The sequence below is a fragment of the Ruegeria sp. CDSC002 genome, from assembly GCF_059610905.1.
Genome location: NZ_JBXWOM010000001.1, coordinates 735,640 through 793,310 on the forward strand (window position 1 = coordinate 735,640; position 57,671 = coordinate 793,310).

The 57,671-nt window shown below is 54.3% G+C and carries 52 protein-coding genes and 3 pseudogenes (2 of these 55 only partly in view); 26 read left to right on the plus strand and 29 right to left on the minus strand.

The features are described 5' to 3' along the window. Nucleotides 1-210, plus strand: partial view of an inositol monophosphatase family protein gene (locus AC2FJE_RS03705; protein WP_282168641.1) — the 3' end only. The gene continues 582 nt to the left of window position 1, outside the view; 210 of the gene's 792 nt are visible here — the last part of the coding sequence; its start codon lies beyond the left edge, outside the window; it ends in the stop codon at nt 208-210. 6 nt (nt 211-216) lie between these two features. Here AC2FJE_RS03705 and AC2FJE_RS03710 read toward each other — a convergent pair whose 3' ends face one another. The 6 genes and pseudogenes from AC2FJE_RS03710 to AC2FJE_RS03735 form a co-directional block, all read right to left on the minus strand. Continuing rightward, a complete protein-coding gene (locus AC2FJE_RS03710; protein WP_496694887.1) occupies nt 217-783 on the minus strand; it encodes a histidine phosphatase family protein in 567 nt (188 codons plus the stop codon). A 1-nt stretch (nt 784) separates the two neighbouring features. Continuing rightward, entirely contained in the window at nt 785-1,858 is a 1,074-nt protein-coding gene (locus AC2FJE_RS03715) for an ABC transporter ATP-binding protein (RefSeq protein ID WP_496694885.1), read from the minus strand. Beyond that, nucleotides 1,855-4,071 carry an ABC transporter permease gene (locus AC2FJE_RS03720; RefSeq protein ID WP_496760639.1) on the minus strand — a complete coding sequence of 739 codons (2,217 nt, stop codon included), beginning with the start codon at nt 4,069-4,071 and terminating at the stop codon, nt 1,855-1,857. The genes AC2FJE_RS03715 and AC2FJE_RS03720 overlap by 4 nt, the downstream gene beginning before the upstream one ends. Further along, nucleotides 4,072-5,097 carry an ABC transporter substrate-binding protein gene (locus AC2FJE_RS03725; protein ID WP_282168645.1) on the minus strand — a complete coding sequence of 342 codons (1,026 nt, stop codon included), beginning with the start codon at nt 5,095-5,097 and terminating at the stop codon, nt 4,072-4,074. Between the two features lie 573 nt (nt 5,098-5,670). Continuing rightward, nucleotides 5,671-5,811: pseudogene (locus AC2FJE_RS03730) on the minus strand (IS6 family transposase); the annotation flags it as partial. Between the two features lie 133 nt (nt 5,812-5,944). Continuing rightward, nucleotides 5,945-6,820, minus strand: a complete 876-nt coding sequence (locus tag AC2FJE_RS03735; RefSeq protein ID WP_496753494.1) for a 1-acyl-sn-glycerol-3-phosphate acyltransferase — start codon at nt 6,818-6,820, stop codon at nt 5,945-5,947. Nucleotides 6,821-7,039: 219 nt separating this feature from the next. On the opposite strand from AC2FJE_RS03735, the gene AC2FJE_RS03740 reads away from it, so the two are divergent. Further along, a complete protein-coding gene (locus AC2FJE_RS03740) occupies nt 7,040-7,795 on the plus strand; it encodes an MBL fold metallo-hydrolase (protein ID WP_496760640.1) in 756 nt (251 codons plus the stop codon). A gap of 93 nt (nt 7,796-7,888) precedes the next feature. Here the strand turns inward: AC2FJE_RS03740 and AC2FJE_RS03745 are convergent, their stop codons facing one another. Further along, nucleotides 7,889-9,562, minus strand: coding sequence for an acetolactate synthase large subunit (locus tag AC2FJE_RS03745; RefSeq protein WP_496753491.1), 1,674 nt, complete (start codon nt 9,560-9,562; stop codon nt 7,889-7,891). Between the two features lie 401 nt (nt 9,563-9,963). Between AC2FJE_RS03745 and AC2FJE_RS03750 the strand changes: the two genes are divergently transcribed. Both AC2FJE_RS03750 and AC2FJE_RS03755 read left to right on the plus strand, forming a co-directional pair. Next, nucleotides 9,964-10,566, plus strand: a complete 603-nt coding sequence (locus AC2FJE_RS03750; RefSeq protein ID WP_472723416.1) for a hypothetical protein — start codon at nt 9,964-9,966, stop codon at nt 10,564-10,566. Beyond that, entirely contained in the window at nt 10,563-10,727 is a 165-nt protein-coding gene (locus AC2FJE_RS03755; RefSeq protein WP_472723415.1) for a hypothetical protein, read from the plus strand. Before AC2FJE_RS03750 ends, AC2FJE_RS03755 begins: the two co-directional genes overlap by 4 nt. A 399-nt stretch (nt 10,728-11,126) precedes the next feature. Here AC2FJE_RS03755 and htpX read toward each other — a convergent pair whose 3' ends face one another. After that, entirely contained in the window at nt 11,127-12,032 is a 906-nt protein-coding gene (gene htpX, locus AC2FJE_RS03760) for a zinc metalloprotease HtpX (RefSeq protein ID WP_496760641.1), read from the minus strand. A 276-nt stretch (nt 12,033-12,308) separates the two neighbouring features. Here htpX and AC2FJE_RS03765 point away from each other — a divergent pair, with 276 nt between their 5' ends. Together AC2FJE_RS03765 and AC2FJE_RS03770 are read left to right on the plus strand one after the other, a co-directional pair. Continuing rightward, nucleotides 12,309-12,728, plus strand: a complete 420-nt coding sequence (locus AC2FJE_RS03765) for a hypothetical protein (protein ID WP_282168695.1) — start codon at nt 12,309-12,311, stop codon at nt 12,726-12,728. A 530-nt stretch (nt 12,729-13,258) separates the two neighbouring features. Then, nucleotides 13,259-14,203: a hypothetical protein gene (locus AC2FJE_RS03770; protein ID WP_496758145.1), complete on the plus strand. Its 945-nt coding sequence runs from the start codon at nt 13,259-13,261 to the stop codon at nt 14,201-14,203. 426 nt (nt 14,204-14,629) lie between these two features. On the opposite strand, the gene urtE is transcribed toward AC2FJE_RS03770, so the two are convergent. From urtE to urtA, 5 genes are read right to left on the minus strand one after another with little or no spacing between them, the layout of a single operon-like run. After that, the gene (urtE, locus tag AC2FJE_RS03775; RefSeq protein WP_496699864.1) at nt 14,630-15,325 is read right to left on the minus strand and encodes an urea ABC transporter ATP-binding subunit UrtE; all 696 of its coding nucleotides are present in this window, start codon (nt 15,323-15,325) and stop codon (nt 14,630-14,632) included. A gap of 3 nt (nt 15,326-15,328) precedes the next feature. Next, nucleotides 15,329-16,069 (minus strand): urea ABC transporter ATP-binding protein UrtD, encoded by a 741-nt coding sequence (gene urtD, locus AC2FJE_RS03780; protein WP_496758143.1) that lies wholly within the window; start codon nt 16,067-16,069, stop codon nt 15,329-15,331. Continuing rightward, on the minus strand, nt 16,066-17,295 hold the full coding sequence (gene urtC / locus AC2FJE_RS03785) for an urea ABC transporter permease subunit UrtC (protein WP_496760642.1): 1,230 nt from the start codon (nt 17,293-17,295) through the stop codon (nt 16,066-16,068). Before urtC ends, urtD begins: the two co-directional genes overlap by 4 nt. 3 nt (nt 17,296-17,298) lie before the next feature. Continuing rightward, on the minus strand, nt 17,299-19,251 hold the full coding sequence (gene urtB / locus AC2FJE_RS03790; protein WP_496758139.1) for an urea ABC transporter permease subunit UrtB: 1,953 nt from the start codon (nt 19,249-19,251) through the stop codon (nt 17,299-17,301). 59 nt (nt 19,252-19,310) lie between these two features. After that, complete coding sequence (gene urtA, locus AC2FJE_RS03795) at nt 19,311-20,591, minus strand: urea ABC transporter substrate-binding protein (protein ID WP_496737442.1); 1,281 nt, start codon at nt 20,589-20,591, stop codon at nt 19,311-19,313. Nucleotides 20,592-20,986: 395 nt separating this feature from the next. Between urtA and AC2FJE_RS03800 the strand changes: the two genes are divergently transcribed. The 15 genes from AC2FJE_RS03800 to AC2FJE_RS03870 all read left to right on the plus strand — a co-directional run bounded on the left by AC2FJE_RS03800 (nt 20,987) and on the right by AC2FJE_RS03870 (nt 34,713). After that, a complete protein-coding gene (locus AC2FJE_RS03800; protein ID WP_496724933.1) occupies nt 20,987-21,802 on the plus strand; it encodes an urease accessory protein UreD in 816 nt (271 codons plus the stop codon). 1 nt (nt 21,803) lies between these two features. After that, the gene (locus tag AC2FJE_RS03805) at nt 21,804-22,106 is read left to right on the plus strand and encodes an urease subunit gamma (RefSeq protein WP_058276342.1); all 303 of its coding nucleotides are present in this window, start codon (nt 21,804-21,806) and stop codon (nt 22,104-22,106) included. 18 nt (nt 22,107-22,124) lie between these two features. Next, nucleotides 22,125-22,286, plus strand: coding sequence for a hypothetical protein (locus AC2FJE_RS03810; protein WP_496760643.1), 162 nt, complete (start codon nt 22,125-22,127; stop codon nt 22,284-22,286). Beyond that, nucleotides 22,283-22,615: an urease subunit beta gene (locus AC2FJE_RS03815; RefSeq protein WP_496760644.1), complete on the plus strand. Its 333-nt coding sequence runs from the start codon at nt 22,283-22,285 to the stop codon at nt 22,613-22,615. The genes AC2FJE_RS03810 and AC2FJE_RS03815 overlap by 4 nt, the downstream gene beginning before the upstream one ends. Continuing rightward, the gene (gene ureC, locus AC2FJE_RS03820; RefSeq protein ID WP_496699860.1) at nt 22,590-24,350 is read left to right on the plus strand and encodes an urease subunit alpha; all 1,761 of its coding nucleotides are present in this window, start codon (nt 22,590-22,592) and stop codon (nt 24,348-24,350) included. Before AC2FJE_RS03815 ends, ureC begins: the two co-directional genes overlap by 26 nt. Before the next feature lie 121 nt (nt 24,351-24,471). Further along, nucleotides 24,472-24,696, plus strand: coding sequence for a hypothetical protein (locus tag AC2FJE_RS03825; RefSeq protein WP_496760645.1), 225 nt, complete (start codon nt 24,472-24,474; stop codon nt 24,694-24,696). 28 nt (nt 24,697-24,724) lie between these two features. Further along, nucleotides 24,725-25,177 (plus strand): urease accessory protein UreE, encoded by a 453-nt coding sequence (gene ureE, locus AC2FJE_RS03830; RefSeq protein WP_058272433.1) that lies wholly within the window; start codon nt 24,725-24,727, stop codon nt 25,175-25,177. After that, entirely contained in the window at nt 25,149-25,814 is a 666-nt protein-coding gene (locus AC2FJE_RS03835; RefSeq protein ID WP_496724941.1) for an urease accessory protein UreF, read from the plus strand. The genes ureE and AC2FJE_RS03835 overlap by 29 nt, the downstream gene beginning before the upstream one ends. Then, a complete protein-coding gene (ureG, locus tag AC2FJE_RS03840; RefSeq protein ID WP_496760646.1) occupies nt 25,811-26,440 on the plus strand; it encodes an urease accessory protein UreG in 630 nt (209 codons plus the stop codon). Before AC2FJE_RS03835 ends, ureG begins: the two co-directional genes overlap by 4 nt. A 1,035-nt stretch (nt 26,441-27,475) precedes the next feature. Next, nucleotides 27,476-28,555 carry a LacI family DNA-binding transcriptional regulator gene (locus tag AC2FJE_RS03845; RefSeq protein WP_496760647.1) on the plus strand — a complete coding sequence of 360 codons (1,080 nt, stop codon included), beginning with the start codon at nt 27,476-27,478 and terminating at the stop codon, nt 28,553-28,555. Continuing rightward, nucleotides 28,552-29,907, plus strand: coding sequence for an ABC transporter substrate-binding protein (locus AC2FJE_RS03850; protein ID WP_472723423.1), 1,356 nt, complete (start codon nt 28,552-28,554; stop codon nt 29,905-29,907). Before AC2FJE_RS03845 ends, AC2FJE_RS03850 begins: the two co-directional genes overlap by 4 nt. Nucleotides 29,908-29,964: 57 nt before the next feature. Further along, nucleotides 29,965-31,197 (plus strand): carbohydrate ABC transporter permease, encoded by a 1,233-nt coding sequence (locus AC2FJE_RS03855; RefSeq protein WP_496760648.1) that lies wholly within the window; start codon nt 29,965-29,967, stop codon nt 31,195-31,197. Next, nucleotides 31,197-32,405 (plus strand): carbohydrate ABC transporter permease, encoded by a 1,209-nt coding sequence (locus AC2FJE_RS03860; RefSeq protein WP_496699855.1) that lies wholly within the window; start codon nt 31,197-31,199, stop codon nt 32,403-32,405. The genes AC2FJE_RS03855 and AC2FJE_RS03860 overlap by 1 nt, the downstream gene beginning before the upstream one ends. A 5-nt stretch (nt 32,406-32,410) precedes the next feature. Continuing rightward, nucleotides 32,411-33,658, plus strand: a complete 1,248-nt coding sequence (locus tag AC2FJE_RS03865; protein ID WP_348774500.1) for an MGH1-like glycoside hydrolase domain-containing protein — start codon at nt 32,411-32,413, stop codon at nt 33,656-33,658. Continuing rightward, nucleotides 33,658-34,713 carry an ABC transporter ATP-binding protein gene (locus tag AC2FJE_RS03870; RefSeq protein WP_496760649.1) on the plus strand — a complete coding sequence of 352 codons (1,056 nt, stop codon included), beginning with the start codon at nt 33,658-33,660 and terminating at the stop codon, nt 34,711-34,713. Before AC2FJE_RS03865 ends, AC2FJE_RS03870 begins: the two co-directional genes overlap by 1 nt. Before the next feature lie 2 nt (nt 34,714-34,715). Here AC2FJE_RS03870 and AC2FJE_RS03875 read toward each other — a convergent pair. After that, a pseudogene (locus AC2FJE_RS03875) lies at nt 34,716-34,844 on the minus strand (IS6 family transposase); the annotation flags it as partial. A 125-nt stretch (nt 34,845-34,969) separates the two neighbouring features. Between AC2FJE_RS03875 and AC2FJE_RS03880 the strand changes: the two are divergent. Further along, the gene (locus tag AC2FJE_RS03880; RefSeq protein ID WP_496760662.1) at nt 34,970-36,001 is read left to right on the plus strand and encodes a GlxA family transcriptional regulator; all 1,032 of its coding nucleotides are present in this window, start codon (nt 34,970-34,972) and stop codon (nt 35,999-36,001) included. Here the strand turns inward: AC2FJE_RS03880 and AC2FJE_RS03885 are convergent. Genes AC2FJE_RS03885 through AC2FJE_RS03915 form a run of 7 tightly spaced genes read right to left on the minus strand, consistent with a single transcriptional unit; the run spans nt 35,979 to nt 43,456 of the window. Next, complete coding sequence (locus AC2FJE_RS03885; RefSeq protein ID WP_496760650.1) at nt 35,979-36,914, minus strand: 3-hydroxyacyl-CoA dehydrogenase NAD-binding domain-containing protein; 936 nt, start codon at nt 36,912-36,914, stop codon at nt 35,979-35,981. The genes AC2FJE_RS03880 and AC2FJE_RS03885 overlap by 23 nt on opposite strands. Then, nucleotides 36,911-37,651 carry an SDR family NAD(P)-dependent oxidoreductase gene (locus AC2FJE_RS03890; protein WP_496758117.1) on the minus strand — a complete coding sequence of 247 codons (741 nt, stop codon included), beginning with the start codon at nt 37,649-37,651 and terminating at the stop codon, nt 36,911-36,913. The genes AC2FJE_RS03885 and AC2FJE_RS03890 overlap by 4 nt, the downstream gene beginning before the upstream one ends. Next, the gene (locus AC2FJE_RS03895; protein WP_496758115.1) at nt 37,651-39,069 is read right to left on the minus strand and encodes an aminobutyraldehyde dehydrogenase; all 1,419 of its coding nucleotides are present in this window, start codon (nt 39,067-39,069) and stop codon (nt 37,651-37,653) included. The genes AC2FJE_RS03890 and AC2FJE_RS03895 overlap by 1 nt, the downstream gene beginning before the upstream one ends. Before the next feature lie 10 nt (nt 39,070-39,079). Beyond that, a complete protein-coding gene (gene kce / locus AC2FJE_RS03900; protein WP_109312331.1) occupies nt 39,080-40,012 on the minus strand; it encodes a 3,5-dioxohexanoate:acetyl-CoA acetone transferase in 933 nt (310 codons plus the stop codon). Continuing rightward, nucleotides 40,012-40,806, minus strand: a complete 795-nt coding sequence (locus AC2FJE_RS03905) for an SDR family NAD(P)-dependent oxidoreductase (protein ID WP_117869601.1) — start codon at nt 40,804-40,806, stop codon at nt 40,012-40,014. The genes kce and AC2FJE_RS03905 overlap by 1 nt, the downstream gene beginning before the upstream one ends. Before the next feature lie 5 nt (nt 40,807-40,811). Beyond that, nucleotides 40,812-42,338 (minus strand): choline-sulfatase, encoded by a 1,527-nt coding sequence (gene betC / locus AC2FJE_RS03910; protein ID WP_282168669.1) that lies wholly within the window; start codon nt 42,336-42,338, stop codon nt 40,812-40,814. After that, a complete protein-coding gene (locus AC2FJE_RS03915) occupies nt 42,335-43,456 on the minus strand; it encodes an aromatic ring-hydroxylating oxygenase subunit alpha (protein WP_282168670.1) in 1,122 nt (373 codons plus the stop codon). The genes betC and AC2FJE_RS03915 overlap by 4 nt, the downstream gene beginning before the upstream one ends. Nucleotides 43,457-43,938: 482 nt before the next feature. Here AC2FJE_RS03915 and AC2FJE_RS03920 point away from each other — a divergent pair, with 482 nt between their 5' ends. Continuing rightward, the gene (locus AC2FJE_RS03920) at nt 43,939-44,508 is read left to right on the plus strand and encodes a hypothetical protein (RefSeq protein WP_496754500.1); all 570 of its coding nucleotides are present in this window, start codon (nt 43,939-43,941) and stop codon (nt 44,506-44,508) included. 545 nt (nt 44,509-45,053) lie between these two features. After that, nucleotides 45,054-45,800, plus strand: a pseudogene (locus tag AC2FJE_RS03925) (IS5 family transposase). 486 nt (nt 45,801-46,286) lie between these two features. Here the strand turns inward: AC2FJE_RS03925 and AC2FJE_RS03930 are convergent. Next, complete coding sequence (locus AC2FJE_RS03930; protein ID WP_282121420.1) at nt 46,287-47,966, minus strand: BCCT family transporter; 1,680 nt, start codon at nt 47,964-47,966, stop codon at nt 46,287-46,289. Between the two features lie 366 nt (nt 47,967-48,332). Here AC2FJE_RS03930 and AC2FJE_RS03935 point away from each other — a divergent pair, with 366 nt between their 5' ends. Beyond that, entirely contained in the window at nt 48,333-49,265 is a 933-nt protein-coding gene (locus tag AC2FJE_RS03935; RefSeq protein ID WP_496760651.1) for a LysR family transcriptional regulator, read from the plus strand. Nucleotides 49,266-49,401: 136 nt separating this feature from the next. On the opposite strand, the gene AC2FJE_RS03940 is transcribed toward AC2FJE_RS03935, so the two are convergent. From AC2FJE_RS03940 to AC2FJE_RS03965, 6 genes are all read right to left on the minus strand, one after another. Beyond that, nucleotides 49,402-51,135: an adenylate/guanylate cyclase domain-containing protein gene (locus AC2FJE_RS03940; RefSeq protein WP_496760652.1), complete on the minus strand. Its 1,734-nt coding sequence runs from the start codon at nt 51,133-51,135 to the stop codon at nt 49,402-49,404. A gap of 379 nt (nt 51,136-51,514) precedes the next feature. Beyond that, a complete protein-coding gene (locus AC2FJE_RS03945; RefSeq protein WP_496758099.1) occupies nt 51,515-52,501 on the minus strand; it encodes a zinc-dependent alcohol dehydrogenase family protein in 987 nt (328 codons plus the stop codon). 41 nt (nt 52,502-52,542) lie between these two features. Then, a complete protein-coding gene (locus AC2FJE_RS03950; protein WP_496758097.1) occupies nt 52,543-53,388 on the minus strand; it encodes an enoyl-CoA hydratase/isomerase family protein in 846 nt (281 codons plus the stop codon). Nucleotides 53,389-53,480: 92 nt separating this feature from the next. Beyond that, nucleotides 53,481-54,269 (minus strand): SDR family NAD(P)-dependent oxidoreductase, encoded by a 789-nt coding sequence (locus tag AC2FJE_RS03955; RefSeq protein ID WP_496758095.1) that lies wholly within the window; start codon nt 54,267-54,269, stop codon nt 53,481-53,483. Nucleotides 54,270-54,281: 12 nt separating this feature from the next. Further along, nucleotides 54,282-55,247 (minus strand): TIGR03571 family LLM class oxidoreductase, encoded by a 966-nt coding sequence (locus AC2FJE_RS03960; RefSeq protein ID WP_496758093.1) that lies wholly within the window; start codon nt 55,245-55,247, stop codon nt 54,282-54,284. 12 nt (nt 55,248-55,259) lie between these two features. After that, nucleotides 55,260-55,634, minus strand: coding sequence for a hypothetical protein (locus tag AC2FJE_RS03965; RefSeq protein WP_496758091.1), 375 nt, complete (start codon nt 55,632-55,634; stop codon nt 55,260-55,262). A 107-nt stretch (nt 55,635-55,741) separates the two neighbouring features. On the opposite strand from AC2FJE_RS03965, the gene AC2FJE_RS03970 reads away from it, so the two are divergent. After that, nucleotides 55,742-56,653, plus strand: a complete 912-nt coding sequence (locus tag AC2FJE_RS03970) for a LysR family transcriptional regulator (protein WP_496758088.1) — start codon at nt 55,742-55,744, stop codon at nt 56,651-56,653. 241 nt (nt 56,654-56,894) lie between these two features. Here the strand turns inward: AC2FJE_RS03970 and AC2FJE_RS03975 are convergent, their stop codons facing one another. Continuing rightward, nucleotides 56,895-57,671, minus strand: partial view of an autotransporter family protein gene (locus AC2FJE_RS03975; RefSeq protein ID WP_496699838.1) — the 3' end only. 1,596 nt of this gene lie beyond the right edge of the window; the window shows 777 of its 2,373 coding nt (coding positions 1,597-2,373); the start codon falls outside the window, past its right edge — the gene reads right to left on this strand; the stop codon is at nt 56,895-56,897.

Here is a 57,671-nt window from a genome sequence, read left to right on the forward strand (position 1 = left end):
GTCGCGGCGGGACGTCTATTGGGGTACATTGAAGAGCACATGAACGCCTGGGATTGCCTAGCCGGTCAGTTGATGATTGCCGAAGCAGGTGGCGAGATCGAGGATCAAGACGCCGACGGGATGATCCGGGACGGTGGTCGCGTGATCGCAGGTACACCGGCCGTGTTTGAGATCTTGAAAATGATCTGCGACGACGCTTGGAACGACTAACGTCTTTCAGGCAATCGGGCGCCACCCGAATTCGGGTTGAAGAGTTTTAATATCCGCGCGCCAGAAGTGGCCCTGCCCAGATTGATCAAACCGCCGGTCGATTTCTTTCCCTGCCAGATGGCACCAAAGCAGTGTCCCGACCGCGCCGTGGGTTACAATGGCCAGATCTCTTCCGTCGTGGTTTTTGACGATTGACAGGACTGTTTGAACGATGCGCAATTGCGCAGCATGGGCTGTTTCCCAGCCACGAAAGCTGGAATTGGGTGCCCCGAAGAAAGTGTCAGCGGCGGACTCGAATATCGAGGGAGGAAGGAATCCGGTAGTGCTTCGGTCGTTCTCTCCCAGTCCAGGATCGGATTTCGCGACCAGCCCCAAAGGCTTTGCAAGGATAGCCGCTGTCTCGGACGCTTTTTGCTCGGTGCTGGACCATATATCTGTCACGCACGACATGGTCTGACTTTGTGCAAATGTGCCGGCTCGGGCGCGGCCAATTTCACTCAAACCCCATTCGGTGACCGGTGTCTCCGGTTCGACTACGACCTCCGGGTGAGAGACGACTAAAAGCTTACCCACATCACCCTTCCGGCAACAGAACGGGGCCGCGTCCGGCAAAAGACATTTTGACATCCGAACCGATTTCCAGCGGTTCGTCCACGTCGTCCTGCACAGCAAATACCTGCCCGAAGGCACCGGCCAGAGTGTACTCCATCCGCACGCCAACATAGGTCGCCTTGGCAACTTTGGCCGGGATGCCGGTATCAGATCCAATCAAAATCCGTGACGGGCGCACGGCCAGCGTTGCTGGTCCAGGCGTTAGACCACGAGAGGGGAGCGTATGTTGATAGCCCTCGATTTCGATCGTGGCTAAACCGCCTTCAACAGAAAGGATAGTGCAATTGATCAGGTTAGCCTCACCAATGAAATCGGCCACGAACCGGTCAACCGGCGCATCATAGAGTTTACGCGGTGTTCCGATCTGAGCGATAGCAGCGTTGCGCATGACGACAATCTCGTCTGAAACGGCAAGGGCTTCTTCCTGATCGTGTGTCACATAGACGACGGTCAAACCGAGATCTTGCTGAATGGCACGGATATCTTCGCGCACTTGGCGACGCAGTTTCGCATCGAGGTTTGAGAGAGGTTCGTCAAAGAGCAAAACCTGTGGCTCCAAAACCAATGCACGAGCGACGGCAACGCGCTGTTGCTGCCCACCGGAAAGTTCGCTTGGCAAACGATTATCGAAGCCCTTCAGGCCAACCAAGTCTAACCCATGCAGCGCGCGCGATCGGGACTCGCGCTTGTCGAAGCCGGAAAAGGTCAACCCATACATGACGTTTTCTAGCACGCTCATATGAGGAAAAAGCGCGTAGGATTGGAATACCATCGACACGTCACGGTCGGTAGCGGGTAATTTGGTCACGTCTCGGTCGCCGATCAGAATTCGGCCCGAGGTCGCCATTTCCAGACCTGCGATCATGCGCAACGTCGTCGTTTTACCGCAGCCTGAGGGGCCTAAAAGCGTCACCAGTTTGCCCGCTTGGACGTGCAGATCGATGCTGTCGACGGCCACCACATCCTTGCCGAACACTTTCGAGACACCGTCGAAACGAACAGGCGCGGCCTTACTTGCTATAGTCGTTTCGGTCATGTCGTTTTCTCTGCTCCGAGTTGTGTACGTCGCCCAATCTGAACACGGCCTACGAGGATTTGTAACATCCCGACTGCCGCCAACATCACGAAGATCAGCGTTGTGGAGTATGCGATTGCAAGACCGTAATCGTTGTTCTCGACCCGACCGATAATATAGCTGGTGGCCATGTCATACTCGGCGGAAACAAGGAATATCACCGCCGAAATCGCCGTCATTGCCCGGACAAAGCTGTAGACCAGCGCAGCCAGGATTGCCGGCCGCAAAAGCGGGAGGATCACTCGCCTGAATGTCTGCCACGAGTTCGCACCAAGCGTTAGCGAGGACTCGTCGAGGGATTTGTCCAACTGCGACATCGACGCGATACCCGCGCGAACCCCAACCGGCATATTGCGGAAGATAAAGCTGACGACCAAGATAACGCCTGTGCCGGTTATCTCGATTGGGGGCACATTAAATGCCAGAATATAGCTGACGCCAATAACGGTGCCGGGAATAGCGAAAGAGAGCATCGTGCCAAACTCAAACGCATTCTTTCCCGCAAAACTTTGCCGCGTTAGCAGATAGGCGGTGACCAACCCCACGGCGGCCGTCAGAGGCGCGGCAATGCCGGCGATGGTGATTGTGGTCCAGAAACTGTCCCAGGCGGCTCCGGTCCAGCGAATACCCTCTTCCTCGAAGCGGACCGAAAAGGCAGTGACGTAGTGCTTGAACGTCAGCGAGTTATCGACGCCCCACAGTTCGACAATACTTCCGTAGATGATCATCCCGTAAACCACAGCAGTGAAAACCGCCCAGGCAACTGCAATGCCCAGAACCGGTATGGCAAGGCCCCTTGGCATCAAGGGATGTACACCCGCGTCGCCTTTGCCGGAAACGGTGGTATAGCTCTTTTTCCCCAACCACGCGCGCTGCGCATAGAAGGCAGAAAGTGTGAAGAACAAGAGCACCATGGCTAGAACAGCAGCCCGGCCCTGATCGTACTGCGCACCGACGATGGCAAAAAATATCTCAGTCGAAAGCACATCGAAGTTTCCGCCCAAGACAAGTGGGTTGCCAAAATCGGCCATAGATTCGATGAACCCCAGTAAAAAAGCATTAGCCAGGCCCGGTCGCATCAGAGGCAGGGACACGGTTTTGAAGGTTTGCCAACGATTGGCTCGAAGGGTTTGGGCGGCCTCCTCCATCGATGGTGACACCCCTTCTACCACCCCGATCAAGACCAGAAAGGCGATTGGCGTAAATGCCAGCGTCTGAGCGATCAGCACCCCGGGCATGCCATATAGCCAGCGCGTCGGCTGCACGCCAAAGATCTCGGCAACAAATCTGGTGACCGACCCGGAAAGCCCAAACAACAGGATCAGTGCCAGACCAATCACGAAAGGCGGCGTAATAATCGGCAAGACTGTCAACGCGCGCATCCCGCGTTTAAAGCGGAATCCCGACCGTGTGACGACAAGCGCAAAACAAAGGCCAAGCACGGTCGTGATGAAACCCACAAGAATTGCAAGAAACAGAGAGTTCCACGCGGCACCGCATTTGGCACCGGCAAAACAACCCAAGCCCCAAAGTCGGTCATCAAAGAACTTCGAGGCAAAAACCGAAACTGAATAGGCACCGTCTTCAGTAACGAAGGCGGCAAACAACATCTTCGCAATTGGAAAGAAGACGAAAACTGTAACAATGGTGATTACGCCACCAATAGCGCTGACGACGAAAACGTCGCCATTGATGGCGCCGCGCGCCGCAATACCCTGAGTTAAAAGGAACAGGAACGCTGTGGCGCAGATCATCGCGCCGTATCCCATGCCGAACTGGCGGATCTTCGGTTCTCCGAACAGCGCCTTCATCCAGTCGAAATTGAACCCGCGAATGCCAATTGAGAACCCTTGCGCAATCAGCCAGCCAAAACCCAAGGCACCAGCCAAAATCAGGATGCGCGCGTATTGCGGATCGGACTTCGGTTTGCCGAGTACCAACAAAGGCAACGCAAGCGGGACCAAAAGCGGCGTAAGCCACAGCTTTTCGCCTTGTCCGACCAGAAAAGCGGCGGGCGCATAATCTTCATCGAACGGATATCCATCGACCAGCCATACGAATGACCAAATGCCATCCTCTACCATGAACCATGGCAGCAGGCAGAAACCAATCCACCCGGCAGTAATCCAGAAGATTAGAACCGGGTGGTTCGTTTTTGACGTGGTTTCAGTCACTTACTGAGGCAGCACAGAGACCTCTTCGTCCCATTTCTGCAAAAGACGCTTGCGTTCATCTGACGAGCCATACTTTTTGAAGTCATAGTCGATCAGCTTGATCTGGCTCATGTCAGGTGCGCTTTCAGAGGTTTCCGCATTTTTGTTGGACGGAACCTGGAAGGCGTTAACCTCAAGCGCAAGGTTCTGGGCCTCGGGGCTGAGCGCCCAGTCATAGAACTTTTTGGCTTCTTCTTCATTTCGAGCGCCGTCAATGATCGACATCGAGCCGATCTCATAGCCTGTGCCTTCGCATGGGGCCACGACCTTGACCGGAAAACCTGATACGGCCTGCTTGACCGCATCATGCATGAAGACGATACCGATGGTGTTCTCACCCCGACCGGCGGCCTTGATTGGGGCTGAACCCGACTTGGTGTATTGGTTGATGTTCGAATGTAGGCCCTTCATGAACTCAAAGCCGTCGTCTTCGCCAAATATCTGAACCATCGAGGCAAGCGTCGTATAAGCGGTGCCCGAAGAATTCGGGTTCGCCATTTGCACGTGCCCTTTATACTCGGGCTTCAGCAAGTCTTTCCAACATGCGGGCTCAGGCAGGCTGTTCGCGGCCAAGAGGTCGGAGTTGTAGCCGTAGCCGAGTGCGCCTGAATAAATTCCGATGGTTTTGTTACCTGCACTTTCAGCCTGCGAGATCGCCCAGTCGTGAAGCTGGTCACGCATCGGCGACACGTATTCCATCGTCAGGCCTTCTTCGGCAGCTTGCAAATGGGGATCACCGGTACCGCCCCACCATACGTCGCCTTTAGGGTTAGAACTTTCCGCACGAATTTGTGCAAACGTCTCGCCCGACGACTTGCGGGTCATATTGACGTCTATGCCGGTGGCATCCTCGAAACTGCGCGCCATGAGTTGACACCAATCTTCCTGTGCCGAGCAGTAAAACGTCAGCTTCTCAGCTTGGGCCGTACTTACCGAAGCCGCAAATGCTATCAGCGATCCCGCCAGCGTTGTCGTCAGATTTTTCAATTTCTTTCCTCCCCTATGTGTCGTGCCGAAATTCCCAGCGCGATACTCGTCAATTCGTCGTTGGAGGCGGTCGCTCAAAGTCGCTAGTGGATCTAATTGCGTTGGCCAAATCAATATCCGACCAGCCTCCCAATGACAGAAACAATCTCAACACCGTACTGTTAGTTCTGCAAGGAAATTCCACGAGTACCATTTTTCTTGCGCCGCCAGCTTTTTGATCACCAAGCCAGTTTACAGCACCAAGTAAGAAGATCGGGAGTGTATTTTGATGCCGCATTGTTTAGATAGCCTTTTGCTGAAGCGACCTTTCTCTCCAATGTAGAACAATCATCGTATTGCGAATTTAAGGTCTGGCTTTCGCCTGCAATCTGAGTCCCCGTGCGGCTGCTGCGAACTTCCGCTCTCCGCCCATTCTTCCGGAGACATTTTTAGTAGCGGCCGACCCTTTCCTGATCTCGGCACATATAGATCAGGGGACAACCGTGACCAGAGGGACACTTCCCAATTTCGATCTCGAATGGGTGATGTCAGACAAATTCGAACCAGTCTCAGCTAAGCCAGTATAGCTGCCCTTTACGCCGCACTAAGTTCGCGCCACTCGGCGAAGGCGGCGGTGCGTGTCAGCTTGAGTGTATCTCTGCTGGCAAGCGATCTTTCCTGGTTGAAGTTGTTGTAGATGGAGGAATGGACGGAAGCGAATTTCTGTATTGGTTTCGAAACCTGAACCAAGGCATATCATACCAGTTCAGTTTTAGCCTTAAGCTAAAACTAACGCGCGACCTAACTCTCAATGACACCCACAACCCATGGTGCTGACCGATCTTTTCTTTCGCCCTGCTGTAGTGCCCTAGGATTTGTAAAGACCAGGCACCAATCCTTCTGATAGCTCTTTGAGAAGGTCCCGTGCAGTTCCCGCAGGCTGTATTGGGCCGTAATACACATTGTAGGTTCCACCTAGTTTAGAAATCAGCTCGGACACGTACCTTAAGGATGCCACCCTGCGTCCGAACTCGTCGTTTCCCCCACCGAGTAGCGCCGCCAATCGTCGAGTTCGGTAGTAGTGCCGCGAATTACGCATGTTCGCCGAGGCCGGAACAATCGGCGCTCCGCTTTCTGCGGAAACACGAGTAACCCCGGTTCGCCACGGCGGCTCGATCAGAAGCCCGTCTTTCAACGTTGGTACGCGGCCCGAGCCAAAAACCAGAAGCGCACCCTCCTGTTCCAAATGTGCCAACATGCCGGCCCGAGTTTGGCGCGCCGTCAGCACCTTGTCCTGTCGGTCCAAGTCCACAGGGACGATCAAATCGCGCCCAAGAAACCGCTCGGCCTCGCGACCGGCGACGACTTTCAAGTCTGAACGGTGGTCAAGCAGAGCTCCCGCATGTGCCAAAAAATCGAAAGTGCCGATTGGATGTGTCGATCCAATGATGACGGGGCCGCTGGCTGGAATGTTTTCAAGACCGTGGGCTTTGACAACAGTTCCCCCATTCATCGCAAGCACCGCTCGTACCAAGTCGTGCCCAGTACGTTCATCCAGTTCCAACAGAATTCGTTCGGTTTCGTTCAATGCAAAAAACGCTTGGCCGGTCGTGGTGCGACTGATCCAGTCAACACCCTTCATTAACTGGCATAGCGCCCTTAGCCTCAGGTCAGCGCCAACCGGAATGCGCAGCCGAGCGCGCAATAATTCATCCAGCGGATCGTGTTTCTTGTCGTTGGTCAATACCGTTGCCCCGTCGTTACCGCAAAGCTAGCACGCATTACCAACAACGGCACACGGCCAAGAGAACACTTTTGAATCTTTCTGTGGTACTAAATGTGGGTTGGCTAGATTGACTATCCAAGGAGGCACCCCGCCATCCATTTGGTATCGTAATTGCGTATGTGCACTGACTTTCGAACTGTGCGCCAAGTTCTTGCCGGACAACGGAGGAGAGACCGAGTGCAAGCTGAAGGTTTTATCAAAGGTCGTCCGATGAGCCTTGCCGTGTTGGACTACGGTTTGTTCAAGGTTCACTCCAACGGTCGCATTATCGGCATTTCGGGCTTTGCTATCCAAACGGATGAAAATGAAACGATCCTCGTCGACACTGGCCTCCCGGAAAAATACGTTAAGGATGCCCAATCTGCCTCTGAAGAAGATCGATTGGATGAGTTTGGCGAGGTGCTTGAGTGCAAACCAGACAACCTACCTGCAGCACAGTTGGCAAAGCTGGGGTTAACCTCTGAAGATGTCACGCTTCATGTTTGCACGCATACCCATATCGACCATGTGGGCGGGTTGCATGCATTTCCAGAGGCGCCGATCCTGATGTCCGCCAATGAACGCAAACTCGCCAAGCCGCTGTACTGGGGTAACGCGCAACCATTAGACTGGCCAGAGTGCGATTATATACTGGTTGAAAGCGATGTGCGCGTTGGTTCGGGGCTGACGGTGTTGGAAGCGCCGGGTCATTCGCCGGGGCAAATCGCACTGTTGGTTGAACTGCCATCACGAGCGGTGATGTTGACCAGCGACGCGATTTCAAGAGTGGAGGAATTTGACGAAAAGTTCGTGGGGGCTTGGAACGAGGCCGCGGCAAATGCCAGCGCAGAACGCTTGATGAAACTGGCCGCAGAGAAAGACGCGTTCGTGATTTACGGTCATTGCCCGAAACAATGGCCCAGCCTACGAAAAGCTCCAGAGACTTACAGCTGAGCTTCACTAATCGACGATGTAAAAAAACGAGCGGTCACATACCGCCCTGCCCACCTCAAGCCACGTTGCTCTGACCAACCTTGGAAAAACGGATCAGATTAAACAGACTTTTTCGGCCAGTTCATCAATCAGTACCCGTTGGTTTTCGCTGTAATCGACAGGAACATCGATCAGATGCACGCCACCTGCAGCAAACGCTTGCTCAAAGGTGGATACCAGATCCTCAGTTCGCTCTACCCGGTGACCGGTCGCACCATAGCTACTGGCATATTGCACAAAATCAGGGTTTTTGAACTCCAGCCCCCAATCTTCAAACCCGGCGTGAGACTGCTTCCAGCGGATCATCCCGTACGAGCTGTCGTTCAGCACGGTCACAACCAGATTGAGCCCTAGTCGAACAGCGGTCTCAACCTCCTGACTATTCATCATAAAGCCGCCGTCGCCACATATCGCCATGACGCGACGGTCAGGATAGAGTTTGGCCGCCATCATGGCTGAGGGAAGGCCGGCTCCCATCGTGGCCAGTGCGTTATCCAGCAGGACTGTATTGGGCTGGTAGGCCTGATAATTTCGCGCGTACCATATTTTATAGATGCCATTGTCCAATGCGATGATATCGCAGTCACGCATGACTTTGCGCGTATCGGCAACAAAGCGCTGCGGGATCACTGGAAAACGCGGATCATCTGCTCCTGCCGAGATGTGCATATCGGTTTCCTGTTTGACCCGCTCAAAGTAGCTGCGATCAAACTCCAAGGGGCCATCAAGCTTCTTTCCCAGCCGCTCGATGGATTGAGCCAGATCGCCGACAACCTCGACCTGCGGGAAATAGACTTGGTCAACCTGCGCGGCCTTGTAGTTCACATGGATCACTTTGGTTCCACCTTCTTTCATGAAGAAGGGCGGTTTTTCCACCACGTCATGACCCACGTTGATAATCAGATCGGCCCGCTCGATGGCGCAATGTAGGTAATCACCGTCGGAGAGAGCGGCCGTTCCCAAAAACAAATCTGAGCGCTCGTCCACAACGCCTTTGCCCATCTGTGTGTCAAAGAACGGAATCTGTGTGTCATTCACAAACTGGCTGAGTGCGCTGCGAGCATGCTTTCGATTGGCTCCCGCCCCCAACAAAAGCAAAGGCATTTTAGCCGAGCGGATCATCTCAGCCGCCTCATTCAGAACTGTGTCACCTGCCACGGCGTAGTAGCGCGGATGAGGTTGCAGGACCGGCTCGGTGGTATCTTCGGCCGCTATATCCTCGGGAAGTTCCAACAGAACGGCACCGGGACGTTCCTCTTGCGCGACGCGAAACGCTTCGCGGATTAACGAGGGGATGGTGTTGCCATGCACAATCTGCTTGGACATCTTGCAAATCGGGTCGAACAATCCCACCACATCAATGATCTGAAACTGGCCCTGCTTCGATTTTTTGATCGGCTTTTGGCCCGTGATCATAACCAGCGGCATTCCACCCAAATGCGCATAGGCGGCGGGTGTGGCAAAATTTGTGGCACCGGGGCCCAGTGTTGCCATGCAGACGCCGGCTTTTCCTGTCAAACGCCCATATGTCGCCGCCATGAACGCTGCGCCCTGTTCGTGACGGGTCAGGACAAGCTCAATCTTGGACGTTCTCAAAGACTCCAGCACATCCAGGTTTTCCTCACCTGGGACGGCGAAAATATACTCAACGCCCTCCGCCTCGAGCGCTGCGACCAGCAAATCCGAGGCTTTGGTGAAAGACGACGCGGTTTGGTCAAAAGCAGACATGTGCTCTCCTGATATCACGGTGGATCCGTCGGTTTGACTTGACATGCAGGTGGAAATCTAACCCTCCCGATTTAGGGACGGGCCGCTCAGTTTTCAGTAGCTTGCAACTATTGGGTTTCGAAATCAGCGCATCTATCGATACCCATCGGCCATATTCCAATACAACACGCGTGCGACAGAGGTTCAACAGGCACCATGGCTGACAGTGTCGCGGTGCGAGCAGGCCAACCGTGTCCGTCCCGCGTTCAGCCAAACGCTCTAAACAATCCTTCCAACTCAACTTGTCCAACTTCCACAAGAATTTGACTAGGTGCCAAAAGAAACAAAACGCTGGCTCACCAAATTCAGGGGCACAAGCGGCCAATTGAACCGCCGTAACATCAACAAAACTCGGGGCCATGATGCCATCTCGTCCAAACAAACTGTCAGCACAGTTCGGTCAGGTTTCTCCGGCCGGGCTTGTTCCTATCCATCAACAAGAACGCGGTAACTTTTTGATTTCGCGCACTTTGCCTGAAACATTCACCGGACTTCTTGCCGCAGGGTTCGTCACTTTCATCCTGTTGCCTCTCATCTCGGCCGCCGCACGCTCTGTCTCGGGTGACCTGGCCTTTCCAGTGGACTTAGTCTTCGCTCTCGGCATTTTTGGGGCAATAGCTGCCTTCGTGCTCAAAGGACAGACGCCACGAGCCTTGCTCGGTCGCGGTTTGATTTGCCTTGGGACGGCACTCATCGTTACGCCTGTGGGCCTGTCTGTTCTATTCGCGTTTTACCTTTATGACTGGTTGGAAATCGTGACAGGAACGGCTGTTCAGCAGCCCGGAAACATCGCCGCATCCCTGTTTGGCGGCGTCTTCTTTGCCAATGCTCTCGTCTTGGGATTGGCCTTGGGAAGTGTATCCTTGCTAATTGGGCGCACGCTCATACACGGGCGCTCAAAACCACCTCTCCCACCTTATGAACTTCAATCAGCGGCCCAACCGCTTTGCGATCGGTCACCATGAAACCGCATACCCAAAACCTCGCTCACAGCGACAATCAGGAGTTCGGAAAGATGGTTTCAGTTCATATGATTTTTGTCGCGCCGGACGAAGCTCGCTCGACTGTCTTAGAACTGTTGACCCACCCAGAAGGCGTTGAAATTGTTGGCGTGCCTACAATTTGAAAACAGCAAAGCAAGTCCTTGACCGCACGCAACCGGAATTGCTTCTGGTCGACGTTGTGCTTCAGGGCATGCGCAGCGCTGACGTTACTTCATACACGTCAACAACCCTTCCGGACTTCTGGATATTCGCGCTTATCCGAGACCGTGTGTATACCGAAACGATGCCAGTGGTGGATCGCTTTCCCACTTATGGTCAATCCTCGCAGCGGGACAGCAACGCCTGAACGTTCCTTCAGATCAAAAAAACGCCCTGTGACATCAAAGGAAAAATATCGAGGCCGGTTTTGAATTACGTCAAAGGAGAGCGTTTGTTTGTGGCGAAGGCTAGGAAAAGCCCTGTCCGCTTAAAGATGACTTCTTCTGACAAGGCCCACTAGAAACAGTTCCTGCATGCGACCTTCACCCCCAAGGGCCAGTCCTGGATGATGGTTTAGTGCTTCGAGTGTTGCTGCTTTCGTCGGCTGCGTTCGCCTGCTGGGCTAGCATTCGCAACGCAGCTATCCGATTTGCCGTCGACGGGTGAGTTGAAAACAGCTTGTCACGTGAGTGCGCATGAAGTGGATTGATGATGAACATATGTGCGGTCGCTGGATTTCGCTCGGCAGCATCGTTGTCGATGCTTGCAGCGCCTTGCTGAATACGTTCGAGGGCAAACGCCAATGCCAGAGGTCGACCGCAAATCTCGGCGCCGACGCGATCGGCGGCGTATTCTCTTGTCCGACTAATGGCCATTTGGACCAAACCCGCAGCCAAAGGAGCCAAGATCATCAGCGCAATGGTCCCCACTAGACCAACGGCACTATCCCGTCTTCCACCAAAGAACAGTGCGAAGTTTGCTAGCATCGTAATTGCACCCGCGAACGTGGCAGTTACGGTCATAATCGCAGTGTCATGGTTCTTGATATGTGCAAGTTCGTGCGCGACAACGCCCGCCAGTTCATCCCTTGTGAGGGTCTGTAGCAACCCCGTAGTGACGGCAACGGCAGCGTTGTTGGGATTGCGCCCAGTAGCAAATGCATTGGGCTGGGGTGTTTCAATCAAATACACAGCGGGCTTTGGCATGCCCGCGTTCTTTGCAAGATCCCCGACCATTTGAAACAACCCTGCATGGTCACCAGATGAAACTTGCCTTGCGTTGTGCATGCGAAGGACCATTTTGTCTGAGTTCCACCATGTAAACAGGTTCATGCCTGCTGCCAGCACCAATGCGAACAGCATGCCGCCCGCTCCGGCCAGAAGGTATCCCAACCCCATGAACAAGGCCGTCATTGCGGCCATCAATAATGCAGTCTTCGTATAACCCATTCGAAGCAGACCTCTACGCGGCTCATACATGATGTGTGATCAATACGTTCATGTTGCAATGATTGTCGCCCCGATCTGCGGCAATGGGGGCTACTACGCTGAGCAAATGGCGATTTTCCCTCGAACTGAATTTTAAATAAATCATTTATATTCAACAATATGAACCTGAAATCTCACTAAAGAACGTACTACAATGTGTGAACAATCTTACTTTCAAGAAGTTGGGTTTCTGACAGTATAGACCTGTGTGTTTCAACAAGTGTTGTTGGTTAGAAGATGTATTTTACCAAGTTCGAAGAACCGTTTTGCGCTGTCGATGACATCCGCAAAGATGAGTTTGCCCGGAAATATCCGTTGCTGGACAATAGATCTGTTCATGCGCAGTGGAAGAAAGGTTCCTGGCAAATCACGCGAATAGGTGAGATCTGGAAGAGGACCGGAAAGGTCTTTTCTGTCCCATATGAAGGCATCGACGCGTACCCATCTTTCCAGTTTGCAGAAGACGGAACTCCGCTTCCTTTGATGCAAACTGTGTTAAAGGCGCTGCCGGCCGATATGACGCCCTGGCAACGAGCTTTTTGGATGACCTCCGCTAAGGCTGAGCTTGGAGGAGGCAATCCCGCGAACTCCATTCAAACTGACGATAACCGTGTGGTCGACGTGGCAAGTAAATTCGGTGAAGATTTTCTCAACTAAATGAGTTCCCAACAAGGAATTTCGACTACGGGTGGGATTTCTTGCCGATCTATTGCCGTCCATAGCAACAGAGCCATAATGCTTTTCGAACAAAACTTCAGATTGGCCAACCTATCCAAGCCAGCGCCATGTTGGGCTTGAGCAAAATGACCTCGTCTCCGTGTTGAATTTGTAGAGAGTGCAACTGCGGAAGATTACTTACCGCATCAATCAGCGCCACCGTTTGTCCCCGCGCAGTGTGCGGATCAGCCATTGCGGTTACCAACAGAGACCTTCGGCGAGTAGTCATGGCGTTCACATGGAAGTCGACCTCCGAGTGTCCAGACACCTATGCAACGTCGCAGCACTTTTGTTCAAGATGAACGACAAGCCCCTCGAAACGTAAAACGGGATTTGAGGCAACAGGAAGCTTTGTTTGTACACTTGGCTGGCATCCGATTGCATGGGATTTGTGGTAGACTGGCCCCGAGGACATTCTAGCAGGAGATCTCCCGGTGCTACCGAATTCACTCCGTCTTGCACTCTCCGCCATGACAATTGCCATCGCGGCAGGCGCCCTGCCCGACCGGGTTGAAGCGATATCACAAGATGTCCCGGCGTGGTTACAAAAGCACGTGGGTACGGGTGACGGGCAAATCGCCCCGATCGTTTTGAAAAGGGCGCGAACGCTTTACAAAGAGAAAGTACGTCGAGGCGAGGTAAGGAACCCCTGCTATCTTGCCAAAGATGCAACCCGCCCAAGTACCACAAGAAACGGCAATCCCGGCAAGCGGTTTTACGTCATCTGCGAGTCGCAAAAGTCCTTCCGAGCAGTCTCGTCCGGCTACGGCAATGGTCGAAAACTCAAGCGTGCCAATTTTTCGAATGGTCGGCAATGCGCGAAGAACTTCAGCAATACAGAAGGATCGAAACTAACCGCCGGCGGTGCCTATGTGACGGCTGAAACTCGCACGTCCTTCAAAGGTTACTACAGTCAATCCGGCAAAACGCAGCCGTTCTACCGCACGTTCCTTTTGTTTGATGGCCAAGGAGAAACGAGCAATGCTCGGGAGCGCGCTATCGGGGGCCATCCCGCCGTTTTCCTAAAATGGCAATGCAGGTTCAAAAACCCACAAAGCACACATGCAGACAACGACGGTTATGTCCCCTACGGAAGGCTTGTGAACTACACGGGTGGTCGCAGCAATGGTTGCACAACCTGGTCACAATCCGCGTCCAAAGAAATCCTGGCGCTTGTAGAAGGAAACCCGACGACCCTCTATATCTACCCAGAATCCAAAGACATCAACGCTGTCGCCAAAGCAGTAAAAAAAGGAAAATCACTAACGCGAGCAGGAGTTTACTGGAACGCAGCTTGCCTACAAGCAATCGGCGCACCAAAGTTTTGGCCCAAGAGCGGCCTCCAACCGATCATAAACAGTTGGAGGGCATCCTTGCCCAAACAACCTCCACTGGAATTGCCGATCTGCAAGTAGATCAAACTTAGCAGGCGAACCTAAGCGCGCTACACTCACGCGTTTTTGCTTCGGTCTTAACGAAAACGTATGCGCGTATTTGTCAAACGTCCTCTTGGGGGCGGGTAGGCTAATGATCTCTGGGCTGGTTTTGAAGTATCGAAGTGGAATGGTTTTTGTCGTCCCACGAAGCTACGAAACCACCCTACCCGCCTCAAGCCGGTTTCCTCTGACAATGCCCAATTTGAACCTCAGTAGTACACGAAGCCAGTTGATCTGTCTGATAGTACACACCCATCAAGACAAGAGGCATCGAACGACAGCATCTCAAAACTAAGCATTTCTTTTTTGAACGTATTGGGAGGATCAAACCATGTCCCCAGCTTCAGTGCAGAACGTGATTTGGGCTTCATGAATCTAATTCGAAGCCAACTACACGGAACAGTGCTAAACTGTTACGGCCTGCAACACTTGATCACGCGTCAGGTCATCTCGTGAGCCTTTGACCAGGATTTCTCCGCGTCGCAACACAACAAACCTGTCAGCAAGATCATATGCGAAGTCGAAATACTGCTCGACTAAGACAATTGCCATTCCGCTCGTCTTTCTGAGGTGCCGGATCACTTCGCCAATCTGTTGGATTATGTTCGGCTGAATACCTTCGGTTGGCTCATCCAGCAGCAGCAGGCGCGGTCTTGTGATCAGTGCACGCGCGATGGCCAACTGTTGCTGCTGCCCGCCGGAAAGGTCGCCCCCGCGCCGGTTCTGCATTTTTTTGAGGACCGGGAACATGTCAAAAATAACATCTGGGACGAAGTGTTCGCTGGCAGGCAGACAGGAGAAGCCTGTTTCCAGATTTTCTCGAACCGTGAGCAATGGGAAAATTTCGCGACCTTGGGGGACATATGCCACACCTTTCCAGGCCATCTGATGAGCAGGTAAGATACCCATTTGCTTTCCGTCAAGCTCCAGTTCGCCACCGGAACGGGGATGCGCCCCTGAGATTGCCTTCATCAGACTGGTTTTTCCGACACCGTTGGTCCCCATGACGCACGTTACTTCACCCTGTGAAGCTTCCATGGAAATCCCGTTGAGGATTTGCGAGTGCCCATAGTGCAAAGTCAGATCGGTCAGCTTCAACATTTTCTAGCGCCCCAGATAGACGTCGATGACGTCCTGATTTGATGTCACGTGATCAAGGCTGCCCTCGGCTAAAACGGATCCTTCATGCAAAACCGTGACTTTGCAGTTCAGGCGCCTGACAAATTCCATGTCATGTTCAACAACCACAACCGCGCGGGTCTTTGCAGCTTGAACTAGCAAGTCTGTGGTATGTTCGCGTTCTTGCGGGGTCATGCCAGCGGCGGGTTCATCGACCAAAAGCAGACGTGGATCCTGCGCAAGCAGCATGCCAATTTCCAACCATTGCTTTTGCCCGTGGCTCAGTTCACCTGACTTCCGGCTCAGTTCCTGATACAGCCCAATTTCGGTGGCCAGGTCTTCGACCTTCTGCAAATCACTTTTGGACGGACGGTAAAGCAGTACGCCAACCCAGCCACGATTTTTCTTAAGCGCCATTAGTAGATTATCGCGCACGGACTGATCCTCAAAAACCGTAGGCTTCTGAAACTTCCGCCCGATTCCCGCCTGCGCGATTTTTGCCTCGGTCATATCCAACAAAGATACGGACTTTTGACCCCATATGACCCGCCCCTCATCTGGTCGGGTCTTGCCGGTGATGATGTCCATAAACGTAGTCTTGCCGGCACCATTCGGGCCAATCACGGAGCGTAGTTCTGCGTCACCAATCTGGAAGGACAGGTTGTTGATGGCGCGGAACCCGTCGAAGGTAACCGATACGCCACTTACCTCTAACAAGGTGCTCATAGGCTAGCCTCTTTCTCACGCAAAGCGCCTTCATCGGGTCCCAGATTGGCACCATGCCGATCGGGATGACGCTGGTTGGTATACAAGTCGAACAAACCTCCGATACCTTGCGGAGCAAACAGCGTGACCAGCACAAACGAAACACCCAGCAGCACTTGCCACCAGTCGACCCATTTGATCGTGTAAAAGCCAAGCGGAATATCCGGGGCCTGCCCGCCGGTGAACCAGGTGCTCAGCAGGCTGACAAAAGCCGCGCCGATGACCGCACCATACAGCCGGCCCCGCCCGCCGATAGCGACCCAGACGGCCAGATAGATTGAGGCGATGGGGGCCATCTCCTCGGGGTTGATAATGCCAGCCTGCGGATAATATAGCGCACCCGCGATTGCGGCGATGCAAGCCGTCAGGGTGAAGACAGCCAACTTGTAGGCTTCGACCGAATAGCCGAGGAACCGAACTCGCGCCTCGTTGTCTCGAATGCCGCGCAGGACCGAGCCGAACTTGCCCGACACGATCCATGCCGCCAGCATGTAACCCAGTCCCAACGCCAAAGCCGAAGCCCATAGGAACCAGAGCGAAACAACGTCTTGAGAGACAGTGACACCGGGCAGGTTCTGCAGGCCGGACAAGCCATTGTTGCCGCGCAGCCCGCTGTCGTTCTGAAACAGATACAAAGCCAGAGCCAGCGTCATTGCTTGCGTCAGGATCGACAGATAGACACCGGTCACTCGACTGCGGAAGGCCAGCCAGCCAAAGATCAGTGCCAGCAGGCCAGGCACCACAACGACCAGTATCAACTGCAGCGTCAAGCTGTGCGAAAATGCCCAAATCAGCGGGAATTCGGATGATCCGACTACGCCGAAAATCTGAGTGCCGATGGCGTCCACAACTTCGGCAGGCGTTGGCGGGATGTCGGCTTGTGACAATGACTCGACCACAATCAGCCGAGTGCGTTCGTACATCAGCCACATGCCGATCATATAGCCACCGAGCCCGAAGAAAGCGAAATGGCCTAGTGATAGAATGCCGGTGAAACCCCAAACCAGATCCATCGCGACAGCGATCAAACACAGGCACAGGGTCTTGCCTAGCGTTTTGACGAAACTGGTTGAGATCACACCGATCCCGAACCCTTCGGACAGGACAGTTACACCCAGCGTGAACAGCGACAGGATGGCCAGAAAGACCAACACAGATGGGTTCTTAGCAACAAAACTAGGTTCCATGGCTCAATCCCCCGCCGCGCGACCTTTGAGGGCAATAATGCCTCGTGGTCGAAATTGGATGAAAATGATGATGAAGATGATCATGTAGGTTTGCGCCGCGAGCGTGTTCGACGGGTTCATCCACTCGATCCCTTTTTGCAGGAACCCGATCATCCCCGCGCCTGCCAGCGCGCCCCAGATGTTGCCGACACCACCGACAACTACGGTCATGAAACTTTGCACGATGTAGTCGTTGCCCAGATCCGACGTGACTTTTGCGAACAGGCCAATTGCGACCCCGGCAATCCCGGCAATGCCAGAACCCAGACCAAATGTCAGCATATTCACCCTCCCCGGATTGATCCCCATCGACCCCGCCATGCGCGGGTTCTGCGTGACCGCTCGCATCTCAAGCCCCAGCCTTGTCCGTTTCATGATGTAAAGGAACAGCCCCAGAAAAATCAGCGCCAGCACGAAGATCGCAATGCGGATATAGCTGATCGAAACCACATCGTTCATCACCCAGGCACCGTCCAGCCAGCCCGGAGCAGTCAGAGGGCGGGCCTGTGTACCAAAGATGTTCTTCGCCAGTTGCTGCAGGGCAATCGAGATACCAAAGGTCGCCAGCAGTGTTTCCAACGGGCGGGCATAAAGCCAGCGGATCACCAGACGCTCCATGGCGACGCCCATGGCAAACGTGACGGCAAAGGCCATTGGGATGGCAACGATGATCGATACCGTATGGTCGGGGACGTACTGCTGAACGACATAGCCCGTATAGGCTCCCATCATGATGAATTCGCCATGGGCCATGTTGATTACACCCATCACTCCGAAAGTGATGGCCAAACCAATTGCGGCTAGGAAATAAATCGAGGCCAGAGAGACCGCATCCAACGTCAGGTCGAGCGTTTGGTTTAGGCCAACTTTCAGTTCGATCTTCTTTAGCGCTTTTTCGGCAGCGGCGGTTACTTCGACGGACGGCTCGGCATAAGTCTCAAAGAACACATGTGCACCCAACGCCGTGTCGATATCGGCCTCAGTTACCAGCGCAGGAACAAGTCCGGCTTCAGCCAAAATGCTGTAGGCTTGCGTGCGCGCAGTATTGTTGTTCAGTTGCGCGACCGGGACACCCCCTACGCGGCCACCGTTGATGTTCGCAGCCAAAGCCACGCGAATGTCGTCAGGCGACACTGGGGGCGCTGCCAAGTCACTCGCGACCAACAGGTGGTATGCGTCATCCCGCGACAAAGCGTCTGATCCGGGTTCCAAAATGATGGCGACGTTAACATCCGATGGCAGGTCCGCAGCGGTCTTTCGTGAGGTCACGAGTAACGGGTTCAGCGCCGCGCGGACGTCGACACCCAGATCGTTCGACATCTCTTCAATTGCAGCCACGCGGGCCGCAACGTCTTCGTCATATCCAATCGTCAGCAGCCGTTCGAGCCGTTGCTTCTGGGCCTTCAAATCCCCATGTGGCTCGTCCTCGATCGAGGCACGAAGAGGTTCGAGCAGCGCGCCTTCGGGATCACGTTGAATGGATTTTAGTGCGGCTAGGCGCTTCTTTCGATCCGGGTCGGTCAACTGGAACTGCACCAGAGCTGTCCCGATCATAGCGCGTACACCGCTGTTGGGTTTCAATTGCTTCAGGTCGGATTTCTCAAACGTGCCGACCACTTCGCCCGTGTCGAAATCGGTCAGTTCGTACAACCGCCCTTCGGCCTTTGTTCCGGCAAAGAACAGACCGTCAAACTTGCGCATCCACATGTCTTTGGCGGCCCATGTCTCAAGCATCACCTGCGCTTGCGGCAGCCCAGTGGCGGCAAGCGCATCAATCGCCGGTTTGATCGTCTTGCGCGAGCTTTTGACAATGATCTCCTGATGATCCTGCAAGATCGGCTGCAGGCCACCCTCTTGCGCGTTGGCGTTCAGGCAGGCGAAGAGAATTGCCAGGCCCGCAAGGAATAGTCTTAACATGTTGTGAAACCCGCGTGTCTTTGGGCAAGGCGGGCGATCACACCCGCCTTGCGTACGATTTAGTAGTTCGACAAGGTTTGAACGCAGCTATCGGTCTCGGTGTTGTACATACCGCAGCCGAGATCTTTCCAATCCGATTTCAGCACTGCGGATTCAGGCAGGAAGTCGGTCCATGCATCGCCCGGCACAACGTCCGTTTCGCTGATGATGTCGAACTGGCCGTCTTCCTGAATCTCACCAATCAGAACCGGCTTAGCCAGATGGTGGTTCGGCAACATCACAGCAGTACCTCCGGTCAGGTTCGGGAATTCCTGCCCGTACATGGCGGCGCGCACAGCGTCTACTTCGGTCGAGCCGGCTTCGGTCGCGGCATTCACCCACATGTTGAAGCCGATGAAATGCGCCTCCATAGGATCGTTGGTCACCCGTTCGTCACCCATGGTGGCTTTCCAGGTTTCGACAAATTCGGCATTCACATCAGTATCCGCCGACTGGAAATAATTCCAAGCCGCTAAGTGACCGACGAGGTTCGCCGTATCCAGGCCGGACAGTTCTTCCTCACCAACCGAAAAGGCCACGACAGGAATGTCATCTGCCGAAACACCAGCTGCGGCCAGTTCTTTATAGAAACCAATGTTGGCGTCTCCGTTGATGGTCGAGATCACACCAACCTTTTTGCCATCTTCGCCCAGTGCGACGACGTCAGATACGATCTTGGACCAGTCAGAATGGCCAAAGGGGGTGTAGTTGACGAAGATATCCGCGTCCGAAATACCCTTTTGCTTAAGGTAGCTTTCCAAAATATTGTTGGTGGTCCTGGGATAGACATAGTCCGTCCCGAGCAGAGCGAACTTCTCAACCCCCAGTTCCTCCAGGAAATAATCGGTCGCTGGGATCGCCTGCTGGTTCGGGGCCGCACCGGTGTAAAAGACATTTTTAGAGCTTTCTTCGCCCTCATACTGAACCGGATAGAACAGCAAACCATTCAGCTCTTCGATCACAGGCAGTACTGATTTGCGGCTGACCGAAGTCCAGTTGCCAAAGATCACATCCACCTCGTGGACGGTCAGCAGCTCACGCGCTTTTTCCGCGAACAGCGGCCAATCCGATGCGGGATCCACAACAACGGCCTCAAGCTGCTTGCCCAAAAGACCACCTTTAGCGTTTTGCTGGTCGATCAGCATCAGCATGGTGTCTTTCAGAGTAGTCTCCGAGATTGCCATCGTACCCGACAGCGAATGCAGCACTCCGACCTTGATCGTGTCTTCGGCAGATAAGGCAGCGGTGGCTATGGCAGCAAATACAACCGATCCGGCGAGCGTGGATTTGAGCGATTTCATGTAATCCTCCTGGCGGGGCCGGGAGAGAGGGCTTGCGCAAAGGCACACTCTTCTTCTACCTGATCCCCGCAACTGTTGTTGCGTTCCGTGTGGCGGTTGTGTTCGAGGTCCAATTCGCGCAGCCGTCACACACCCCCGGGTCATCTCCGCGGTGGCACCCATACGGTTTCTGCATTGCAGCAAGATTGGCAACTTACCTTTAGCCCAATTTGGGAAATCGGCGAGAAGCGCATATTTTTTCATCTAAGTCGGACGTTGCTGTCTAAAATTTAGACACACGATGTGGAAATAAGCAGATTCCGACACTGCAGATTAGTGTTCCGACACTTCAATAGAGAAACAGGTGGCACCAAACGACGCGCTAAAGGTGCCCTATTACACAAGTTGCAGCCATATTGCCCACGCACAGCGCGGTACCGCCACGTGCTGCAGGCACTGTCAGCTTAAGCACCAAGCAATTAGGCAACAGAACTGTGCTGGACAGATTTCGCCAGTCTGGGTCCTTTAAATGCCTGTTCCCCAGAACGATCCCACCTGATCTTGATGCGGTTCTTCTGAACACGGCGGGCGGCGTGACCGGAGGCGATTCATTCCGATTTTCTTGCAAGGCAGCAAAATGCACGGCGCTGACTTTGACGACACAAGCCTGCGAGCGCGCCTACAAAGCCCAGCCCAAAGAATGGGGCCAGATTACAAACCATTTGACGGTTGAGGATGGCGCTCGGCTGAACTGGCTGCCGCAGGAAACCATCCTGTACAACGGCAGTGCTTTGGACCGGCGCCTCAGGATCGACATGGGGCTTGATGCTGAAATGCTGATGGTCGAGCCGCTGGTCTTTGGGCGCATTGCCATGGGCGAGACGCTGACCGGCATCCGCTTGCGCGATAGAATCGAGATTCGCCGCGAGGACACGCCAGTGTTTCTCGAGGCGATCAGGTTCTCAGGTGATTGGCATACGCATTTGTCCAAGCCGCATATTGCGAACGGCGCAGGGGCGATGGCGCTAATCGTCTTAGCGTCGAGTTCCGCCGAAGGTCATCTAAAACCTGTCCGGGAAATGCTACCGGACACCGCCGGTGCAACCCTGATCCGGAAAGACCTATTGGTCATTCGCATTCTGGCGGACAACAGCTTTGCTTTGCGGCGAACGCTGATACCAGTTCTACGCCGACTGAACAAAGACACTTTACCCCGATGCTGGATGCTCTGACATGAACCTGACCCCTCGAGAAAAAGACAAATTGCTGGTCGCCATGGCCGCCGAGGTCGCTCGAAAACGGCTGACCCGCGGCGTTAAGCTGAACCACCCCGAGGCCATTGCGTTGATAACCGACGCCGTGGTCGAAGGCGCGCGCGATGGCCGTTCGGTCGCGGACATGATGCAAGCCGGGGCTGAAGTGATCTCCCGTGACCAATGCATGGAAGGCGTGCCCGAGATGATCCACGAGGTACAGGTCGAAGCCACTTTCCCGGATGGCACAAAACTTGTGACTGTCCACAACCCCATTCGCTAATTTCTAAAGGAGTTCTCCATGAACCGTATGCTGTTTCCCGCTCTCATTCTGGCTGGTCCGGCCATGGCCCATTCGGATACCCAAGTTCACGCTCATGGCAGTGATTACGCCGCGCTCGCAGTTGGGTTGGCTTTGATTGCGATCATCGCCATTACCGTGATTTTGAAGCTGCCGAAATGATCCCGGGTGAGATTTTTCCGGCCGAAGGCTCACTGACGCTGAACGCAGGACGCAGCAGCCGTCTTGTTATTGTCGCCAATACCGGCGACCGACCAATACAGGTCGGCAGCCACTACCATTTTTCCGAAGCAAACCCGGCTCTGGATTTTGATCGGTATGCAGCTTTGGGTATGCGGCTGGACATCCCGGCGGGCACTGCGATGCGATTTGAGCCAGGGCAAACTCGCGAAGTTATGCTGGTGCCATTTGAGGGGCGCCGGCACATCTACGGTTTCAATATGCATATCATGGGGGCTTTGAAAGATGCCGGGCAAGATCAGTCGGAGTGACTATGCCTCCATGTTCGGCCCCACGGTCGGCGACAAAGTACGATTGGCAGATACCGATCTGATCATCGAAGTAGAAAAAGACCTGATCGTGGAGCGCGCAACGACTGCGCGTTTCAGCGAGACCGGCCACCGCGAAGATGTCTATGGTGAAGAGGTTAAATTCGGTGGTGGCAAAGTCATTCGCGATGGGATGGGGCAGTCACAGGCCACGCGAGCCGAGGGGGCCGTGGACACGGTGATCACCAATGCTCTGATCGTGGATCACTCGGGTATTTACAAGGCGGATGTCGGCCTAAAGGACGGGCGCATCGCCAAGATCGGCAAAGCCGGAAATCCGGATACGCAGCCCGGTGTAGACATCATCATCGGCCCCGGCACAGAGGCCATCGCTGGCGAGGGTCGCATCCTGACGGCTGGCGGGTTCGACAGCCATATTCACTTCATCTGCCCTCAACAGATAGACGACGCGCTGCATTCTGGCCTGACGACCATGCTCGGTGGCGGCACTGGCCCGGCACATGGCACTCTGGCGACCACATGCACACCGGGCCCATGGCATATCGGCCGGATGTTGCAGGCGGCAGATGCTTTTCCCATGAATCTTGCTTTTGCGGGCAAGGGAAATGCTTCGCTTCCCGCGGCTCTGGAGGAACAGGTCAGAGCCGGAGCTTGTGCTCTGAAACTGCACGAGGACTGGGGCACGACTCCTGCGGCCATCGACTGCTGCCTTTCGGTCGCTGATGCGATGGACGTTCAGGTTATGATCCACACCGACACGCTCAACGAATCCGGGTTTGTTGAAAATACAGTTGCCGCGATAAAGGGTCGTACTATCCACGCCTTCCATACCGAAGGCGCGGGCGGCGGCCACGCCCCCGACATCATCAAAATCTGCGGTGAGGACCATGTCCTACCCTCCTCTACCAACCCGACGCGGCCCTTTACGGTGAACACGGTCGAGGAACATCTCGACATGCTGATGGTCTGCCATCACCTCGACAAATCCATTCCAGAGGATGTCGCCTTTGCCGAAAGCCGCATCCGGCGTGAGACCATCGCGGCTGAAGATATCCTGCACGACATGGGTGCCTTCAGCATCATCGCTTCTGACAGTCAGGCGATGGGGCGCGTTGGCGAAGTTCTAATTCGCACCTGGCAAACGGCTGACAAGATGAAGAAACAGCGAGGCCGCCTGCCAGAGGAATCCGGTGACAACGACAACCTGCGCGTTCGCCGTTACATCGCCAAGTACACGATCAACCCTGCCGTAGCCCATGGCCTCAGTCACGAGATTGGCAGTATCGAGGAAGGAAAACGCGCCGACCTCGTCCTATGGGACCCTGCCTTTTTTGGAGTGAAGCCTGAGATGGTTTTGCTGGGCGGCACCATCGTTTGTGCACAGATGGGTGATCCGAATGCTTCGATTCCTACCCCGCAGCCGGTTTATAGTCGGCCAATGTTCGGTGCCTATGGTCGATCCGTTGAAAACTCGGCCATCACCTTTGTTTCGCAAGCCGCGCTGGCGGACGGGATCGGTGATACACTTGGATTGGCAAAGCAGACCGTCGCTGTCCAAAACACGCGAGAGATTGGCAAACAGGATCTTCTGCTCAACAACGCGACACCTCATGTCGAAGTTGATCCAGAAACCTACGAAGTCCGGGCAGATGGCGAATTGCTGACCTGCCAACCCGCCGAAGTGCTGCCAATGGCACAGCGATACTTTATGTTCTGACTAAAAATTATGCTGCATTGCACCGCGCGCAAGGCAGAAATGACCAAACACCCACTTCAAAGTGAGGCCGATATGACAGATATTAATGCCCAAGGGAGGACCAACGTTTACGAGGGTCCAAATGGCACACTCAGCAACACAATCTCACGCACGCTTTTCGGTGCCCGGTCTGGTCGCGTCCATTGCAGCATCAGTCTACGGGGCTCTGATCAGTGTGGCCGAAGCTCAATCACGCGTTCGACAGGTCGAATTCCTGCAATCGCTCAGCGACGAAGAGCTGACAAAACGCGGCCTATCACGCGAACGGATCGTGCACCGGGTGTTTGCGGATTCAATCTGGCTCTGACCATTTCTGCTCCAGAGGAGGCGACGGTATGACCGCCCTGCTCTGCACCGCACGCCGTTACTCGGATCATATGCACGGCGAGTCCGCAGATTGCCTGTCTCTGACTTATGACGATCGGTTTTTGCGTCGCAAGGTTCTGACCTGTGAAAGTGGCGAACAAATTCTCGTCGATCTGTCGCAAACCACCTCGTTGAACCACGGTGGCACGTTGGTTCTGGACGACGGTCGCGAAGTGGAAATACAGGCTGCACCCGAAGCACTGCTAGAGGTTTCCGCTCCGGACCTGACACGCATCGCGTGGCATATCGGCAATCGCCACACGCCCTGCCAGATCGAAAAGGATCGTCTGCTGATCCAGGTCGATCATGTGATCCGAGACATGCTTTTGAAAATCGGAGCCACAGTGCGCGAGGTGCACGAACCGTTCAACCCCGAAGGCGGAGCCTATGGCCATGGCAGGACACATGGCCACGCCCACTGACGCCGATATCCTGACTCTGACCCAGTGGTTGTCTCCGGCATACCCTGTGGGGGGCTTTGCTTATTCTCATGGGTTGGAAGCTGCAATTGACGAAGGAGCGGTCGCCAGTTCCCAAGACGCCGAAGCCTGGATTTCAGATGCGCTGGAACACGGATCTGGATGGAATGATGCTCTTTTCGTGGTGTCCGCATACGACGCGCGGGACAAAGATGAACTTTTCAGCATCGATGCCAAGGCACGGGCTATCTGCGCGTCATCCGAAAGGAAAATGGAAACCGAACTGCTGGGACAGGCGTTCGGGACTGTCACAGGAGATGTCTGGGATTTAGATATCCAACAGCTTTCCTACCCAGTGTCGGTGGGCCACGCCGCGCGTCTGCAAAACCTCCCCCTACTACTGACGACGAAGATGTATTTACAAGCATTCGCAAGCAACTTGGTCGCTTGCGCAACGCGTCTTGCGCCGCTGGGGCAAACCGACGCTCAGAAACTGATCCGTAATTTGACACCGCAATGTGCTCATATCGCCGAAAAGGCGCAATTGGCAGGTTTAGAAGAACTAAGTTCGACTGCGTTCCTGACGGACATCGCGTCGATGAGACACGAAACACAGTATTCAAGGATATTCCGAACATGAGCAGTATGAACGGCCCTCTTCGCGTTGGCATCGGTGGTCCGGTTGGAGCCGGAAAGACCACATTGACCGCTGCTTTGTCTGAAGCCCTGCGCGATGCTTGTTCAGTGGGCGTCATCACCAATGACATTTATACGCAGGAGGATGCCGAAGCGCTGGTGCGCATGCAGGTCCTTCCCCAAGATCGGATTATCGGCGTCGAAACGGGCGGTTGCCCACATACAGCAATCCGCGAGGATGCATCGATAAACCTTGCCGCTGTCGCTGAAATGCAGGAACGCCATCCAGATCTTGATATCGTTCTGATCGAAAGCGGTGGCGACAATCTGTCGGCTACTTTCAGCCCGGAACTCGCAGACCTTACAATCTATGTGATCGACGTCGCCGCTGGAGAGGAAATCCCGCGAAAAGGCGGACCTGCAATAACAAAATCCGACATCCTGGTCATAAACAAAACCGACCTGGCGCCACATGTTGGCGCTTCACTGGAGGTCATGGAACGAGATGCAGCCAGAATGCGCAAAGGACGGCCATTTTTGTTCTCGTCCCTTCGCCACAAAAAGGGGGTTAGCGCAATTGTTGACCTCTTGGCGAAGCAGGGGGGGGTAATGATCTCAGAAGTGAATTAGCCCCCAGAACGGACTTGCCAAATTGTCAGCACCTAAACCCGATTGGAGAGGCCGAAAGTACAGGCTTTCATTTCAACGTTTGTCTGGGTGTTAGGTTTTGTCTTCACTCATCGGCTGTCCGTATACGAAATGCTCTTGCCAAGCTAAACAACCATCCGCAACCATACCATTCTTCGGGGCCGATTTGTTACGCGCTACGCGGGTTTCGCCATCGGATATTTCTGCCTGATGTGCGAAAGTTCGGCATCGCTGCTGCGCTGTGTCTTGGTCGTTCGTGCCTTTGCAGAAATTTCTCCGTTTAGGGCACGCAAGTCGCGAAATTGCGACGTTTGTTGTCGGCTCGGAGCAGTCGTTTCTAGAATTCAACTCAATGTCTGTTCCGCGGACCTTTCTGTCATTCGCCATGGCTGCAATCTGCTGGGCAAAACAAAGGATAGCGGCCACCAACCTGCCGTTCGATGCATAGGCGAATAGTCTGCCGCAAGCGCAAAGCCATCCACCGGTAGGGCGGAAAGTCGACATTCCGCACACGAACTTCATCCAACCGGTATTATTCCTGACCTGACCGGTGGTCACAAAAACGTTCAGCCGGTGTCCCTGGCTGTCGCAGATGGCCTTTTGCTTCGAGCTTGCGCTGCCTTTGGTTCGGCCGAACAGCCCTCTTTGTCCCTTTAGTCCATAGGGTTGGACGACGTGCGTCCATCTGCAGATAGGTCTGATCAATCACCACGGGTACGTCCTCGCTATGACCGGCGTCCAGATCCTTCATCATTTCCGCTAAGAGGCCTTTGATGTGGACGTCCCCTGCCAATCAAACAAGTCATAAATTATCGAACTGTCAGAGAACAGGTGAACATCAGAGCACCGGAGATTTAGCGCGGTCAAACGAGTAATCAGAGGAGTTTTTCGATTTTTTGATTGCCGAAACCGGTTTCGGAGCGAACAAATAATGGAATGAGAACGAATCCCAGTCTACCGAAGCGCGAATCTTCGCTCCGTCGCGATCCCTCCTCCCGAAGGGTGAAGCTGGACGAGTTGGCTGATCACCTCGGTCTTTCAAAGAGCACCGTGTCGCGTGCTTTGAACGGGTATTCCGACATCTCGGAGACCACCAGAAAACGGGTCGAATCTACTGCAAGAAAGATGGGCTATCGCCCGCTCAGCCACGCGCAGGCGATCCGCACAGGGAAAGTACGTGCAATTGCGATGGTCATTAACAGCGGGGAACCGGACCGGCACAATCCGTTTCTGCAGGACTTTCTGGCGGGCGCTTGCGAAGGTGCCAGCGCATTCGATTGGACGATGACTATCTCAACGGCCAAGTCCGAAAAAGATATGCTCAACGTTCTGGGGCGCCTTGTGGAAGAGCGCAAAGCGGACGGGTTTATTCTGCCCAGGACGGAAGTCGACGACGCTCGTATCAAGTATCTAAGCGCATTGAATGTTCCATTCATACTCTACGGTCGAACGGGATACGGGCAAGCGGACCCTTACGACGATACATCTTGGTTTGATATCTCGGGTGAAACGGCAATCCGTAGCGCGGTCAGTCGTTTGAATGGTTTTGGCCATTGTCGCATTGGCTTCGTCGGCAGCGATCCGAAATTCAACTACAGCCACCTTCGACGCGATGGCTATCTCGAAGGTCTGAGCGCTGCTGGCTTGCCCATCGACCTTGAACTGATACGCGAGGACGCGCGCACCCGTGATGAAGGGGCAGTCCAAGCCCGAGCTTTGCTGGAACTGGAGAATCCACCGACCGGGATCGTCTTTGCGACTGATCTGGCCGCATTAGGGTCATACACTGTTTGCGCCGAGTTTGGCCTGCAAATCGGTCAGGATGTCTCGATCCTTGGGTATGACGGCATACCCGAAAGCCAGTACGTCAGCCCGGGTCTTACGACATTCAGCGTCGATTCACAGCGGGCTGGCGAACGCCTTGCTGAAATGCTCATACTGCAAACCCGTGGAGAAACACCGGAAAGCCTGCGTGAGCTCGGCGAAGCCGTTCTTTTGGAACGGGATTCTGATGGACCACCGCGCCTGACACCTAAAGAGTTGGCGCGAAAAATTACACATTTCAAAAATGAAAATCGGGGAGGAGACCGATCATGAAACTTACACCAAAGGCATCTCGACTGATGCTTGGCACATCGCTGGCGCTGGCGTTGGCAGCCGTGTCAGCACAGGCAGATACAATTCGTTTCTGGACAACTGAGGAGCAACCAGAACGGCTCGCAAAGCAGCAGGAAATGGCGGACCAGTTTAAAGCGGAAACTGGCACCACAGTTGAGGTGATCCCGGTCACCGAAACCGATCTGGGCACACGAGCTACCGCAGCCTTCGCTGCAGGCGACCTGCCAGATGTGGTCTATCATCCGTTGCAATATGCGCTGCCCTGGGCCGAAGCAGGTATTCTTGACACCGAAGCTGCGACAGAAGTGATCGAAGAGCTGGGCGCCGACACATTTGCACCCGGCGCATTGGGTATGGCGGCCTTTAATGACGAAACAGCCTCGGTACCTGTCGATGGTTGGACGCAAATGGTTGTCTACCGCAAAGACCTATTTGACGAAGCTGGCCTGGATGCGCCCAACTCATTTGACAGCGTATTGGCTGCGCTGGAAAAACTGCACAACCCGCCGGAAATGTACGGCTTTGTCGCCGCGACCAAAGTTGATGAGAACTTCATGAGCCAGGTGCTGGAACATGTGTTCCTCGCCAATGGCGTCTCGCCAGTTGGCGCTGATGGTTTCCAGCCACTGGATGAGGCCAAGACAACCGAGGTTCTGGACTTCTACAAAGCAATCTCAAAGGCGTCGCCTCCGGGTGAGCTGTACTGGAAGCAATCGCGAGAGCTGTATTTCGACGGCAAGGCCGCGATGATCATTTGGTCGCCCTTCATTCTGGATGAACTGGCCGGCTTGCGGGACAGCGCTCCGCCAACAATTAGCGACGATCCGACCTCAAGCGAATTGGCGAGTAAGACTGGAATCGTGACCAACTTCTCTGGCCCGTCCAACCCGGATGGCGCAGCATGGGGCGATGTGCGGTATTTCGGCATTACCAACGATGCGGATACGGACGCCGCGATGGAATTCGTGAAATTCGCGATGGATGACGGGTACACCCAAACTCTGGCAATTGCGCCTGAGGGCAAATTCCCTGTTCGTCGCGGCAACGCCGACAATCCGACAGCCTTTTCTGAAGCATGGGCCGAGCTGCCTGTAGGCGTTGACCGCAAGGCCCCCCTGGGTGAGCTTTATGACCAAGCCATGATCGACGAAATCGTGGGCGGTCTGGACGTTGCACAGCGCTGGGGCGTGGCCGAGGGTCAATTGGCGCTGGCGTCGAAGATGATCAACTCTCAGGCCATCAACCGCGTGGTCCGGCAGTATATCGACGATGAGATTGACGCGGCTGCCGCAGTTGCAGCCATGAACGAAGAGCTGGCCAAAGTTCAGTAATCAACCAGAACCTGCAGCGGCGTCCGCGCCGCTGCTCGCAACCCTTCGAGGTATTCCATGTCTTCGGCCACCCCACCGACCGGAACCGGGGCTCTTGCCAAACGCGAGGCGCGTCTGGCTTGGGCGCTGCTGGCTCCGACCGTGATCAGCGTGTCGCTTGTGGTGATCCTGCCCTTGCTGGCGATCATCTGGATCAGCTTCAAACCGTTTACCCTGTCCGACCTGCGCCCACCTACTCCGGTTGTCCGCGAAAGCCTGCGCGGCTCTGGCGACGATCTGCGGATCGAATACCGGCTGCGTAACTCCAGCCAGAAGATCGCCGTTGAAGGCGTGACCCTGAGTGATGTGCTGCCAGATGGCGTCGCCGTCGGAGAAATCGTCGAGCCCTGCGTCCTGGAGGGGCGGGATTTGTTTTGTGATTTTGGCACCTTGGATGGTGGTCAGCGTGAGCGTATCCGCATACCGGTCACGGTCGACGGAGATCTCCAAGCATTCGAGGATTTCGTCGAAGAATCCGAGCCTCGCCTCACAGGAAGCGGGCCAAACGTTCTGACCAACCTTGAGTTCAGCCTGGAAAACTTTGCCCGGGTCTTTGATGGTTCGGAATTCTGGGGCGTTCTCTGGGTCACGCTGTTCTACACAGTCTTCGGCACGATTGGCGCTTTGGTCATGGGCTTGTTCGCCGCTTTATTGCTGAACAAAAGCTTTAGGGGACAAGGCTTCATCCGTGGCCTCTACCTGTTCCCCTATGTCGCCCCCGTCATCGCCGTCGCATTCACTTGGGTGACGCTGTTTGACCCTTTCTCAGGTTCCGCTAACGCTTTGCTAGTGCAGATGGGGCTGAGCAGCGAGCCAATCAATTTCTTCGGTGAACGCCCGTTGGCGCTGATCATGGTCACCGTGTTCGAAATCTGGCGCTACTTCCCGCTGTCGTTCCTGTTCATCCTGGCCCGGATGCAGTCCATCGACTCCAGCATGTATGAGGCGGCGGATATGGACGGAGCTTCGCCGTTCCAGAAGTTCTGGCTGCTGAGCATCCCGCAACTGTTGGGCATTCTATCAGTGCTGTTCCTGCTTCGCTTCATTTGGACGTTCAATAAGTTCGACGACATCTTTCTGCTGACCGGCGGCAATGCGGGCACCCGCACGCTTACCGTGAATGTCTATGAGCAGGCCTTTGCGATCTCGAACATCGGTGCAGGTGCGGCGGTGGCCGTTGTGATCCTGGTGTGCCTGATCGCCTTCAGCTTTGTCTTCTTCCGCTTCATCAGCCGTGAGGAGGGTCTGTGATGCGCAAAGGGTATCTTACTGCCCCGGTACTGGGCGCAATCTGGCTAGTCGTGATCGCAACCACGGTGGCAATTACCATGTCGTTTTCAACCGGGGCCGCTTTTCGCCCACAAGTTCTGCTCTGCCTGGTCTGGGGTGCAGTCGCCGGTTTGGTCTATGTCCGCTTTCCTGCGCAGCATGCTCCGGCCCGCCTCGGTATATCGGCGTTTCTGGGCCTGTCCGGGCTGACCGGGTTTGGTCCGGTTCTGATCGGCTCGGACACATCCCTGCAGGCTGTTGTGGTCACAGTTGTCGCCATGACCGTCGTCATGCACCTTTCCCTGGCGGCGATCCTTAAAGAAACGCCATTCGGAGAGCTCACGCGCCATGAATACGAAGAGGCGGTGATCCGCTTCTTCACAGGGTTCGGGTACATATTCTTCACGGCAATCGTCGTGATCCCGTTCTACGTGATGGTCATGACCAGCCTGAAGTCTCAGCAGGCATTGTTACAGAACCCGTTGGACTTCTCGGTCGACTTGTCCCAGGGCACCGATCTGTTCCGCAGCTACACCGAACTGTTCCGTGACTTCAATTTCGGTACATACCTTTGGACTTCGCTTTATGTCTCGGTCCTGACCGTATTCATCACGCTACTGTTTAGCGTGCCCGGAGCTTACGCGGTGGCACGGTTCCGGTTTCAGGGTCAAAAGGCGTTCTCGCGCTCGATCCTGTTGATCTACATGGTGCCGATGATCGTTCTGGCGCTACCGATCTATATCGCCTTCTCGCTGACAGGGCTGCGCAACTCGATCCTCGGCATCGTCATGATCTATCCGGTCACCACGATCCCGGTGGCCCTGTACATGCTGCAAGGTTATTTCCGGGGCCTGCCGACCGAGGTGGAGGAAGCCGGGCTGATGGACGGTCTGTCCCGTCTGGCAGTGATCTGGAAGATCACCCTGCCCCTCAGCCTGCCCGCGCTGGCCTCAGTCTCGCTCTATGTCTTCATGATCGCGTGGAATGAATTCCTGCTGGCCTTCATGCTGCTGGACGACCCGTCGAAATTCACTCTGACCCGAGGGGTCACGATGTTGAACTCCTCAGAAATTCCCCGTCAGCACCTGATGGCCGGTGCGGTGATCGCCACCGTTCCTATCATGGCGCTGTTCCTGGGGCTTGAACGTTTCATGACCAAGGGCCTCACAGCGGGGTCTGTCAAAGGATGACACAGATGAACCAACATACGAACCCCGACCGCGAGGCGCGCAATATCCTGATTGCCAACGATCGCGGCGGCTACACCATTCCTACCGAGGGGCTGTACCCATACCAGTGGAACTGGGACAGCGCGATTGCCGCGCTTGGCTTTGCCCAGTTCGACCTCGACCGCGCTTGGACTGAGATCGAGACGCTGTTCACCGGGCAATGGGAAGACGGCATGGTTCCGCATATCCTGTTCCACCAGCAGGATGAAGGGTATTTCCCCGGCCCCGATGTTTGGGGATGCAATGGCCCGATCCCGTCTTCGGGCATCATCCAACCACCCATTGCTGCGACCATGGCACGTAAAATCTGGGAACAGGATACCGCGTTTGGGGATGCTCGCATGAAGGAGCTATTCCCTAAATTGTTGGCGTGGCATCGTTGGATCATGAAATGGCGCCTTGATGAATTCGGTGCCGTTTGCACGACCCATCCGTGGGAGGCAGGTCGCGACAACGCACCTGATTGGGACAACTCCATGGCGCGCATGGATGCATCGGATGTTGGGGAATACCAGCGCCGCGACACCAGCCACGTGAACAGCGACGACCGACCCACAAAGTTCGACTACGACCGGTACATCAAGCTGGTTCAGATCGGCAGAGATGCGGGATGGGACCAACAAGCCCTGTTGGCCCTGAACCCGTTCCGCGTCGCCGATCCCACTATGACGTTCACCACGCTTCGCGCTGCACGGGACTTGCTGATGATCAGCGAGAAGCTCGAACTGGAGGCCGAGGGCCTGAGTGAGGATATTGAAAAGCTCGAATCCGGCGCGCGTTCGCTTTGGAACGATGACCTAGGGAGCTTCGACTCCCGTGACGCGCATACCGGAGAGATGGCCGACAGTATTTCCAACGCGTCATACTTGTGTTGGTACGCTGGCATGGAGTCTGATCGGATGCTTAAAGGATTGAAATCAGTACTGGAAACTGTGCCTTACCCCGTTCCAAGCTATGATCCGGATATGCCGAAATTCGACGCACGTCGGTACTGGCGAGGTCCGACCTGGGCTTTCATGAACATGATGATCGGGTTTGGCCTAGCGGATATGGGGCATGCACAACAGGCAGAACAGCTGCGCCAGAAAACTGCCGAACTGATATCGGGCTTTGGGTTCGCAGAGTACTTCGACCCAAAAACCGGCAGCCCTGCGGGTGGCCAGGCATTCACCTGGACAGCCGCCGTCTGGCTTCACTGGGCAGGGAGGGCCTGATGGGTAGCATCGAACTAAAGTCAGTCGAAAAGTGGTTCGGCTCGGCGCAGGTTATCAAGGGCGTAGATCTCAAGATCGAGGAAGGTGAGTTCATTGTCTTCGTCGGCCCGTCCGGCTGTGGGAAATCTACCCTGCTGCGCATGATTGGTGGGCTCGAGGACATCTCGCGCGGATCTCTGTTGATAAGTGACAGCGACGTCACAGATCATCCGCCTTCAAAACGCGGGCTGACGATGGTGTTCCAATCCTATGCGCTATACCCGCACCTTACGGTTGCCGAGAACATGGGGTTCTCTCTGAAAGTTGCAGGGGTATCTAAGGTCGAGATAGCCGAACAGGTCAACCGGGCCGCCGAGGTTCTCAAGTTGGGACCATTCCTTGAGCGCAGGCCAAAGGACCTGTCTGGCGGTCAGCGGCAGCGGGTGGCGATCGGAAGATCTATCGTACGCGATCCGACGGCGTTCCTGTTCGATGAGCCGCTTTCAAACCTAGATGCAGCGCTTCGTGTTGAGATGCGGTATGAGATCGCCAAACTTCACCAAAGCCTCAAGCGCACGATGATCTACGTCACGCATGATCAGGTTGAGGCAATGACTCTCGCCGACCGGATTGTTGTTCTTGAGTACGGCAAAATCGCTCAAGTAGGTACGCCTCGCGAGCTTTACGAACACCCGGCCAACCTGTTCGTCGCACAGTTTATCGGCAGCCCGAAGATGAATGTACTTCCCTGTTCCACCCAGGCAGGCAGATACACCCTGGAATACGGCAGAAACGGTGATTTTGCTCTGCCAGGTGTTGCCGAGAAGTTGGGTGTTCGTCCTGAACACATCGAGGTGGTTGCCGCGGGTGAGGGTCAGAGTGATGGGATAATCGAGGTGATCGAATACCTGGGTGCAGACACTTTCCTGATTGTTGATTGCGGCGTGGAAGAAAAGGTAACCGTCCGACTTAACGGTGATACGGACCTTAAGCCTGGGGCGAAGATTGGTCTGCACTTCCCGACCGACAAACTGCACTTTTTTGACGAAAACGGGCAGGCTCTGGGGCATGAATAGCAAATGCCACGCTCAGGCAGCAGGTCTTCGACGTTGCGAAGTGACAGCGGAAATCGAACATACATCATCAACATCAGGCGGATGATCTCAGGGCTGGTTTTGAAGTAGTGGAAGCGCGAGCGTCTTGTCATCCCGCGAAGCGACGAAACCACCCTACCCGCCTCAAGCCGGTTTCCTCTAACAATGCCCTTTGGTGTCTTTTGCGTATTTCCGGAACATAATTGACAATTTTGGACGCTGTTTTACAAAATCGGCCATGACGCAGCCAATAGATCGCAAGTTAGACATAGTTGTTTTGGTGAGTTCGCATTTTAATGTTTCGGCGACAACGTCTTTCGTGGATCCATTCAGAGTAGCAAATTACCTGACGGGTTCAGCTCGATTTTCTTGGACCTATGTCTCAGACCCCGGTGGTCCAATTGAATCCAGCAGTGGCTTGGTCGTTGACACTGCCCCATTGGCGGAGGTGGTGAGGCGCAAGCCTTGGATGGTTCTGGTGAGTACTAGTTGGACACCTGAGCGTCACGGGACACCTCAGTTCAAGGTAGCCCTACAGAAATGGGAATCGGGTGGAGCAATCGTTGGTGGTTTGGATACCGGCGCGATTGTACTTGCGACGGCTGGACTACTCAAAGGAAAGACCGCAACGGTTCACTATGAACACATCGACGCCTTTGCCGAAACGGCCCATGACATCACCGTGTCAGAGAACATGATTATTATGGATGGAAAGATTTTCACTTGTTGCGGGGGTTCTGCAGCAACCGATCTGGGATTGCGGTTTGTACATTCTGTCGCTGGTGAGAGTATCGCCAATGCATCTGCTCGATACCTTTTTCATCACAATGTGCGCGGAGAAGGCCAATCACAGAACCCCAAAGACATGGAGCCGCTGGGTTACGTCACCTCTGGAGTGGTAAGGGACGCGATCGATTTGATGGAGGCGCACTTGGAAGCCACTTTGTCGATCCCTGAAATATCAGCGAGGTTGAAGATTTCGCAACGACAACTTAGCCGATTGTTTCAGCAATATGTCCATAAGTCACCGATCGAGTATTACCGCGACATTCGCCTTGATCGCGCGCGCGGATTAGTGACGCAAACTGAGCTTAAGTTCAGCGAGATTGCGGAAGCATCAGGGTTTAATGGACAGGTTCATTTCAGCCGGGCATACCGCAAACGATTTGGATTGACACCCAGTGCGGATCGCATTGAAGGCCGCACCCCGTTCGAGTTTCGCGCTTGGCCAATGTTCAATCCCGACATCAAGTCCGAAAGTGTTGGGTAGCTTTTTGCATCGCTGTAAGCATCTTGTCGCGTTGCGCTGATAACTCTTCGGTACTTTGCCCCTGAGTTTGATCGTTAATGCCATCGACCAGTTTATTGATGACATCCTCATCAAGACGAGGATCGCCCAAGTCGTCCCACCAGCCATTGAATGTGTCTTTGAAATGGTCACAGAAAGCCTGCAGGCCACCATCGCCTGCGCCTAAGTGAAAAAGGGTTGTCGGACCCATCGCCGCCCATCGCAGTCCCGGGCCAGCCCACATCGCTTTATCGATGTCTTCGACACTGGCAACGCCTTCGACCGCCATATGAACGGCCTCGCGCCAAACTGCGGCTTGCAAACGGTTCGCGACATGTCCTGGCATGCCTTTCTTGATCCGGATCGTGATCTTACCAATGTCTTTGTAGAAAGCCTCTGTGCGGTCCAAGACATCTGAACCGGTGGAATCGTTGACGGTCAATTCGACCAATGGGATGAGATGCGGTGGGTTAAATGGATGACCTAGGATCAATTTGCTGGGATCGCGCCATCCCTCTTGCAAAGCTTCAAGCGTCAGGCCGGAAGTTGAGCTGGAAACTATTGCGTTAGGGTTCAACTCTGGCTCAATCTCGGCATAGGTCGAATGCTTGATTGGCAGTCTTTCTGGCACGTTCTCCTGAACAAATTGCGCGCCCTGGACAGCCGCCTCGGCGGTTGAAACGAAAGTGATAGCGTCGGGTGTGGCCCTATCTGTGAGGTTCAACTCGTCCAGTGCCGGCCAGGCTTTTTCGACATAAGAGCGAACGGATGCTTCGGTATTCGGATCGGGGTCAAAGACCGTCACGCTACGGCCCGAGGCGAGAAACAAAGCTGCCCAGCTTGCCCCTATCACACCGGCTCCAAGAATGGCGGTTCTTTCAATTTCTGACATCATAACAGCCCCGGATTAAGGGGGGAGGCCGCCGTCAGACCACCGTCCACCGTGAACAACTGGCCGGTTGCAAAAGACGAGTCGTCAGAAGCCAGCCACACAGCCATCGCTGCAATATCGGCAGGTTTGCCAAAGCGTTTGACCGCGTGGCGAGCCAACGCGTCGGATTTGGCCTTTTCCGGGTCATGCGCGAGGTCGAACGCTGCGTCCAGCATGCCTGTTTCAATCCATCCCGGGCAGATCGCATTACAGCGAACCGCTGGTCCATGGTCCACTGCGATAGAGCGTGTGAGCCCATGCACAAACGCTTTTGACGCATTGTAGAGCGCCATCGATGGGTCCGCGGCATTGCCCGAGATCGAACCGATGTTGATGATCGAGCCACCTTGCGACATTTCTGGAATGAAGGCGCGACAACAGTTAAAAACGCCTCGCGCATTTACGCCCATCACCAAGTCCCAATCCGCGTCCGAGCTTTCGGTAACAGTTTTTTCGACCTGAACGCCGGCGTTGTTTACAAGGATATCAGTTCCACCGACTATACTGACGATCTCTGCAACCGCTTCGGCGTCAGACACATCCAGTGTGTACCAAATTACGTTTTCTGGAAGATCATCGGGTTGAGGGCCGCGCCCGCAGGTAGTGACAGCGGCCCCTTCAGCCATGAACCCCTCAATAATGCCCCGCCCAATGCCCTGCTTGCCGCCTGTAACAAAGGCGCGTTTTCCACCCAACCGCATCAGTGTGCCACCATGACATGACGGATCGCAGTATAAGCGTCCAATGCATAGACCGACATATCACTGCCTGTGCCCGAGCCTTTCATCGCGGCCCATGGCATCTCGGGGGTCGCAACCCCATGCGTGTTTACCCAGGTGAATCCATAGCGCAACTTGGACGTCATTTGCATTGCTCTCCCAACATCTCGTGTCCAAACCGATGAGGCCAACCCGTAAGGTCCGTTGTTGGCGATCTTCAACGCATCTTCTGCCTCGGAAAAACGAGAGACAGTTACAACAGGTCCAAATACCTCGTTGCAGGCAATCTCTGCAGTGTTGTCGACATTGGCAATGACTGTCGGCTGGTAGAAAAAGCCGTCTTCTTCGCCAGACGCCCCACCGGAAACGATTTCAGAGCTGCAGCGTGCGCGATCGACAAAACCAGCCACACGATCCCGCCGTGCCGCAGAGACAAGCGGGCCCATTTCCGTTCCTTCAGCTTTCGGTGCACCAGTCTGGATCTGGTCAACTTGATCGGCAATCGCAGCCACAAGTTTGTCGTAAACACTGTCTGCAACCATTACGCGGCAAGGCTGTGCGCAGTCCTGACCGGCATTAAAGTAGCTGCCATATCGGATCGTCTCGGCCACAGCATCGAGATCAGCATCATCAAAGACAATGACCGGCGCCTTGCCGCCCAATTCCAGATGAACGTGTTTAACTTTCTGGGAAGCAGCCCGCATTGCAGCCATGCCTGTCGCCGGAGAGCCCGTAACACTGATCCCTTCCATCTGCGGGCTGTTCATCAGGGTATTTCCCACGCCGAGCCCGCGACCATGAATCACGTTTAGCACGCCTTTTGGCAGAACATCTTGTAACAATTCTGCAAGTCGCAGAGTAGATAGCGGCGTGATCTCGGAAGGTTTCAACACCACCGAACATCCTGCCGCAATTGGTGCAGCAATTTTCCAGGATGCCATCATCAGCGGATAGTTCCACGGCGCTATGGCCGCGACAGGGCCAATGGGGTCGCGCCGGATCATCGAGGTATGACCCGCGACATACTCTCCAGAGGCAGACCCCATCATGGTGCGCGCAGCCCCGGCGAAAAAGCGAAAGACATCGATCGTCAGCGGCATTTCGTCATCATGAGCCGATGGCCAGGGTTTTCCCACATCCAAGCTCTCAAGTTCTGCCAACTCCTGGCTGTTCGCCTCGATAGCTTCAGCTATGTGAAGCAATATCGCAGCGCGTTCCGCGGGGGTCGTACCCGAAAAGGTCTCAAATGCCTCTGCCGAACCGCGCACTGCCGCCTCGGACTGTGCATCGCTGGCCTCTTTTACTGTGCAGATGATTTCGCCTGTTGCAGGGTTCAGGATTTCCAACGCCTCTTCGGTACCTTCGACCAATTCGCCATTGATCAACATTTTCGTCTGCATAAGCGTCTCCTCAAAACCCTACCTGATCGCCGCCTTTTAGTGCGAGCCGCATGCGCGCTTCTGCTGGCGTCGCGACCGTAAGGCCAAGGTTTTCTACGATTGATCGGATGCGCGTAACCTGCTCCGCGTTAGATTTGGCCAACTCACCTTTGCCAATGAACAGGCTGTCTTCGAGACCAACCCGAAGGTTTCCGCCGCGCAATGCACTTTGGGTTGCAAAAGGCATTTGGTGACGGCCAGCGGCAAGGACAGACCATTCGTAATTCTCTGCCCCGAACAGCTTGTCCGCTGTGTTGTGCATGTGGGTTAGATGGTCTGCATCCGCGCCAACGCCACCCAAGATGCCGAACACCATCTGAATGAAAAAAGGCGGTTTGATCAGGCCTTGATCCACGAACCATTTGACGTTGTAGAGATGTCCAAGATCATAGCATTCGAACTCGAACTTGGTGCCATGATCACCACCAAGTTTTTCAATGGCGTAACGAATTGTTTTGAAGGTGTTGGGAAAGATGAAGTCCTCTGTCATCTCCAGGAATGGCTGTTCCCAATCATGCTGAAACTCGGTGTATTTCTGCAGCATCGGAAAGATGCCAAAGTTCATAGAACCCATGTTGAGAGATGCCATCTCTGGGCTAGTCGAAGTTGCGGCCAGCAGGCGCTCATCCATCGACATACCCAAACCGCCGCCGGTAGAGACATTCATCACCACATCAGTGGACTGTTTGATCACAGGCAGGAACTGCTGAAATAGCTCGGGTCGGGGGTCGGGTTTGCCGGTCTCTGGATGCCGTGCGTGCAAGTGAATGATCGACGCGCCGGCTTGTGCCGCTTCAATACTTGCTGTCGCGATCTCGGCAGGCGTAATCGGCAGATGTGGTGACATCGACGGCGTATGGATGCCCCCTGTGGGTGCGCAGGTGATGATGACGGATTTGGGCATCAGAGCTTCATCTGCTGCACTTGTGCAGACAGCCCCCCGTCCAGAACCCACAACTGGCCAGAGGCATACCGTGCTTCGTCGGAAGCAAGCCAGTTAACCAGGTTTGCAATGTCCTGTGGCGTCCCGTAGGTGCGCGTCGGATGAACATCGCGCACGGCCTGTTGCAGCGTTTCAATATTGCCGCCGGCGCCACCAGATCCATCTCCGTTGAAGAAGCTCTGCAGCATTGGGGTATCGATATAGCCGGGGCAGATGGCGTTTACGCGGATACCTTCGGGGCCATGATCGCAAGCCATTGCGCGGGTCAAAGCGTGTACTGCACCTTTGGTTGCGCAATAGGCCGCAAGGCCCGGATCAGCGATGAACCCATCGTAGGAGCCAAAATTGATGAGGCTTGCGCTATTCCCTGTCTTCGCCGCTTCGCGCATCAACGGGATGGCATATTTCGAGGTCAGGAACGTGCCCGTGGAATTAACCGCAAAGCTTTGGTTCCATTCCTCCAGCGTGGTCTCTTCAACCGTTTTTTCGATCTCGATCCCGGCCGCGTTTACTAAGATGTCCAACTTTCCTTGTGTGGCGCGCACATGATCCATCGCCGCAACCGAATCTGCCTCTTGAGTCACATCCAGCTTAACAAAATGACTGCCATCTTCGTCGTGCTGGTCTAACGATCCTTCCGGTGTGAGGTCAGCTGCAAATACTGTTGCCCCTTCTTTTAGGAACCGCGCGACAATTGCACGCCCGATGCCACCGCGCGCGCCGGTCACAAGGGCAATTTTTCCGTTCAGCATCATTGGCTTCAATCCTTCAAAGGCGGATAGCGGTAGCGACTCGCGGCCACCGTCCAATCCAAGTTGTTGCGGACATATTGCTGACTTGCATCAGATGGTGGGTTGTAATCCCATGGCTCGCTGGCACCTGCTTCCATCGCGGCATGTAACGCGCGGCGTGATCTCTGCGTGGCGATAATCTTCTTTCGCAATTCACTACCGTCCCACCGTTCCGCGACTTCGGCTGCAAAGCGGGCTGCCGGGTCAGCATAGTCAGGGTCTGTGGCAACATTTTTTGTTTCCAGCGGGTCAGCGTTTAGGTCGTAGAGCTGCGGCGGGTCGCTGTCACAATGAATGTATTTTAAAGGGCCGCGCCGGATCATGATTACGGGATAGCCCGTCATCTCAGCGCAATACTCACCGATGGCTTCATCAACTGGGTCGTATTCGCCACGGGCCAAAGGCATTAGACTGCGGCCGTCGATCGGCTCTCCGATCATCGTCTCATTACCGCCGCCGATATCGATAAAGGTCGGCAGCAAATCAACCAGTGACACTGCATTCTGCGTTGTCCCCACTACAACGCCCGGCCCGGCCATGACCAGTGGAACGCGCGCAGAGTGTTCAAAGAAATTCATTTTATACCACAGCCCACGTTCTCCCAGCATGTCGCCGTGATCCGCAGTTACAAACACTATGGTGTTGTCCAACTCGCCCGTCTCTTCGAGGGTCTGAATCAGCTCCCCGATCTTGCTGTCGAAGTAGCTGACATTGGCCAGATAAGCATGACGCGCGCGACGGATTTCTTCGTCGCTGAGCGGCACATATGATGCTTCGATCCCATCCATCAATCGACGCGAGAACGGGTCCTGATCCTCCGTCACGGGTGTAAAGGACGGCATGTCGATCTCATCGTCCGAATAAAGATTCCACCATTCAGGTCGCGCAACGTAAGGATCATGCGGGTGAATGAAGCTTACCACCATCGCAAAGGGTGCATCGTTCCCACGTGCTTTGTCTCGGGCCACATCGAAGAGCCAGCGATTGGCGGCAAAGCCAACTTCATCGTCATAGTCGATCTGGAAGGTCGCATGGGCCAAACCGCTTTCCTTGACGGTTTGCATGTTATGATACCACTTATCGATCCGCTCATCTGGCGCTTCCCAATCCGGGGTCCATGCGAAATCCGCGGGGTAGATATCGGTTGTTACCCTGTCTTCGAACCCATGCATCTGATCTGGGCCAACGAAATGCATCTTGCCTGAAAGGCAGGTCCGGTAGCCTAGCGATTTAAGGTAGTGCGCAAATGTTGGCACCGATGCTCTGAACTCGGATGCATTGTCGTAAGCTGCAATGCGGCTGATGTGCTGGCCCGACATAAAGGCAAACCGTGAAGGTGCACAGAGTGGAGAATTGCAGTAAGCCGCATCAAAGCGCATGCCGCGCGCGGCTAACGCATCAAGGTGGGGTGTCTTGGCAACCTTGTGCCCGTATGCCCCAGTGAAGTGCGGTGCCAATTGGTCCGCCATTATCACGAGGATGTTTGGCCGCGTCACGCAGCACCTTTTGCGTAAGCATCCAGGACTAAGCCATGGAAGTGATGTACGGCGTGCTCAGATTTGCCGGAACCATCCGGGTCATTGACGATCCGACCTTGGGTGAACGCAGGTGTGTTCATCCCGCGCTGCACACTTTCGACAAGGCTGATGTCTTCGACCTGAAGAACTTCGTCCAGATAACGAATTGCATCCAACTCCATCGCGTCGGGTTCCGGCGTCTCAAGGAAGAAGTCATAAGTTTCAAGCGTCCGATCTGGCCCAACGGGGATGATGTTCAACACGATCATGCTTGACCGTCCCGGATACCGCATCAGGCAGGTCGTCGGATAGAGCCACCAAACCGCATGGGTTTTCACGGTGGCATTCGACACGTCATAAGCGGAATTCGGACTTGTGCCCGCGTCAGCCATATGGCTGGAGTAAATGCCGTAGGTCGTAACCTTGTAGGTATCCATATCCACGAGGTCACAAAAATCCTTGTGCGCTGTAGGACAGTGATAGCACTCTAGGAAGTTGTCCACGACGTTCTTCCAGTTGGATTTGATGTCATAGGTCAGACGATGGCCAAAAGTGAGTTGATCCACATCCGGTGCCCAATGGCGCACTTCGGTTTCCAAGTTGCCGGATTGTTCTGACAAAGAAGTTGCCATCGGATCCAAATTAACGAAAACAAAGCCGCAAAATTCCTCGACCTGCACTGCATCGAGACAAATCTCGTCTTTCCTGAAATCTTCGAGGTTTTCGGTATGTGGCGCACGGGCCAATTGCCCGTCAAGTTTATAGACCCAAGCATGATAGGGGCACATGATCCGCGTTGTATTGCCTTCGCCCGACAGCAATTCATGCGCACGGTGTTTGCAGACATTATAAAAGGCACGAAGCTTACCCTCTTTATCACGAACAACGGCAATGGGTTGGCCGGCAATAATCACTGTTACAAAAGATCCCGGCTCACGTGTTTTCTCGACATGACATACCCATTGCCAAGTTTTGGAGAGGATGGCGCGAAGGTCTGCATCAAACCACTTGCGCTCGGTGTAGGCAGCAGCCTGCAACGAGCTGGAGCGCGATGGATCAGCATGATAGCCAAAGAAAATTGTATCTGAATCAGTCATGATTGCGCCTCCGACGTTAGGTTAAATCTATTTCAAGTGGGATTCGGAGCTATGTTTAATCAGCCGCTAGTTTGATTATTTTCGCCAAGCATTTGGCTTTCGGGGACACCGTATTAATCCACCAAGCATTGGAATTAGCTGACAAGCGAATGCTGGCCCCTTGCCGGCACCTGTTCAGCGGTCATTCCTGCACATTGCAGCAATCAGCAAAATGGGCCCAACGCGGACATCTGAGCACTTTTTTCGGATGTCCACAAAGCGGCTGCAACCGGACGCCAATACCAGCCGGCACGCGGCAACGTCTGCTTTGACGTCCCACTGACTGCTTATGCGGGAACCGGACCTTGAATTGAACAGGACCTACGTCCGCTGTGCGGACAAAGCTAACTTTCATGTGGCGTGAATACGCACCTCGCTTCTTTCTAACCGACTTGCCCACACTTTGCCTTGAGACATAAGCAATCTTGATAGTATCTGATCCAATGAGAAATCTTCTGGCCACTATCGTCTGTGTTTGCGTTACCCCATGTTTTGCGTTGGCAGATATACCGACGCCTTTCTACAGCAAATCTGCGTTGCTTGACGCTGACAGCTTAATTTTGTGCTCGGATTTTGATGAGATCAACGCTTCGCGTGTCTCTCAGTTTCTCAGCGAACTAGATCAAAACACCGCAACAGTGAATGTGAAGGATGGTCCTAAGCGCCCACCAAAGGCATTAAGTTTCAATGTGTTAGTAGTCGTCACCGGGATTGAAGCTCAATATACTACCGAACAGTGCGCAAGCGACACTGTTCCATACGGAGGTATTGTATCGAACGAGATTGCAACTGCAGCAAAGAGGCTCTTTGAAGATTTGGAGCATCCAAACGCAGCAATAGATGCGGCACTCGGCGAGACAAAATGGGTCAGCTCAAATTTCTACCACGAAGCAGAAAACTGGGTGACTATCGTCATTGCGATGCGAGAGCCGTCCACTAATTTCACGATGATCAATTTGTTCGACCAACCTCATACGGCCTGTGAGCAGAATTCGGCTTGCGTAGAACCGTAGGTTTGGGCTCGAACCAGACCTTCGATGAGGCCGATGGAAACGGCCGCTTTCAAGGGCCGTTTGCCTCCTTCGGAATTTCGATGGGAGAGGCGAGCTTCGCCGACCAAGAACGATTGCGGCATGCGAATTAATCCTGAAATTTGGAGTGCAAAGTTTCGGTTGAATCCGAGTGCACAGTTTTTGGTAGCAACGCCGAATCTTCCCTGCAATTTCGTGCGCCGCAGTGCAGTGTTATGCGCGTCCCTACAACTTATTGTAGGTGCGCCCATAGCTTTGCATTTCGCCTAAAGGTTTGCGTCTTTGGCCCAAAGCTTTGGGCGCAGTGACCGCCCGTTGTTTCTTGAACTCGAAGCTGAATGCTCGCAGGGCTAATTCTTGACTAGCTCCTGGCTCCAGTCGCCATTCCGGTAAAGCTTGCAAAGCCGCTGCTTCTTGGCCAGAGCGGCTATGCCTGATCCGAGAACAGGACTGAAGGCTGCTAGGGTCAGGATGCATTGATTTTCGGTGCGCAAAATGACTCATGGCTCCCAAAACGGAGCGGTGACATGAGCGATCTTTATCGGCTAACCGACGAGCAGATCGCCAAGCTCGTCCCATTTTTTCCGAAGTCGCACGGCAAGCCCCGGGTTGATGACAAACGGGTGTTGAGTAGGATTATCTTGATCAATCGCAATGGTTTGCGCTGGCGAGATGCCTCAAAAGAATACGGACCTCACAAGACGCTTTACAGCCGATGGAAGCGTTGGAGTGAGAAAGGCATCTTAGCGCGGATCATGGCTGGTCTGGCCGCCGAGCACGGCGAAGAGAAGACATTCATGATTGACGCGACCTATCTAAAAGCACACCGCACTGCGACCAGTATGGCCGCGAAAAAGGGGGGTGTGACCGCGTGATCGGTAGAACCAAGGGCGGCGCTGCATGCTATATGTGATAGCCAAGGGCGCCCGCTCAACCTGTTCGCTACCGCCGGGCAAGTCAGTGATGACATCGGTGCTCGGGCTCTGCTCAGCAGTATATCAAACGTGGATTGGCTGCTCGGGAATCGCGGCTATGACGCCGAATGGTTCCGAAACTCGCCGAAAGACAAAGGGATACGTGCGTGCATCCCGGGGCGAAAGCAAGGCAAGACGCCGGTCAAGTACGACAAGCGCAGTTACAAGCGGCGAAACCGCATCGAGATTATGTTTGACAGGCTCATGTATTGGAGGCGCGTGGCGACACGCTTTGACCGTTGTCCCAAGGTCTTCCTCTCAGCCATCGCACTCGCGGAAACCGTCATATACTGTTTATGAATCCGGACCCTAGGTCTCGTCATGTCAATTCCTCATGTAGAATATCAGGCAACCATCGCAGGCCGAAATTAATCTCACGTATAAGAATTGCGGACTTTGCACCCGATCCAGAGACTGTATTAAATTCAAAATAAGTCGCGAAAATAGAGCGCTTGCACTCTCCTCAGTCAGCCACCCGGTGCATCCGAACATCTGCCAGCCGTGACGCTTCTTTCAGCGATTGGTTCGAGCCCAAAGTTCAAATTGCTTCTCGACACACTAAGGTCTGCGATGCGCAGAAAGCGGACTTTTCAAAGTCACGTGTCACAGTGCCACCTGCCCAGTCAGGACGGTCAAAAGCCGACATTCATCGACTCAGTAAACTCCACAGTTTAGATACCCCATTCCTGCCGTTTATGATCGCATAGCAAATTTCAAAATGGATAAGGGTGTCGTGGAAAATGAGGCCCCAGATGTTAACCAGGGCCTCATTGTTTTCTGCGATGCCTATTCAGCTGGCATCGTCGAAGTTTCCGGATCAATTGTTGAAGCAACGCCTGCGGCCTCGCGCCGACCATCATTCCAGATGGCCTTGATCAAAGCGATGCACATAAGAGCCATCACAATCGAGAACGGCAATGCCCCAATCACCATTGCAGTCTGAATGGCACCGGTGCCGCCTGAAATCAGCAACCCCCCAACAACCAGAGCCAGTGCAGCACCCCAGAACATGATGTGCGGGCGTGCCTTGGGACCTTCGTCGCCTGCAGCGTTAATCGTATTCACAATCAAAACGGCAGAGTCAGCCGAGGTGACCAAGAATGTCATCAGTAGAACAACGATGACCACCGCCATAGCCCAGGCCAGCGCTTGAGCAATCGGAGCCAGCATGAATTCTGTCATGGCAAAGATTTTGTCGCCATTCGCTGCGTCCAGGATCACGCCGTTCGCATTGCCATTCAATTCCAGATCAATCGCTGTGCCACCGGCCCATGCAAACCAGACAAAACACATCAGCGAAGGAACGATCATTGCACCCAACACAAACTCTCGGATCGTACGACCACGAGAGATGCGGGCCAGGAACAGTCCAACGAAAGGTGCGAACGCAATCCACCAGGCCCAGTAGAACACTGGCCACCAGCCTTGCCATTGGGCAAGCAGGAAGGATTCCGATCCTTCGACGCCATCAGATGCATAAACGTTGAAGCTCAGCCACGGCAGAGCGACCAGATAGTCCCAAATCCCGACGAAGAAAGCACTTGCGCCAAAGAACGTGGCACCGAAGATGATGAAGAAGCCCAGCAGGAATATCGACAACACCATGTTGATGTTCGACAGCCATTTGATGCCCTTGCCAACACCGGACAGCGCCGACAATGTCGAGGCGCCCATGATGACCAAAAGCGCAACAATGATCCCAAGCGTGGTCGCCGAGCCATCAGCATGTGCCAACCCGCCAATACCGATCCGCGTTAGACCCGCTACGAACTGTTCAACCCCGAAACCCAGAGTTTGAGCAACGCCGAGGATCGTGGCAACAACGGCCACAATATCGATCAGATGACCCAGATTACCGGACAGCGCCTTGCCAAACAGCGGAGTCAGCGACGATCGGATCGTCAATGGTAATCCGCGGCGGTAGCTAAAGAACGCCAGCGCGAGGCCTGCAATGGCGTAACACGCCCAAGCACCAAGGCCCCAATGCAAATAGGACCAGACATAGGCGGTACGAACATTATCCGCCTCGAGGGCGGTTGTGACGCCTTGAATGACTGATGGGTTATTCTTGAAATGCGCGACAGGTTCCGCAACGGCCCATGTCAGCATTCCGACCCCGATCCCGGCGCCAAACATCATCGAAAACCATGAGAAGTTCGAGAATTCGGGCTTTTCACCTTTCACACCCAGGTTTAGCCGCCCTGCTGTGGGCCAGATTGCCAGCCCAATACAAACGATGACAAAAGCTGTTACGACCCAGATGTACCAAGCGGCAAATTGAGCCAGAATGGCCGCGTTCCAATCGCCCAAGACCCTGCCAGCTTGTGTAGGCCACACAATACACCAGACCACCAACAAACTGATTATGATCTTACTGATTACCGTCACGTTGACGCTGAACCCCCGATAAAAACCGTTGTCAGCGGTTTTGATCGGAAGTTCCGATAGTGGAGGCTTAACTGCCATATTCATTTTCTCCCTATTGCTGATCAAGCAGATTGCAAGATCAGATTGCTCTGCCATGAATGTCCATGCTGCGCTTGGAGCAGCCACAATCCGTGTCGCCCAACCGAAGCCAAAGAAAAGCGGCGAATTAGGTTCTGCATGCACAGTCTGTTAAATGGCAATCGCCCCACCGTGCAGACGAGACACCCCATCCAAAGATGCCCTCAGTAACCCTACCCACCTGCATTGCCATTGCAGGCTGAACCGTCTGGTTGCGTCTGTGGTCTGTCATAACTCGGTCCCATGTTTTTCTAACCGGGTCGGAAAATCACCCTTTGACAAAGTTTTTGGTACATATTCGAGTGGTTTTGCAGTAGCTCAGTAATTATGAGTGACATTAACCAGGCTAATATCAATCTCAGCCGTAACCTTGTTGCGCTCTATGCGTTTGAAACGGTCGCAAAACACGGGAACTTCACAAGTGCCGGAGAAGCGCTTGGCTTGACCCAATCCTCGATCTCTCAACGGATCAAAGGCTTGGAGATCGATCTGGGCGTAGTACTTTTCAAACGAGAACACCGAGGCGTTTCGCTAACGTATGAAGGGCTCAGGCTTCTCAACGTGGTCAAACCAGCAATGACACAAATGGGCTATGCAGTTGGTTCATTACTGGAACGTAAATCCAAACCAAGGGTTCGGATTTCTGCCGACTTCGCCTTCTCTACGTTCTGGCTATTACCGCGTCTGGCCTATTTACGTGAGGAACTTGGGGACGAGATTGAAATTCAAATTCTGGCATCTACCGTGCCACCAGGCCTGGACGACCCGGATTGTGACATACAGATCCATGTCGCACCTAGGAGCCAGATTAGACCTGGTGAAATTCTATTATTGGAAGAAATCGTCGCGGCAGTTTGCAGCCCCCAGCTATTAGAAAAGATAACACCAATTCGATCTTCGACAGACCTACTGGATGTTCAACTTCTAAGTTTATCAAAACCCGCCACCGCCGAGTGGCAAACCTGGCAGGGATGGTTTGATAACCTGGGCATTACAGGCGAAAGAAAGAAAAACTACATCAGCTTTAACAACTACGACATGGTCACACAGGCTGCTTTGGCAGGAGATGGCGTCGCGTTGGGTTGGATCGGCCTAATTGATGGCTTGCTCAACAATGGTTCGCTTGTGAAAATCACAAATGACGTAGTCATAAGCGACGCTGGCTACGTCATGTCGCGGGACCCGGCCAATTTGGGTCGCGGTCCTCGCATGGTTTTCGACTGGATCGCGGACCAGGTTTTCTCATCGCCTTCGGCATAGTGCCCTGCATCGGCAGTGAAATCACATCTATCTTAGTCGATACTGTGCCTGATCCAAGTTTCCGATTTACATATGAAAGCGCCGCGCAATTTCCTGGCAGCCTAAGCAATCTTCTGATCTCTGCAATACTGCGACGTTATTCTGGTAGACCCGCTTTTAGCATAGCATCCGCCCAGAACTTGCGCAGGGCGTCAGTCTTGTAGACGGTGTGGCCGGTATAGGTTTGAACTGAAAATTGCGGATCGATGGAAAGAACGGCCTCTACCGCTTTCTTAGCGTTTTCAGTGTCATCAAAATCAGCGTGGATCGCGGCCAAACGGACTTGGCACAAAACGGTGCCAGGCAGGCGGGTTTCCAAGTGCCGGTAAAGCGTTCTTGCCTGCTCCAGCTGCCCTAACCCGCGATAGGCATCCCCCAAATGGCTGAAATACCAGTCTGGGCTATAGGGCGACAGCCGAATAGCCTTTCGCATGCTGTTCAGGCTTTCCTCAAATTCACCACAACTATTGTACGCAATTGCCAGCATGGCATGAGAAAGCGAGACACTCGGTTGCCGTTCGATAGCTTCGTTGCAGAAGGCTTTGGCTTCATCAAAACGAGATTGGTTTGTGAAAATATATCCTTGCAGCGCATAGACATCAGCTGAGACATCGTTCCTCTTTAACAATGCATCGCAAATTGACTGGGCCTCGTCAGTTGACGCCTTTGGGTCTAGATGGAACCCAAGGCGGGCACCAGCTTGCAACGCCCACCCAAGGCCCGTTCTGAATGACGAGTTCTCGGGGTCAAGCTCAACTGCTTTCCGGTAAAGCTGAATCGCGGAGAGGTTCCCTTCTTTTGTAAATTTGTATTGTTCACTGATGCCACGCATCATCAAGTCCCACGCCTCAAAGTTAGGCGCTTGATCAGCCCAAAGTCTCAGCTCTTGTCCGTGTGTAAGGTTGACTGCCAATGAAACGGAGATTTCGCGTGTGATTTCATCTTGAACTGCAAAAATATCTTCAATCTGACGGTCATACCGGTCGGCCCATAAATGCGAGCCGGATTGACATTCAATAAGCTGCCCGGTGATGCGAACCCGCTGCCCCGCCTTTCGGACACTCCCTTCAAGGACGAAACGAACACCTAATTCCCGTCCGACCTGTCTTACATCGACAGACCTTCCTTTGTAGGCAAATGTCGAATTGCGCGCCATCACGATGAGACCATTGATATGCGACAAGGCAGTGATGATGTCTTCGGTAATTCCGTCCGCGAAGTATTCCTGCTCTGGGTCGCCTGACATGTTTTGAAACGGCAGGACAGCGATTGACGGTTGGTCCGGCAACTCCAACCGCTCACCCGTCAGAACTTCGTAGAACTCAGGTGACAGGCGCGCCGGGTCGAGATCGATGCTGTAGGCCCCAATCTTATGTTCGATGTTTCTTAAGTTTTGCTCGCCCAGATCCCTGAAACTGCCAGAGACCTTTCCTTTGATCTGACGGTATACATCTTCGGAAATGCAGACGCCTCCAGGTTCTGCGATTGCTTCCAATCTTGCGGCCACGTTGACGCCTTCCCCAAAAATATCGGAGCCTTCGGAAATCACATCTCCCAGATGAATACCGATCCGCAACTGAATGGGTTGCCCATGGGGGGCGTCAGGTTCTCGGTCCTGCATAGCCCGTTGAATGGCGACAGCGCAGTCCGCCGCGTCGACCACACTTGTGAATTCGGCCAACAGACCATCGCCCATCAACTTGACAATTCGCCCACTGGAATCGCGTATTTGGGGTTGAACCAATTCAGAAAGCAGAAGGTTTAGACGCCGAATTGTGTTTTCTTCATCGCGCCCCATGAGGCGTGAGAAGCCGACGACATCGGCTGCCAATATCGCCGCAAGTTTCCGCTTCACAGTCAGCCCTCCGCGAAAATCACGTTAGAGGTAATACCCGTCGCGGTCTACATTCGTGCCACCCCTTAACGTCTGCTGTTCTATCGCGAAGACCCTTGTTGAAGCCAATAATAATATGGCCACCAAGGCTCCGTACGGCCTGAATTCAACTTTGGGAATTCGAAATCAAAGACCGCTTTGGACTGCCTATCGGTCGCTGTTACAGGGTGCAGTGAACTTCAGCAACGGGTCTAAAGTAACCTATGCTGGAGTTTGCACTGAAGTCAGCTAAGCACTGAAAGGCGACATCAATTGCAGCTCAAACTGAGTTGGTGCGCAAGGTCATCATACGCGCACCAACCCCAACCGGATCGGATCATAGTTCCACAACGACTTTTCCGACCGCACCTCCATGCGTCAGATGCGCATAGGCGGCTTCGACATTGCCCCACCCAAACTTCTGTTCGTCGACAATTGGCTTGAGCCTGCCAGAATCCACCAGATCCGCCAACGACCGCAAGATGTCTCCATGGGTTTGCCGCCCGACATCGTGCATCATTGGGATCAGCATGAAAACGACGTGCAGAGACAGACCTTTGAAATGCGCAGGCGTCAAATCAATCTCGACCATCGCGACCGTTGAGGCGACATGGCCATTGAGCCTGGCGGCTTCGAACGAGTTCGTCATGTTCGGCCCGCCAACGCTATCAAACACCACATCGAAGCCCACGCCATCAGTATGCTCGGCAACATAGTCCTCGACTGTTTGCGTTGTAAAATCTAAGGGACGCGCACCAAGACCCTCGATCAAGGACAACTGATCTGCGCCGCGGCCTGTCGCGGACACGTTTGCGCCAAGATGACGGGCGATTTGAACCGCGACATGACCAACGCCACCTGCACCGCCCTGAACCAGAACAGTCTGCCCTTCGCCAACACCGGCGCGGGTTAAACCTTCGTAGGCCGTGATGCCGACGAGAGGTAGAGCGGCGGCTTCCCGCATGCCCAGAGTCTTGGGCTTATGTGCAATCAGGCGGGCATCTGCATTGATGTACTGTGCCAGAGAGCCGGGAAGGTCCATCAAACCACCGGCGCAGCCGAACACCTCATCGCCTATGGCAAAACCTGACACGCCTTTGCCAATTGCGATGACCGTGCCAGCAAAGTCCATACCAAGCACAGCCGGCAATTTGGGGGACAGGGGCAGGTCCGCGCCCATGCTGTGGATCATTGTATCGACGGTATTGACGCTAGTCGCGACCACTTTGACGACCACATGCCCAGGTGTCGCGACCGGATCGGGCACTTCACCAAGCTCGAACGGTGCATCGGGTCCGTAGGTATTCAAAACCATTGCTTTCATTGGGGTATTCCTTTTCTTCCGTGATGATTTGGTTCGGGGGATCAGTTGATGTCCTGCACCTGCATCACCAGATCGCCCCACTTGCGCTGGTTTTCGATGTCGTGTTCCAGACCTTGTTCATCCGCGATGGTGAACCGTTTGACCGCCGGAGTTTTGCTGGTGGCCTGATAGAGCCAATAGGCTTCGGCCTTCAGCGCCTCATCAATCGGTTTGTCGATGGATTCATAAACCATCTGTTTGCAGGCATTGATCGACTCTGCCGGGAATTGTGCGATCCGTTCGGCAAGTGCGGTCACATACTGGCCGATTTCATCCGGTTCCAGAGCCTTGTTGATGGTGCCCAAACGCTCTGCATCATCCGCGTCGTAGTCTTGCGCGCTCAGGATGATCTCAAGCGCTTTTCCAAGGCCGGTCTGACGCGCCATGCGCGAAGCGCCGCCGCCGCAGGGCAGAATGCCCATTCCAACTTCCATCTGCATGAACTTGTACTTGCCCCGCGCTGCAAAGCGCATGTCGAGGGCCAACGCCAATTCGTGCCCACCACCACGTGCAAACCCTTCCAGCTTTGCGATAGTTGCCTGCGGCACCTTACTGATCCGCTCGCAGACGGATTGCAGATCCAAAAGCTGCGCATCCTCGCGGGATACTGCCTCGGTCGACATGTCCTTGAGCAGGTCGGTGTCGTAGTGGCAGACCCAGATTTCCGGATTGGCAGATTGAAAGATTACGACCTTGGTATCGCGATCACGCTCCAGCCGCATGGCCAGACTGTTGAGATCTGCCAGCATTTCCTGACCCTGCACATTCACGGAGCCAAAGTTGAATGTCACTGTCGCGATTCCGTTCTCAACGGCTACGTCAAAGGTTTGATAGTTCTCGTATTTCATCAGGCAGTCCTTTCTTGGGCCTCGACGCGGCATGCGCGAGGGTCAGGGGAGAGTTAATGGTGGAAGTACGAGGCGCTTTCGCGCCGCGTTGGTCAGGCAGTCTGGCTGATCAAGCCTTTAATTGTGTTCATGACGTCGGCAACGTGACCTTTGTCCAGTGCCGCAGCATGCGGATTTGCGAAGGCCCCACTATCATTGTCGAAATATGCACCCGACGCACCAGCGAACCGCTCACCCAACGCCGCATCAACAAGAATATCAGCACCTATGCTCATGTCGTTCCCGGCAACGCCGAAGCCCTCTCTCACCATTTTTGAGGCCAATAGTGATCCGGGATTTACAGCGACCATAACCGGAGCCTCGGTTTGCGATATCGCCCATTCCCGGGTCCAGATGGTGATAGCCAGCTTGCTTTGAGCATAGGCTTCCATATCCGCCAGCGGAACATTGCCTTGCATGGCCTTGATGTTCACCGGGGCCTGTGCTGCCGATGACAGATTCACGACCCGCCCGTCGGTGGGAATGATCGGCAGTAGCAATTCGGTCAAAAGGTATGGTGCGAGCGTGTTCACCACAAAGCGGATATCCTGCCCATTCTCAAGCACGGTTTGCGGGGCTTTCAGCACACCTGCGTTGTTGATCAATACATCCAACCTGTCATGTTCGGCCCGTATGCTTTCGGCCAGTTTTCGAACCGCGGACAGATCGCTCAGATCAGCGGCATAGGTTTCGACATCGCCTCCGACAGCGGCAGCTGCGCTCTCCAATTTGGGTACACTGCGACCATGCAAAAGCACTTTGTGCCCATCGGCGGCCAGCTTCTTTGCTGTGAGCAAGCCAATGCCGTCGGTCGAGCCTGTGATGAGAATAGTTTTGGTCATCGGTCTGATCCTTTAGGAAAAGTCAGACAGCAAAGTGTCTGCCAGGTGTTCGAGGGTTGAATCGATAGATGCTTGATTGAACCGAAGGTTCAGGGCGACGTGATTGACCCCGAGCGTTTCAACCTCGCGCAGATAGCTGCGAAGGAAATCGGTGCCAGACTGAAACCCAAGATGGATTGGACGCGGAGGCGCAGCGGGGTCGGCAACGACATCGACATAAAGCGACTGCAGGACGGGCTTGTCCAGTTGGCCCGCTTCCCTAACGCGTCGTCGGTAATCCGCGATGACCTGCCCCTGGGCAGACGCATTGCGCGGATAGGTCATCCAACCGTCGCCGTTCTGCGCCACCCAATCGGGAGATTGCTGGCTACCGCCGGTAATAAGCATCGGCAGGCGTGTGCCATGCGGCTTTGGCAATAGGTCAATACCGCCAGACAGCGTGCCCTGAGCGCTTTCATACTTGGGATAGGCCGTTCCAACCGCGCGAATGTAGTCAATGCAGTCGCGGAAACGTGCCCCTCGGTCGTCAAAGCTGTGGTTCATCGCCGGGTACTCCTCGGGGCGGTCACCTGAAGCAACGCCCAACAGCAACCGACCACTCGAGAGCATATCTGCGGTTGCCGCTGCCTTGGCCACATGCGCGGGGTGACGCAATGGCAAGATGACACTCGACGTTCCAAGCGCAATCCGGTCTGTCACTGTTGCCAGAGCACCCAGATAAACAAATGGATCGTAAACTTGTCCGGGATCACCAAAGCTTGGAACATAAAACGGCACGTCGCGCAACCAAAGTGCTGCAAACCCAAGTTCCTCGGCTTTCTGAGCCGCTTTCAGGTGTCCCCGTAGCGTCGGCTCTGCGTCGACGGTATAGGCTTCGAGAGGCAATACAAGGCCAACGCTCAGTCGTCCGGGACGGAACACCCGGTTGTAGGCCACGTTGATCTGGGCAAACTCAGTAGGCTGCACTTTATCCAACATCTCTGGGTTCCTTTAGTAGAGCACCAAAGTACGGCTCTCGATGCTTTTGCGCGTTGCATGGGAGTCATCCGTCCGACCAGTGTGATCAAAAACTACAACCTCGCGCACGCCCAACCTGTCCGACAACGTCGCTGTCAGCTCAGCATCGTATACCGGTTTCCAAGCCTCTCCGGCAAAATCCCGAGCCTGCGTTTCCAGCGATATGAATTCAACGGCATCAGAGGCAAATGCAACTGTGTTGGTAGTCACGCGGGTATCTTCCAGTGCAACAACCGCGGAAGTCAGTTCGGGGGACACCAGATTACCAGCAGTCCCGCCTGCATCTAGCTCAAAAGCTTGCCGATAGAGTTTGTGAACGTGGTAGTTGACTGTGGCTGTCCACGCCATTTGCGCCTCCTTCCCATGCTTCATTGCATCGATGAGAGGGATTTAACGTCAATCCAATTGCATATAAACTACCTATTCACGGATTGATAATTCGGGTTTACCACATAATGGGACTTGATACAGACGCGCTGCGATTATTTGTAAGAGCGGCAGAAATGTTGAACATCAGCGCGGCGGGGCGCGCATTTGGAATGGCCCCGGCCGTCTCAAGCGCAAAGCTCGCCAAGTTAGAGCAGAGCTTGGGTTCCGAACTGCTGCATCGCACTACACGCAAAGTGTCGCTGTCAGTTGAAGGTGCCGATTTCCTGCCTTTCGCCCGAGAAATCATCGCGCAGGAAGAGGCCGCACTTGCGGCTCTGGGCAAGCAGAAAACAACCATCAAGGGCACGTTGCGTTTCGCTGCGCCAAGCAGTTTTGCACAGCTCTACATTGCGCCAATCCTGCCTAAGTTCCTTGAACAGCACCCCGACCTCACAATAGATCTGCGTCTGTCGGATGTGCAGTTCGACCTGATCGAAGGAAGCTATGATCTGGCACTCAGGAACGCGCCACTTGTCGACAGCAGCCTTAAGGGTCGCAAACTGGCTGATGACCAGCGTATTCTTTGTGCCGCGCCGCACTACCTCGACACGCACGGCGTTCTCGATACACCAGCCGATTTGACAAACCACCATCTGATCGCTTTCCAAAACCGACAACCGCGACCACTGACAGGACCGGCAGGCGAGAACGCCATTTTCGATCCCGCATCAGCCAAAGGTCAATTGATTATCGATGACGGTCAATGCCAGGTTCACGCCACATTAGCCGGAGCCGGTATTTCCTTGAACGCTCTATGGAGCGTGCACGATCAACTAAAATCAGGCCGATTGATACGGGTTCTCCCAAGCTTTGAGGCCAGCGAAGACAATGTCTTGTGGTTGATCTATCCCAAGTCCAACGTGCTGTCCCCCAAAGTGCGGGTGTTCATGGATTTTCTGGTCGCTGAGATTGGCACAAAGCCTCCTTGGGAAACATGAGTGCAAAGTAGGTCAAGTGCGCTTTCAGACATCCTGACGCCAAGGTCGGAGACTGGCGCTAAGCGGACATGCTTTGTCCAATCGCGAAAGCCTGGTTTGTCCACACAGCAGCCGTACGCTGCAACTTGTTCGAATGTCCACGTTGCGGACAAAGCTGACGTCCACAGGGCTCATCGATGATTGCCGCAACAACTGTGGTCAACGTGTATGATGTCAAAAAAGAAACAACTGTGTCACGAAATCAGAATCGAACACTAAGATTTGCCCCCAAACCATGTTCTTGACCATTTGAACGTACCGAATAGCCGTATCCTGCTGTTAGTCTGGCTTGCTCGGATATTTGATATCCCAGCCCCAACCCGAGGACGAAGCCGTTGGTTCCTCGGTTTTGCCCGACCTGCGTAAATGTCCCAAATATCGGGCTTGTAACCGTGACTTCATGCTCACTATCCTTGTTGGCAAAAAAGTCGTACTCGTAGCGAGCAAAGGCAATTGGGGTTAGCACACCATTGTCACTCAAAAAGTCCCGTTGATAGTCGACGCCAATCGAGGCGACCAAAGACTCTGCATCCGCTTTTTCAATTGAATAGTTGAAATCGCCGCCTCCGGTTTCTGTTCCAGAGCCTTGTTGGATGCGCCCGTAGTTTAGTCCGAAAACCGTGGAAACTCTTGCGCCACTCTCCAGATTAAACAGCTTCCGTGCCTGGATACCGGCGTGAATGCCTTCTTGGTCCAAATCCGACTTTGCCTCGCCTCCCGTAAATCCGTCTACAGAAGGGTTATTCCGCTTGGCGTCAGTTTCACCGAACATGTAACCGATCAGCCCAGAGAACTCCCACGTTCCAGTCGTTGTACGCCCGTAGACGCCCGCGTGATAGCTGTCGGTGGAAAAGTCCTGATCAACTTGATCGTGCTCATCCATTGAGGACGTCCCGAATCCTGCGTACACGCCAACGACCCCTCTTTCCGAACTGAAGACATCCGCACCGACCAAAATGGTGCCGAGCGAATAGTCGAA

What these genes read in the sequence shown, in the direction of transcription:
- AC2FJE_RS03715 (WP_496694885.1), bottom strand. Translation starts at nt 1,858, where the DNA reads ATGACCGAAACGACTATAGCAAGTAAGGCCGCGCCTGTTCGTTTCGAC.
- AC2FJE_RS03745 (WP_496753491.1), bottom strand. Translation starts at nt 9,562, where the DNA reads ATGTCTGCTTTTGACCAAACCGCGTCGTCTTTCACCAAAGCCTCGGAT.
- AC2FJE_RS03750 (WP_472723416.1), top strand. Translation starts at nt 9,964, where the DNA reads ATGCCATCTCGTCCAAACAAACTGTCAGCACAGTTCGGTCAGGTTTCT.
- AC2FJE_RS03755 (WP_472723415.1), top strand. Translation starts at nt 10,563, where the DNA reads ATGAAACCGCATACCCAAAACCTCGCTCACAGCGACAATCAGGAGTTC.
- htpX (WP_496760641.1), bottom strand. Translation starts at nt 12,032, where the DNA reads ATGGGTTATACGAAGACTGCATTATTGATGGCCGCAATGACGGCCTTG.
- AC2FJE_RS03765 (WP_282168695.1), top strand. Translation starts at nt 12,309, where the DNA reads ATGTATTTTACCAAGTTCGAAGAACCGTTTTGCGCTGTCGATGACATC.
- AC2FJE_RS03770 (WP_496758145.1), top strand. Translation starts at nt 13,259, where the DNA reads ATGACAATTGCCATCGCGGCAGGCGCCCTGCCCGACCGGGTTGAAGCG.
- urtE (WP_496699864.1), bottom strand. Translation starts at nt 15,325, where the DNA reads ATGTTGAAGCTGACCGATCTGACTTTGCACTATGGGCACTCGCAAATC.
- urtD (WP_496758143.1), bottom strand. Translation starts at nt 16,069, where the DNA reads ATGAGCACCTTGTTAGAGGTAAGTGGCGTATCGGTTACCTTCGACGGG.
- urtC (WP_496760642.1), bottom strand. Translation starts at nt 17,295, where the DNA reads ATGGAACCTAGTTTTGTTGCTAAGAACCCATCTGTGTTGGTCTTTCTG.
- urtB (WP_496758139.1), bottom strand. Translation starts at nt 19,251, where the DNA reads ATGTTAAGACTATTCCTTGCGGGCCTGGCAATTCTCTTCGCCTGCCTG.
- urtA (WP_496737442.1), bottom strand. Translation starts at nt 20,591, where the DNA reads ATGAAATCGCTCAAATCCACGCTCGCCGGATCGGTTGTATTTGCTGCC.
- AC2FJE_RS03805 (WP_058276342.1), top strand. Translation starts at nt 21,804, where the DNA reads ATGAACCTGACCCCTCGAGAAAAAGACAAATTGCTGGTCGCCATGGCC.
- AC2FJE_RS03810 (WP_496760643.1), top strand. Translation starts at nt 22,125, where the DNA reads ATGAACCGTATGCTGTTTCCCGCTCTCATTCTGGCTGGTCCGGCCATG.
- AC2FJE_RS03815 (WP_496760644.1), top strand. Translation starts at nt 22,283, where the DNA reads ATGATCCCGGGTGAGATTTTTCCGGCCGAAGGCTCACTGACGCTGAAC.
- ureC (WP_496699860.1), top strand. Translation starts at nt 22,590, where the DNA reads ATGCCGGGCAAGATCAGTCGGAGTGACTATGCCTCCATGTTCGGCCCC.
- AC2FJE_RS03825 (WP_496760645.1), top strand. Translation starts at nt 24,472, where the DNA reads ATGGCACACTCAGCAACACAATCTCACGCACGCTTTTCGGTGCCCGGT.
- ureE (WP_058272433.1), top strand. Translation starts at nt 24,725, where the DNA reads ATGACCGCCCTGCTCTGCACCGCACGCCGTTACTCGGATCATATGCAC.
- AC2FJE_RS03835 (WP_496724941.1), top strand. Translation starts at nt 25,149, where the DNA reads ATGGCAGGACACATGGCCACGCCCACTGACGCCGATATCCTGACTCTG.
- ureG (WP_496760646.1), top strand. Translation starts at nt 25,811, where the DNA reads ATGAGCAGTATGAACGGCCCTCTTCGCGTTGGCATCGGTGGTCCGGTT.
- AC2FJE_RS03850 (WP_472723423.1), top strand. Translation starts at nt 28,552, where the DNA reads ATGAAACTTACACCAAAGGCATCTCGACTGATGCTTGGCACATCGCTG.
- AC2FJE_RS03855 (WP_496760648.1), top strand. Translation starts at nt 29,965, where the DNA reads ATGTCTTCGGCCACCCCACCGACCGGAACCGGGGCTCTTGCCAAACGC.
- AC2FJE_RS03860 (WP_496699855.1), top strand. Translation starts at nt 31,197, where the DNA reads ATGCGCAAAGGGTATCTTACTGCCCCGGTACTGGGCGCAATCTGGCTA.
- AC2FJE_RS03865 (WP_348774500.1), top strand. Translation starts at nt 32,411, where the DNA reads ATGAACCAACATACGAACCCCGACCGCGAGGCGCGCAATATCCTGATT.
- AC2FJE_RS03870 (WP_496760649.1), top strand. Translation starts at nt 33,658, where the DNA reads ATGGGTAGCATCGAACTAAAGTCAGTCGAAAAGTGGTTCGGCTCGGCG.
- AC2FJE_RS03880 (WP_496760662.1), top strand. Translation starts at nt 34,970, where the DNA reads ATGACGCAGCCAATAGATCGCAAGTTAGACATAGTTGTTTTGGTGAGT.
- AC2FJE_RS03885 (WP_496760650.1), bottom strand. Translation starts at nt 36,914, where the DNA reads ATGATGTCAGAAATTGAAAGAACCGCCATTCTTGGAGCCGGTGTGATA.
- AC2FJE_RS03890 (WP_496758117.1), bottom strand. Translation starts at nt 37,651, where the DNA reads ATGCGGTTGGGTGGAAAACGCGCCTTTGTTACAGGCGGCAAGCAGGGC.
- AC2FJE_RS03895 (WP_496758115.1), bottom strand. Translation starts at nt 39,069, where the DNA reads ATGCAGACGAAAATGTTGATCAATGGCGAATTGGTCGAAGGTACCGAA.
- kce (WP_109312331.1), bottom strand. Translation starts at nt 40,012, where the DNA reads ATGCCCAAATCCGTCATCATCACCTGCGCACCCACAGGGGGCATCCAT.
- AC2FJE_RS03905 (WP_117869601.1), bottom strand. Translation starts at nt 40,806, where the DNA reads ATGATGCTGAACGGAAAAATTGCCCTTGTGACCGGCGCGCGCGGTGGC.
- AC2FJE_RS03915 (WP_282168670.1), bottom strand. Translation starts at nt 43,456, where the DNA reads ATGACTGATTCAGATACAATTTTCTTTGGCTATCATGCTGATCCATCG.
- AC2FJE_RS03920 (WP_496754500.1), top strand. Translation starts at nt 43,939, where the DNA reads ATGAGAAATCTTCTGGCCACTATCGTCTGTGTTTGCGTTACCCCATGT.
- AC2FJE_RS03930 (WP_282121420.1), bottom strand. Translation starts at nt 47,966, where the DNA reads ATGGCAGTTAAGCCTCCACTATCGGAACTTCCGATCAAAACCGCTGAC.
- AC2FJE_RS03935 (WP_496760651.1), top strand. Translation starts at nt 48,333, where the DNA reads ATGAGTGACATTAACCAGGCTAATATCAATCTCAGCCGTAACCTTGTT.
- AC2FJE_RS03945 (WP_496758099.1), bottom strand. Translation starts at nt 52,501, where the DNA reads ATGAAAGCAATGGTTTTGAATACCTACGGACCCGATGCACCGTTCGAG.
- AC2FJE_RS03950 (WP_496758097.1), bottom strand. Translation starts at nt 53,388, where the DNA reads ATGAAATACGAGAACTATCAAACCTTTGACGTAGCCGTTGAGAACGGA.
- AC2FJE_RS03955 (WP_496758095.1), bottom strand. Translation starts at nt 54,269, where the DNA reads ATGACCAAAACTATTCTCATCACAGGCTCGACCGACGGCATTGGCTTG.
- AC2FJE_RS03960 (WP_496758093.1), bottom strand. Translation starts at nt 55,247, where the DNA reads ATGTTGGATAAAGTGCAGCCTACTGAGTTTGCCCAGATCAACGTGGCC.
- AC2FJE_RS03965 (WP_496758091.1), bottom strand. Translation starts at nt 55,634, where the DNA reads ATGGCGTGGACAGCCACAGTCAACTACCACGTTCACAAACTCTATCGG.
- AC2FJE_RS03970 (WP_496758088.1), top strand. Translation starts at nt 55,742, where the DNA reads ATGGGACTTGATACAGACGCGCTGCGATTATTTGTAAGAGCGGCAGAA.